42 protein-coding genes (1 of these 42 running past the window's edge) are annotated in these 57,671 nt (G+C 43.2%); 11 read left to right on the forward strand and 31 right to left on the reverse strand.

Annotation, left to right across the window (positions count from 1 at the left end; genetic code table 11):
• Positions 1-152, reverse strand: a 152-nt coding sequence (gene ssb, locus ACED29_RS12395; protein WP_371697821.1) for a single-stranded DNA-binding protein, incomplete at its 3' end; no start/stop codon positions are given.
• A 65-nt stretch (positions 153-217) separates the two neighbouring features.
• Positions 218-1,585: an MFS transporter gene (locus tag ACED29_RS12400; RefSeq protein ID WP_371697776.1), complete on the reverse strand. Its 1,368-nt coding sequence runs from the start codon at positions 1,583-1,585 to the stop codon at positions 218-220.
• A gap of 255 nt (positions 1,586-1,840) precedes the next feature.
• On the opposite strand from ACED29_RS12400, the gene uvrA reads away from it, so the two are divergent.
• From uvrA to ACED29_RS12415, 3 genes are all read left to right on the forward strand, one after another.
• On the forward strand, positions 1,841-4,693 hold the full coding sequence (uvrA, locus tag ACED29_RS12405) for an excinuclease ABC subunit UvrA (RefSeq protein ID WP_371697777.1): 2,853 nt from the start codon (positions 1,841-1,843) through the stop codon (positions 4,691-4,693).
• A 40-nt stretch (positions 4,694-4,733) separates the two neighbouring features.
• Positions 4,734-5,717: a M28 family peptidase gene (locus ACED29_RS12410; RefSeq protein ID WP_371697778.1), complete on the forward strand. Its 984-nt coding sequence runs from the start codon at positions 4,734-4,736 to the stop codon at positions 5,715-5,717.
• Positions 5,718-5,971: 254 nt separating this feature from the next.
• Complete coding sequence (locus ACED29_RS12415) at positions 5,972-7,861, forward strand: DEAD/DEAH box helicase (protein WP_124015291.1); 1,890 nt, start codon at positions 5,972-5,974, stop codon at positions 7,859-7,861.
• Between the two features lie 437 nt (positions 7,862-8,298).
• Here ACED29_RS12415 and ACED29_RS12420 read toward each other — a convergent pair whose 3' ends face one another.
• Positions 8,299-9,267, reverse strand: a complete 969-nt coding sequence (locus tag ACED29_RS12420) for a DMT family transporter (RefSeq protein ID WP_182741188.1) — start codon at positions 9,265-9,267, stop codon at positions 8,299-8,301.
• A gap of 210 nt (positions 9,268-9,477) precedes the next feature.
• Here ACED29_RS12420 and ACED29_RS12425 point away from each other — a divergent pair, with 210 nt between their 5' ends.
• Positions 9,478-10,587 (forward strand): phosphoribosylaminoimidazolesuccinocarboxamide synthase, encoded by a 1,110-nt coding sequence (locus tag ACED29_RS12425; protein WP_182696882.1) that lies wholly within the window; start codon positions 9,478-9,480, stop codon positions 10,585-10,587.
• 171 nt (positions 10,588-10,758) lie between these two features.
• Here ACED29_RS12425 and exeM read toward each other — a convergent pair whose 3' ends face one another.
• Entirely contained in the window at positions 10,759-13,374 is a 2,616-nt protein-coding gene (exeM, locus tag ACED29_RS12430) for an extracellular exonuclease ExeM (protein ID WP_371697779.1), read from the reverse strand.
• Positions 13,375-13,946: 572 nt separating this feature from the next.
• Here exeM and ACED29_RS12435 point away from each other — a divergent pair.
• Entirely contained in the window at positions 13,947-15,386 is a 1,440-nt protein-coding gene (locus tag ACED29_RS12435) for a methyl-accepting chemotaxis protein (RefSeq protein ID WP_371697780.1), read from the forward strand.
• A gap of 242 nt (positions 15,387-15,628) precedes the next feature.
• Positions 15,629-17,035, forward strand: a complete 1,407-nt coding sequence (rimO, locus tag ACED29_RS12440) for a 30S ribosomal protein S12 methylthiotransferase RimO (protein ID WP_371697781.1) — start codon at positions 15,629-15,631, stop codon at positions 17,033-17,035.
• 381 nt (positions 17,036-17,416) lie between these two features.
• Here the strand turns inward: rimO and pmbA are convergent, their stop codons facing one another.
• Entirely contained in the window at positions 17,417-18,796 is a 1,380-nt protein-coding gene (pmbA, locus tag ACED29_RS12445; protein ID WP_182723529.1) for a metalloprotease PmbA, read from the reverse strand.
• A gap of 159 nt (positions 18,797-18,955) precedes the next feature.
• Here pmbA and yjgA point away from each other — a divergent pair, with 159 nt between their 5' ends.
• From yjgA to ACED29_RS12465, 4 genes are all read left to right on the forward strand, one after another.
• Positions 18,956-19,489 (forward strand): ribosome biogenesis factor YjgA, encoded by a 534-nt coding sequence (gene yjgA / locus ACED29_RS12450; RefSeq protein ID WP_182741193.1) that lies wholly within the window; start codon positions 18,956-18,958, stop codon positions 19,487-19,489.
• Positions 19,490-19,534: 45 nt separating this feature from the next.
• Positions 19,535-22,015: a hypothetical protein gene (locus tag ACED29_RS12455; protein WP_371697782.1), complete on the forward strand. Its 2,481-nt coding sequence runs from the start codon at positions 19,535-19,537 to the stop codon at positions 22,013-22,015.
• Between the two features lie 203 nt (positions 22,016-22,218).
• A complete protein-coding gene (locus ACED29_RS12460; RefSeq protein WP_124015300.1) occupies positions 22,219-22,620 on the forward strand; it encodes a hypothetical protein in 402 nt (133 codons plus the stop codon).
• A 267-nt stretch (positions 22,621-22,887) separates the two neighbouring features.
• A complete protein-coding gene (locus tag ACED29_RS12465; RefSeq protein WP_124015301.1) occupies positions 22,888-23,778 on the forward strand; it encodes a LysR substrate-binding domain-containing protein in 891 nt (296 codons plus the stop codon).
• 174 nt (positions 23,779-23,952) lie between these two features.
• On the opposite strand, the gene ACED29_RS12470 is transcribed toward ACED29_RS12465, so the two are convergent.
• Positions 23,953-24,306, reverse strand: a complete 354-nt coding sequence (locus ACED29_RS12470; RefSeq protein WP_371697783.1) for a hypothetical protein — start codon at positions 24,304-24,306, stop codon at positions 23,953-23,955.
• 534 nt (positions 24,307-24,840) lie between these two features.
• On the opposite strand from ACED29_RS12470, the gene ACED29_RS12475 reads away from it, so the two are divergent.
• A complete protein-coding gene (locus ACED29_RS12475) occupies positions 24,841-25,353 on the forward strand; it encodes a hypothetical protein (RefSeq protein WP_371697784.1) in 513 nt (170 codons plus the stop codon).
• Between the two features lie 202 nt (positions 25,354-25,555).
• Here ACED29_RS12475 and ACED29_RS12480 read toward each other — a convergent pair whose 3' ends face one another.
• From ACED29_RS12480 to mshL, 25 genes are all read right to left on the reverse strand, one after another.
• The gene (locus tag ACED29_RS12480; RefSeq protein WP_371697785.1) at positions 25,556-26,701 is read right to left on the reverse strand and encodes an ABC transporter permease; all 1,146 of its coding nucleotides are present in this window, start codon (positions 26,699-26,701) and stop codon (positions 25,556-25,558) included.
• Positions 26,701-27,870 carry an ABC transporter permease gene (locus ACED29_RS12485; protein ID WP_124015305.1) on the reverse strand — a complete coding sequence of 390 codons (1,170 nt, stop codon included), beginning with the start codon at positions 27,868-27,870 and terminating at the stop codon, positions 26,701-26,703. Before ACED29_RS12485 ends, ACED29_RS12480 begins: the two co-directional genes overlap by 1 nt.
• A gap of 12 nt (positions 27,871-27,882) precedes the next feature.
• The gene (locus ACED29_RS12490; RefSeq protein ID WP_371697786.1) at positions 27,883-28,872 is read right to left on the reverse strand and encodes an HlyD family secretion protein; all 990 of its coding nucleotides are present in this window, start codon (positions 28,870-28,872) and stop codon (positions 27,883-27,885) included.
• Complete coding sequence (locus ACED29_RS12495) at positions 28,862-30,295, reverse strand: TolC family protein (RefSeq protein ID WP_371697787.1); 1,434 nt, start codon at positions 30,293-30,295, stop codon at positions 28,862-28,864. The genes ACED29_RS12490 and ACED29_RS12495 overlap by 11 nt, the downstream gene beginning before the upstream one ends.
• Positions 30,296-30,494: 199 nt before the next feature.
• Positions 30,495-31,943, reverse strand: coding sequence for a metalloprotease TldD (gene tldD / locus ACED29_RS12500; protein ID WP_124015307.1), 1,449 nt, complete (start codon positions 31,941-31,943; stop codon positions 30,495-30,497).
• A gap of 66 nt (positions 31,944-32,009) precedes the next feature.
• Positions 32,010-32,840, reverse strand: coding sequence for a carbon-nitrogen hydrolase family protein (locus ACED29_RS12505; protein WP_182696892.1), 831 nt, complete (start codon positions 32,838-32,840; stop codon positions 32,010-32,012).
• Positions 32,764-37,044 carry a YhdP family protein gene (locus ACED29_RS12510; RefSeq protein ID WP_371697788.1) on the reverse strand — a complete coding sequence of 1,427 codons (4,281 nt, stop codon included), beginning with the start codon at positions 37,042-37,044 and terminating at the stop codon, positions 32,764-32,766. The genes ACED29_RS12505 and ACED29_RS12510 overlap by 77 nt, the downstream gene beginning before the upstream one ends.
• On the reverse strand, positions 37,044-38,534 hold the full coding sequence (rng, locus tag ACED29_RS12515) for a ribonuclease G (RefSeq protein WP_124015310.1): 1,491 nt from the start codon (positions 38,532-38,534) through the stop codon (positions 37,044-37,046). Before rng ends, ACED29_RS12510 begins: the two co-directional genes overlap by 1 nt.
• 81 nt (positions 38,535-38,615) lie before the next feature.
• Complete coding sequence (locus tag ACED29_RS12520) at positions 38,616-39,203, reverse strand: nucleoside triphosphate pyrophosphatase (protein ID WP_347690367.1); 588 nt, start codon at positions 39,201-39,203, stop codon at positions 38,616-38,618.
• A gap of 55 nt (positions 39,204-39,258) precedes the next feature.
• Positions 39,259-39,750 carry a rod shape-determining protein MreD gene (mreD, locus tag ACED29_RS12525; protein WP_124015312.1) on the reverse strand — a complete coding sequence of 164 codons (492 nt, stop codon included), beginning with the start codon at positions 39,748-39,750 and terminating at the stop codon, positions 39,259-39,261.
• A complete protein-coding gene (gene mreC, locus ACED29_RS12530) occupies positions 39,747-40,742 on the reverse strand; it encodes a rod shape-determining protein MreC (protein ID WP_371697789.1) in 996 nt (331 codons plus the stop codon). Before mreC ends, mreD begins: the two co-directional genes overlap by 4 nt.
• Positions 40,743-40,805: 63 nt before the next feature.
• Positions 40,806-41,855, reverse strand: coding sequence for a rod shape-determining protein (locus tag ACED29_RS12535; protein ID WP_011639153.1), 1,050 nt, complete (start codon positions 41,853-41,855; stop codon positions 40,806-40,808).
• Between the two features lie 192 nt (positions 41,856-42,047).
• Complete coding sequence (locus tag ACED29_RS12540; protein WP_371697790.1) at positions 42,048-46,685, reverse strand: DUF6701 domain-containing protein; 4,638 nt, start codon at positions 46,683-46,685, stop codon at positions 42,048-42,050.
• The gene (locus ACED29_RS12545) at positions 46,675-47,130 is read right to left on the reverse strand and encodes an MSHA biogenesis protein MshP (RefSeq protein WP_371697791.1); all 456 of its coding nucleotides are present in this window, start codon (positions 47,128-47,130) and stop codon (positions 46,675-46,677) included. The genes ACED29_RS12540 and ACED29_RS12545 overlap by 11 nt, the downstream gene beginning before the upstream one ends.
• On the reverse strand, positions 47,120-47,947 hold the full coding sequence (locus ACED29_RS12550) for a PilW family protein (protein WP_371697792.1): 828 nt from the start codon (positions 47,945-47,947) through the stop codon (positions 47,120-47,122). The genes ACED29_RS12545 and ACED29_RS12550 overlap by 11 nt, the downstream gene beginning before the upstream one ends.
• Positions 47,947-48,504, reverse strand: a complete 558-nt coding sequence (locus ACED29_RS12555) for a prepilin-type N-terminal cleavage/methylation domain-containing protein (protein ID WP_371697793.1) — start codon at positions 48,502-48,504, stop codon at positions 47,947-47,949. The genes ACED29_RS12550 and ACED29_RS12555 overlap by 1 nt, the downstream gene beginning before the upstream one ends.
• A complete protein-coding gene (locus tag ACED29_RS12560; protein WP_371697794.1) occupies positions 48,494-49,006 on the reverse strand; it encodes a type II secretion system protein in 513 nt (170 codons plus the stop codon). The genes ACED29_RS12555 and ACED29_RS12560 overlap by 11 nt, the downstream gene beginning before the upstream one ends.
• A 249-nt stretch (positions 49,007-49,255) precedes the next feature.
• Entirely contained in the window at positions 49,256-49,771 is a 516-nt protein-coding gene (locus tag ACED29_RS12565) for a type II secretion system protein (protein WP_371697795.1), read from the reverse strand.
• Positions 49,772-49,810: 39 nt separating this feature from the next.
• The gene (locus ACED29_RS12570) at positions 49,811-50,416 is read right to left on the reverse strand and encodes a prepilin-type N-terminal cleavage/methylation domain-containing protein (protein ID WP_371697796.1); all 606 of its coding nucleotides are present in this window, start codon (positions 50,414-50,416) and stop codon (positions 49,811-49,813) included.
• A gap of 109 nt (positions 50,417-50,525) precedes the next feature.
• Positions 50,526-51,116 (reverse strand): hypothetical protein, encoded by a 591-nt coding sequence (locus tag ACED29_RS12575; protein WP_371697797.1) that lies wholly within the window; start codon positions 51,114-51,116, stop codon positions 50,526-50,528.
• 32 nt (positions 51,117-51,148) lie between these two features.
• A complete protein-coding gene (locus ACED29_RS12580; RefSeq protein ID WP_124015322.1) occupies positions 51,149-52,363 on the reverse strand; it encodes a type II secretion system F family protein in 1,215 nt (404 codons plus the stop codon).
• A gap of 2 nt (positions 52,364-52,365) precedes the next feature.
• Complete coding sequence (locus tag ACED29_RS12585) at positions 52,366-54,126, reverse strand: GspE/PulE family protein (RefSeq protein WP_371697798.1); 1,761 nt, start codon at positions 54,124-54,126, stop codon at positions 52,366-52,368.
• Positions 54,123-55,496 (reverse strand): tetratricopeptide repeat protein, encoded by a 1,374-nt coding sequence (locus ACED29_RS12590; protein ID WP_371697799.1) that lies wholly within the window; start codon positions 55,494-55,496, stop codon positions 54,123-54,125. The genes ACED29_RS12585 and ACED29_RS12590 overlap by 4 nt, the downstream gene beginning before the upstream one ends.
• Positions 55,493-56,437, reverse strand: a complete 945-nt coding sequence (locus ACED29_RS12595; protein ID WP_371697800.1) for an ExeA family protein — start codon at positions 56,435-56,437, stop codon at positions 55,493-55,495. The genes ACED29_RS12590 and ACED29_RS12595 overlap by 4 nt, the downstream gene beginning before the upstream one ends.
• A gap of 47 nt (positions 56,438-56,484) precedes the next feature.
• On the reverse strand, positions 56,485-57,671 hold the 3' portion of the coding sequence (gene mshL / locus ACED29_RS12600; protein WP_124015326.1) for a pilus (MSHA type) biogenesis protein MshL. 496 nt of this gene lie beyond the right edge of the window; 1,187 of the gene's 1,683 nt are visible here — the last part of the coding sequence; its start codon lies off the right edge, out of view; it ends in the stop codon at positions 56,485-56,487.

A 57,671-nucleotide genomic window follows, 5' to 3' on the forward strand; every position in this document is an offset into this window, starting at 1 on the left:
CGTTCTTGCATTTGACCTTGCTGGTCTTTCCACGACTCACTTGTCGCTATAGTAAAGTTGGCTACGGCGTTGCCGTTTGGCATGTAACGAACCTCAGGATCTTTACCTAAGTTACCTACCAAAATTACTTTATTCACACCACGACTGGCCATCGAAATCTCCTGAGATTTTTATCTGTTTACTTTATCTGAATACTAAGCTGTACGATCAACACGATCTAATTCACAGAGCCTAACACAGCTCGCGCTTCGCTTAAATTGAATTTATCATCGACCTTTAAATAAGCCACTTTATCTTCAAGCACGACTATGGCCTCGACAACACCGATTAGCTGCGACAAACTACTGGCCATATTTTGTGCGTCGGATTTATCTTTTACTGTTGCTTCAAGCGTATAGCTTTTCAATAACACAGGTTTTTGCATGCCTACAGTTAACAATAACCACACGCACATTAGCCCTAATGCGACAAAAAATACTCCAGAAGCGCCAACAAGTTGATAGGCTCCGCCGCCTAACATGCCGCCACAGAATGCACCTAAAAACTGGCTGGTTGAATACACGCCCATAGCCGACCCTTTATCGCCGACAGGACAAAACTTAGCAATTAAACTCGGTAATGATGCTTCAAGGTAATTAAAACCGGTAAAAAATAATACCACGGCGCCACTTAACACCCAGAGGTTGTTGGCATAAAGCCCCATCGCCGCCAGTGATACCATCATGATGATCAACGCGATTTGGAACATGGTTTTAGTATTGTTGCGTTTCACCCCAATAATGATTAATGGCACCATTAAGAAAAAGGCACCAACAAAAGCGGGGAAATACAGCATCCAATGTTTTTCTTTCACTAAGCCGGCATCAACTAAATCGAGCGGCAATGCAACAAACACAGCGGTGAGTACTAAATGCAGAATAAAAATCCCAGCATCTAAGCGAAACAGCTGCGGGTCTTGCAACATACGTTTAAGTTTTGTCGGTGTCGCGACGGTATCGCCTTTAGGCGCATGGCGAATAGGATTAGGCACAAAAAACTGCACTATCAACATCCCCAATACCGCTAACACTGCAGTTAACAAAAATAGCCCAGTTAAGCCCATGTATTGCGCTACAATCGGTCCAACTAATAACGACAAGGCGAATGAAAAACCAATGCACATGCCGATAATGGCCATGACTTTGGTACGTTGTTCGTCTCGGGTTAAGTCGGCAGCAAGTGCTAGCACTGCCGCAGCAATGGCGCCCATACCTTGTACTGCGCGGCCAAACACCACACCGTAAATATGGTCAGACGATGCAGCAATTAAACTCCCAATGGCAAACAAGACTAAACCACCAAGAATAATTGGCTTTCGTCCGTATTTGTCGGACAAAATCCCCATAGGGATCTGTAAAAAAGCTTGAGTTAATCCGTAGGCACCAATGGCAATACCAACCCAAAGCGGCGAGAAACCTTCTAAATGCTGACCATACAGCGCGAAGACAGGCATAATCATAAACAAGCCCATCATGCGTAAGCCAAACACACTGGCTAACGAAAATGCGACCTTTTTCTCCATACCCGACAGTCCATTACTGGCCATGCTGTTGCCCTTCGATAAGTCATTCAACAATATTATAAGATGCGCATATTATCACAGCGTCATAAATTAGCTCAAAAGGAAATCACAGTTTTGTATATAAGGTCTTTTATTTGTACATGTTAAATTTTAGTCCTGAACTTTAGCGCGGTTCGATGCGTACCATAAAATCGACTTAATCAAAATTGATATGAAGTCAGCTAACAAACTATGCGATACTGATCGCTGTTTTATTTACATAAGTCATAGAGTGAAACGATGGATAAAATTGAAATACGCGGTGCCCGAACCCACAATCTTAAAAATATCAATCTAACCATTCCCCGTGACAAACTTATTGTGATAACTGGGTTATCCGGTTCAGGAAAATCATCATTAGCCTTCGATACCTTGTATGCAGAAGGCCAACGTCGCTATGTTGAATCGCTGTCGGCCTATGCACGTCAATTCTTGAGCTTAATGGAAAAACCTGATGTCGATCATATTGAAGGCTTAAGCCCCGCCATTTCAATTGAACAAAAATCCACTTCACATAATCCGCGTTCAACGGTCGGTACTATTACCGAAATCTATGACTACTTACGCTTGTTGTTTGCCCGAGTGGGTGAACCCCGCTGTCCAACACATAATCAGCCTTTGTCGGCGCAAACGGTTAGCCAAATGGTTGATAAAGTGTTGGCCATGCCAGCAGACAGTCGCCAAATGCTGCTCGCGCCTGTGGTTAATGATCGTAAAGGCGAACACGTTAAACTGCTGGAAAGCTTATCAGCACAGGGATATATCCGTGCGCGTATTGATGGCGAGGTGTGTGACTTAACCGATCCACCAACATTAGATTTACACATTAAACACACTATTGAAGTGGTCGTTGACCGCTTCAAAGTACGTGAAGACATGAAACAGCGTTTAGCGGAGTCATTTGAAACCGCATTAGAGCTGTCTGGCGGTATTGCCAAAATAGCCAGCATGGAAGATAGCAGTAAAGAAGAACTGATTTTTTCAGCTAACTTTGCCTGTCCGCACTGTGGCTATTCGATGGCAGAACTTGAGCCGCGGATCTTTTCGTTTAACAATCCCGCTGGGGCGTGCCAAACCTGTGACGGTTTAGGTGTACAGCAGTTTTTTGATCCCGACCGAGTGATCGCTAACGATGAATTATCCTTAGCCGGTGGCGCCATTAGAGGTTGGGACAGACGCAACTTTTATTATTTTCAAATGCTCAGCTCACTCGCCGAGCATTATAAGTTCGACGTTGAAAAACCCTATGCCGAGCTGAGTGACAAAATCAAAAAGATTGTTCTATACGGTTCAGGCAAACAAAGTATTGCCTTTAAATACATCAACGATCGCGGTGATGTGGTGGTGCGTAACCATCCGTTTGAAGGCATTTTAAATAATATGGATCGCCGCTACCGCGAAACCGAAAGTAATTCGGTGCGCGATGAGTTGTCTAAATTTATTAATATGCAACCGTGTAACAGCTGTAGTGGTTCGCGCTTACGTGAAGAAGCCCGTAACGTGTTTATTGGCGAACTCAATCTACCGCAGCTCACCACGTGGTCAATTGGCGAAGCTAAACAGTATTTCGACACAGTTGAGTTTGCAGGGCAACGTGCACAGATTGCCGAAAAAATATTAAAAGAGATCAGCCAACGTTTAGGCTTTTTGGTTAATGTTGGCCTTAACTATTTGAGCTTATCGCGATCAGCAGAAACCATATCCGGTGGCGAAGCGCAACGCATTCGCTTAGCCAGCCAAATCGGTGCCGGGCTAGTAGGCGTAATGTACGTGCTGGACGAACCGTCAATTGGTTTGCATCAACGCGATAATGAACGCTTACTGCAAACTCTTATTCACCTACGTGATTTGGGCAATACCGTCATTGTGGTTGAACACGACGAAGATGCTATTCGCCTTGCAGACCATGTTATTGATATCGGCCCAGGTGCTGGTGTGCATGGCGGCGAAGTAATTTGTGACGGTACCTTAGAAGACATTCTTAACTGTGAAGCATCGGTCACGGGTCAGTATATTTCCGGTAAAAAGCAAATTCACATTAGTGACGAGCGCACGCCGATGAACCCAAAACAAGTGATTGAACTATTTGGCGCATCGGGTAATAACCTAAGAGATGTTGATTTAACCATACCTGTTGGCTTATTTACCTGTATTACCGGGGTATCTGGCTCAGGTAAATCGACACTGATTAACGACACCTTCTTTAAAATAGCCCATAGGATGCTCAATGGCGCTACCGTCGATGAACCTGCGCCTTATAGAAGCATTGAAGGCATGGAGCATTGTGACAAAGTCGTTGATATTGACCAAAGCCCCATTGGTCGCACACCGCGTTCAAACCCTGCTACTTATACCGGTATTTTTACCCCAATCCGTGAACTGTTTGCTGGCACGCAAGAATCACGTACCCGGGGTTATCAAGTGGGGCGCTTCTCGTTTAACGTCAAAGGCGGTCGTTGTGAAGCCTGCCAAGGTGATGGTTTAATTAAAGTCGAAATGCACTTCTTACCTGATGTTTATGTGCCTTGCGATTCGTGTAAAGGTAAGCGTTATAACCGTGAAACCTTAGAAGTAAAATACAAAGGCAAAAACATTCACGAAGTACTGCAGATGACCGTTGAAGATGCTCGCGTCTATTTTGATGCCATCCCCTCTATTGCGCGTAAACTGCAAACCTTAATCGATGTCGGCTTGGCGTATATTCGCTTAGGCCAAAGTGCAACGACCTTGTCTGGTGGTGAAGCTCAGCGAGTAAAACTGGCTAAAGAGTTGTCTAAACGCGATACCGGAAAAACCTTATATATTTTGGATGAACCCACTACAGGGCTGCACTTTGCCGACATTCAACTATTGTTAGATGTACTGCATCGCTTGAAATCTCATGGCAACACTGTGGTAGTGATTGAACATAATTTAGATGTGATAAAAACCGCAGATTGGATTATTGATTTAGGCCCTGAAGGTGGCGCTGGCGGCGGCATGATTTTAGCTGCTGGCACTCCAGAAGATGTAGCTGAACATCCTCAATCGCATACCGCTAGATTTTTAAAGCCAATGTTGGCGCTTCACAAACAACGTGCAAAAATGAAATAACCAAGCCGCCACCTTAAGCAAATAAGAGGAGATAACACCCATGTTTACTGCTCAAACTTGTTTTAAGGTGGTTAGCTTTGGCTTATGGTGTGGCTTATCAATAGCCTTACTCAGCGGCTGTAGTCAAACGCCGCGCCAATGCTCATCAGCTATACTAAGCAGCTGGCCCGATGCTCATCAACAAATCACCCAAGATATCTCAATCTTAACCACAGCAGAATTTCAAGGGCGCAAAACCGCCACGCAAGGTGCTCGCCTCACGCAAGAGTTCTTAATCAAACGCTTTGCTGAAATGGGATTACAACCCTGGCAAGCAACATTTGCCGTACCATTTAGTTATGATTATCAATTTTCGACCGCCTCAGGAGTCAATATCATTGCCACTATTGCGGCAAAAACCAATTCCAACCGATGGCGAGTTATTACTGCCCACTACGATCACTTAGGTCAAACAGCCAGTAAACGCTATCCAGGAGCCGATGATAATGCATCAGGTATTGCAGGAGTGATGGCGATTGCAGCCCAATGGCAAGGTGATCCGCCGTTAGATGATGTGAACTTAATGCTAGTGGCTACTGACGCAGAAGAGCCCGGCCTATATGGTAGCTATGCTTTAGTTGCCTTATTACAACAATATCCACAAATGGAAATTGAACTGAGCATCAATTTAGACATGATAGGTCATCCCGATCGTCGCAAAGCCATTTACATGGAAGGCCAGAAAAACCTAGTTGATTTTGAATCGATTGAGCAAGAATTAATGCAAAAAACTCAATTATGCATTAAGACTCATCGCAGCAATTTGTTAAGTGGAAGGATGAATAAAACCGACTGGCTTAGGGCATCTGACCATTATCCATTTCACCAAGCGGGTTATCCTTGGGTGTACTTTGGGGTGCCACCGCATGCTCAATACCATACACCCGAAGACACAATCGATACTTTAGACATAGACTTTATCGTGGCGGTTGCTGAAACAGTGTATCAAATGATCAGTATCGATAAGCTGACCAAAGCCCCATAAATCGCTTAACCTGCGACAACAAGTGTTCACTTTTCAACCAATTAACAGATTTTAAAAATCAAGAATCAGGCCAATCTTCAACTTTAATGGCCAAATTAATGTTTATTTTCAGTTTTTACGTGGTCAACTTGCAATCTTGCTGCTATAATACGCCCCCTTATCGGCGCGGGAAATCGACACGGGGTTGATTTTCTGTCTGTGAAACTTTAGCACGAGCTTCCGAACTTCGTGCGCATCCACAAGGCTACAACTCAATGTCATCTGAAAGAACTTTCCGCGAACTCGGCCTGTCTGAGTCTTTGTTGCGTTCGCTTGACGAGTTAGGTTATGAAAACCCAACTCCAATTCAAGCTGCGAGTATCGACCCGCTTATGGCTGGTAAAGATATTATCGGTCAAGCACAAACTGGTACTGGTAAAACAGGCGCATTTGCCCTGCCTTTACTAAACAAAATCGACATGAAAATCAATGCTCCACAGATTTTGGTGTTAGCTCCAACCCGCGAATTAGCGGTTCAAGTTGCCGAAGCATTTGGTAGTTATGCCAAATTCATGAAAGGCTTCCACGTACTACCGATTTACGGTGGTCAAAGCATGCAACAACAATTAAACGCCCTCAAGCGTGGACCACAAGTGATTGTTGGTACTCCAGGTCGTGTAATGGATCACATGCGTCGTGGCACATTAAAACTAGATAGCTTAAAAGCATTAGTATTAGACGAAGCCGATGAAATGCTAAAAATGGGCTTCATCGACGATATCGAATGGGTATTAGAGCACAAGCCTGCTGATAGCCAACTTGCATTATTCTCAGCGACTATGCCTGAGCAAATTAAGCGCGTTGCAGCTAAGCACTTATCTAACCCAGTGAATATCAGCATAGCGTCTAGCCAGACAACGGTTGAGTCTATTGACCAACGTTATGTGCAAGTATCACAACACAATAAACTAGAAGCGTTAGTACGTGTTTTAGAAGTTGAAAATACTGAAGGTATTATCATCTTCGTTCGTACCCGTAACAGCTGTGTTGAATTAGCAGAAAAATTAGAAGCCCGTGGTTATGCTTCATCGCCATTACATGGTGACATGAATCAGCAAGCTCGTGAGCGTGCTGTAGAGCAGCTTAAGCGCGGCAAGTTAGATATTTTAATCGCGACTGACGTTGCGGCACGTGGTCTAGACGTTGAACGTATTGGCCACGTAGTAAACTACGATATTCCTTATGATTCAGAAGCCTATGTACACCGTATCGGTCGTACTGGTCGTGCTGGTCGTACTGGTATGGCAATTCTATTTGTAACCAATCGTGAAATGCGCATGTTACGCACTATCGAACGTGCTACAAACAGCCGTATTTCGCCAATGAAAGTACCTAGCCCTGAATCAGTTGCAGAGCGTCGTTTATCTCGTTTAGGCGAGCAAATCCAAGAAACCATCAACGGTGACTTAGATTTCATGAAAAATGCTGTCGCAGAATTATGTCAACAACTTGAAGTTGATACCGATTTACTGGCTGCTGCTTTGTTGCAACAAGTACAGCAAGAACGTCCACTACAGTTACCGACTATTACCGAGCGTCAACGTGATTCACGTGACGAACGTGGTAGTAGCGACCGTGGTGACCGCAATAGCGACCGTGGCGATCGTCCACGTCGTGAACGCAGTGACCGTGGCGAGCGTAGCAGCCGTCCAGCGCCAAACAGCTTTGGTGATGCAGAAGGCTTAAAAGATAACCCAGACGTGAAAATGAATCGTTATGTTATCGATGTAGGTCGTGAAAATGGTGTTGGTGTAGGTAACATCGTTGGTGCAATTGCTAACGAAGCAAACATCGACAGCCGTTTCATTGGTCAAATCCAATTGTTTGATCAAGTCACAACAGTTGATTTACCAGACGGAATGCCTAAAGACATCCTTTCACACCTAAGAAAAGTGCGTGTTTGTGGTCGTCCTTTAAACATTCGTGAAGCGGGTGATGAAGTGTTCGCTGACACTACTCGCGGCGCAGGCGCTCCACGTCGTCCACGTAGTGATCGTGCTCGTAGTGACCGTCCACGTACTGACCGCCCAGCGGGTGATCGTCCAGCTAGTGACCGCCCAGCAAGTGCAGAACGTCGTCCACGTAAGCCACGTGACAACGGTTAATCATTCAGTTGAATGACACAAAAAATGGAGCCTAAGGGCTCCATTTTTGTTTTTAGTTTCTATTCTACAAAATAAGTTTAAAAATAATTAATACCCATCAACCTGCCTATTACCATTAGGTGGGGGGATGATTAAGGAAAATGGTTATTTCCACTATTTCTAGGTTATAGGTCGCTACACGGCTAGATACTATAGCAAGAGCCTAGATCGCTACGCTGCTAGATGCTATAAAATCTTAGCAGCGAAGCTGTCCCTATTCCTGAGATAGCAAGCGATGACGAGAGAGATTAAGAGATGACAAGCCAAGAGCCTAGGCGCTAGACCGTTTTATCAGTGAGCGCAGCGTTCGCTTGTTATCGCTTGTTATCATTTCCTAGCAGGACGCAGTCCGCCCTAGCAGCGAAGTGACCCTAGTGATAATCCGTATCACTAAAGTACTACAGTACAGTCCTGAACGCTTTGGCCTGCTTACGCTTTTGATACAAGGGTACAATTTGCACGGCAAACACCGAGCACACAATCATAACGATGCCAGCAAATGACAACACATCAATATCGGCACCGGCAAATACCCCGCTCCACCAACCAAGATTGACCACAACTTCTGTCGCAGTAAAACTCAATACCGGTGTTAATGCCAACATGGCACTGACTTGTGCCGTGGGCCAATATTGCATTGCTTGACCAAAACAGCCATATGCAATCAAGGTGTTGGCACCACAAAACAGGACGATCCACCATTGGTTTAATGTCATTGCTTCAAACTGACTAAAATCACTAAATGGCGCCATAAGCACAATGCCTAATGCGTAAATAAATAACAGCACATTACTGGGTGATAACCGCTGACTTACCGATTTCTGCAATAATGCATAACTGGTCCACGACATCACCGAAAACTGCACAATCATAATGCCAATCAATACTTGATGATCACTGGCTTGGTTTAAATCGAGCTGTGGATGGAAAAACATCAACATCCCCAATCCTAGGGTGGCAAAACAACTCAGTTGAAATGCGTTAAAGCGTTCTTTAAAAAACAGCACCCCGCCAAAGGCTAAAAAAAACGGCGCGGTTTGAAAATTAAGCTGCGCAGTGCCTGGGGCTAAATAGCCCAATGAATACACAAACGATACATAGTTGCACATCAACAATACCCCAGCTAATACCAATTTCATCCATATCGCTGCCGGCAGTCCTGCAAATTGGCGTAATGCACCTAAGCGCCATTGAATTAACAAGGTTACCACTAATGCCATAACAAACCGAAACCAAGTCAGGGTAACTGGAGTAATAAAACCACCGGATAGCTTTAACGCAATAGGCAAAATACCCCAGAAAAATACCGCAATAGACACGAATATCAGCCCCAAACGGTTATTAATATTTTCTTGTTCGCTGTTCAATTGTTGTTATTCCAAACACTATTTAGGAAATGAATTTTGCCTGATTAACCTCACAAAGTCTTGAACAAGATATTGCTAAACTACCCAAAGATTGTTCGCATAACAAAAAAGCCTATTTCAACTCACCCTTTCCCGTGGCAAACCCGTTTAATGCAGGTAAAATAGCCGCCATAAAAACCCTATACGCCCTTCAACCTAAGGAACACTCGCATGAGTCTTGCTGATTCCGTTCTTGCAGTTAACAATGATTTACCTATCCGTACCGACAAGCCTGTTCACAGTGGTAAAGTTCGCAGTGTTTACTGGCTAACAGATGCTGATAGCCGCCGCTTAATTCGCGACAAAGGTTACGATGTACCTGAAGATACTCCGCTGGCGATTATGGTGATCAGTGATCGCATTTCTGCATTTGACTGCATTTTTCATGGCGAAGGTAACTTGCAGGGGATCCCAGGTAAAGGAGCAGCACTCAATGCCATTTCTAATCATTGGTTTGGCTTGTTCGCTGAAAATGGTTTAGCCGATAGCCACATTTTAGACATTCCACACCCTTTTGTGTGGATCGTTCAAAAAGCTCGCCCGATTAAAGTGGAAGCGATTTGCCGTCAGTACATAACGGGGTCTATGTGGCGTGCTTATTCAAAAGGTGAACGAGTCTTTTGTGGCATCACCCTGCCAGAAGGCTTAAGCAAAGATCAAAAACTACCTGAACTGCTAATCACCCCGTCTACCAAAGGTATTTTAACCGGTATTCCTGGTGTGCCAGCACAGGATGACGTCAATATTAGCCGCAGTGATATTGAAGCCAACTACCAAGCATTTGGCTTTGAAAAACCACAAGATATCGACCTGTATGAAGTTCTGCTCAAGCAAGGCTTTAAGGTAATATCTGATGCGCTAGCCAAGCTTGACCAAGTGTTTGTCGATACCAAATTCGAGTTTGGCTATGTCAACGATAAAGACGGCAACGCTAAACTCATTTACATGGATGAAGTTGGCACCCCTGATTCATCACGTATTTGGGATGGCGCAGCTTATCGCGAAGGTAAGATTGTTGAAAATTCCAAAGAAGGTTTCCGTCAATTCTTGTTAAACCATTTTGACGATGCCGACATTTTATTAAACAAAGACAGAATGCCAGAACGTGAAGCGCTTGCCCGTGACAACGACTTGCCGTTAGAGGCTATGATGAGCGTATCACGCACTTATATTGGTGTAGCTGAAAAAGTAACTGGAGCCACGATTCCATTACCTGCGAATCCAAAAGCTGACATTATTAAAGTGTTACGTGAACAGTATGATTTAATTGAATCAATCTAAGTTTGCTTAACAAAAAGGCGCTTAGGCGCCTTTTTTTATGTGTGCGAATCTGCACATAGTACGCAATAGTAGTAACGGGTTTATACACCATGGCTCATAAAAAAAGGATGACAGCTGTCATCCTTTTTTATTTATCATCAATTAACTACGATACCGATTAACACATCATTATTAACTACGACGGCGTAAGCCTAGTGCACCTAATAACATCAATGCGAAGTAACCTAAACTACCACCGTCACTGTCTTGAACAGGCTCTGGTGTTGGCGTAGGCGTTGGTGTTACTGGCGCAGGGTAGCTTAGTGCAATGATCACAGGGTCATGGTCAGAAGCTGAGAATGCACTTTCAGACTTAACCAAATCACCAGTGTATTTACTACCATATTCAAACAGGTTAGATTCAACTGAGTTGATGTGCCAGTCGTCAATATCGACTAACTTAGCTGCTAAGCTCGCATTACCTAGTGCATGGTCTAAGTTACCTAACTCACCGTTGTAGCTGTATGAGTAAGTCGTTGCACCATGAGCTTGAGTGTTTAAGTTAATTAACCCATAACCTTTATCAATGACACTGCCTTCACGCTCGTACACTTTACCGTTTAAAGTGGTCCAAGACGCGGTGCGGATAACATGATCTGTGGTTGACGCATCATAGTCAGTCAATACTGCAACTGGATCTTCTTTGCCATAAGCATTTAAATCACCAATAACCAGTATATCGCCTTCGACATCTTTTAATGACTCACCCAATACTTTAGCCGCTGATACACGGAAAGCATTACACTTGCCTTGCATGTCTGCTGGCTCAGCATTTTCATTAAACTCAGCCCAGTCTTCGATACAACCTGAACCTTTCGATTTTAGGTGGTTAACAACGACGGTCAGTTTTTCATCATTAATACTAAACGTTTGCACTAAGCTGTGACGTTGGAACTTATCAGAACTAGGGCTTTTCTCAACCACACCATCTTTCTCGCGAGTTTGAGCGCCTTCTGCAGCATGTTGCTCAGGCGTTGCAATAACTTTTGCTGCGCCGTCTAAAGTGATGCGCGCTGGGCGATATAACATACCAACGGTAATGGCATCAGTACCAATAAACTTACCGTCGTATTTGTCCGCATCTGCAATTTCGATAAAGCGATATGCTTGCTCATCGGTTAATTCAGCATTCAGTGCATCAACTAAATTTTGCACGGCACTTAGCTCACCAAAGCCATTGTTAGCAATTTCCATTAAGCCAACAACATCAGCATTCATGGCGACTAGCGCAGACACAATCTTAGTGCGTTGCAGAACCATTTCCTCTTCCGTTAGCGCGCCACGGTTACTGTTTGATGGGTTTGCATCACCGCCAACAGCATCGTTAAAGAAATTCAATACGTTAAAGCTAGCGACGCGAATATCACCCATGTCTGCCACAGTCGGCGCATCAGTGCGATCATTTACACGGATAAAATCACCCGCTGTAATGGTGTTGGTCGCTAAAATTCGGTATGAGTTGTAGCTATAACCAATCACACCTTCAAGGTTTGTGAGCTGATCGCCCACACGGATATAACCGGTCTCAGCATTAAAGTCAGGGAAGTAAGGCACTTCACCGTCTTTTGCTTTGAAGTCAGACTCTACAAATAACTGATTTACCGCATTGGCTTTACCGAGTGCAATGGCATCGGCTGAATTCGGTTCAAACACTTGAGTAGGCTTCATTAATGGCGCTTTATGAGACAACATCATATTATTGCGGTATGAATCATAATCGAAACTAAAGGTACGAGAAATTTTCATCTCGCTACCAGCATCTAGCTTCACTTTCATGCCTTCAACACGTTCTAATGCTTGCGCAAGCGTTTCACCATCGGCAACATAAAATGCACTGGCAGCAGGTACGTCACCCATTGCTCCCACTTCAAATTTTTGATCGTCTTTAATGTCTATCTGAGTTGAGCCGTAATACTCACTGACTTTACCTTGCACACACACTTCAGCGCCGGGCTGAATCGTGTCTGGTGCCGCTTGGTTCATGAAAACAAAAATACCGTCAGAAGTATAAGGTGAGTTATCACCTTGCATGTCTTGAATAAAGAAACCTTTGTATAAACTGTCACTTCTGGCAGTAACTATCCCTTTTACGGTTACTTCGTTAGCGGATGAAAAACTCCCCTCGGCAAGTAAAGGACTTGCATCTCCAGCACCTTGAACGTCATAAATATTAGTTAGCATTGCACCATTACAGGTGAATGTAGATGGCTCTGGCGCAACCGCAGCATCAAGCGAACCTAAACCACTGAAAGTGTCTTTGTCTAATTCAACCCACTGGGTAGCATCATAGTTAGTGCTAGCCGTTAAGTTATCTAAATTACGTTGGAAGGTGGCATCTAACCCCCAGCCACTTGGCGTTGGAATTTCACCAATTACATCAACTAACACACCGTCTTTTAATAGACCAACAGCATCGCCACCATTAAAGTACAAATTGCCAGTCATAGAGTCTGTGGCTGCCGGTAAGGTAATCGCTGCACTTGGGTGCAAAATCACTTTGACACTTTTTGCGGCTATCGAATCGGTTAACTCAACCATATCTAGCGCTGCTGTATCGCCGTCTTTATAACGAACTAATTTGTAACCTGTTAAATCAACCGCAACATCACTGTTGTTGTACAGTTCAATCGCTTTATTATTTGCACTACCCTCAACGTATTCACTTATCAATACATCTGCATTTGCCATCATAGGCAATGCTGCAGCAACTGCGAGTGAAACCGCCGTTAGTTTAGTCAGTCCTTTCATTTTGTAACCCCATATTTTGTAATATAAATGCTATTTTTTTGTAATATGCGGCGCGATTGTCCCAAAGTTTGTTTACAGAAAAAAGAACATAGATCACATTAATGAGGTAAATAAATTTGATATCTGATTGATTAACAAGTAATTTTATCCTTATAGAAAAACGGCATTCAAGAATAAAAGAAATACATCAAATAAAACAATAACTAGACTCAGAACACGGTCAGGTATAATGACAACTTAACAAGATAAGTTTTGTAACAATTCTGTTGAAAAGAAAATTAAAAATAGAATTATTTGTTTCATATTAGATTTTTTGGCGTAACATCAGCTTGAAAATGTAAGGCTTTTAGCTAACTATTACGCTAATATTGGCTGATTGACATGGCAGATACCGGATGAGCTGTCGACATAGATAATTCATTTAAGTTATTCGTGTTATTGTCGATATTGAACATGAACCAATGCCATATTGGTCACAAAAAAATACTGCCACGCTGACTATTAGTATCAAAACACTAACGGCTCATCTAGTATTCAAATTTATTGTTTTTACAGGTTTAGGTACTAAAACCATGAAAGAAGTTGATTTCAGAAATATCGATAAACTCTTCATCAAAATGTCCATTAACGATAAGTTTTGGACGATTTTCGGACTATTCCTCATCATTTTATCAAGCGTATCGTTTAGCAGTTACTTTAGTAAAATAAACAACATTGAGCAGCAATCTCTGCATGTTTTAGAGCAAAAAACGGCCGCTACAGTACAAGCACTTGATGCGACCAATCAGCTAAATCAAGCTTCAAGTCTCGGCTTACAAGTATCGGGTCGTTTGCAAACCAGCTCACGCCAACAAGATACTGTTACTGCCGTTTATACATTAAATAACCAATATTATACGATGAGTGAATCAGTCTATGGCCAAGAAGCCACGGCTAAGCAAGCGGCATTAGTTTCGTTATTGCTATCATTCTTGTGGGTGTTACCGTTTGCATTGGTGATTTACTGGAATGCCACCTTTATTGGTGGTGCCCTATGGGTGTTGTGGAGTACCACAGAAAAAATTGCCAAAGGTGATTTAACCTCTCGTTTAGGCTTCCATCCTGGTCGTGATGAGTTCGGTACCATTGGCTGCGCACTAGACAAAGCCATGGACACATTAACTGAACTTGTCGTTGCTGTGAAAAAAAGTGCCGGAACATTGCAAACCACTTCCAGCTCATTTGCCAATGATGCAGTACAAAGTGCTGAACAAATTGACTTACAGTATGCTTCACTCGACTCAGTCGCTACCGCAATGGAAGAAATGACCGCATCTGCGGCAGAAGTGTCGAATATTGCCCGTAATTCGACCCAAAGAGTGGAACAAGATTCAGAATATACACGCCAGAGTTATGACCGAGCAAAACGTGCCATTAATGAGATTAAGCAGTTATCTAGCTACATTGAACAAACTTCAAACTCGGTCACGACCTTAAAAGTCAATGCCACCAATATTAATGAAGTCATTACCACGATTAATGCCATTTCAGATCAAACCAACTTACTGGCATTAAACGCAGCCATTGAAGCGGCGCGTGCTGGTGAGATGGGTCGTGGTTTTGCGGTGGTTGCAGACGAAGTAAGAACCCTTGCCGGTCGTACTCAAGCAGCAACGGTTGAAATTCATAAAATGATTGAATTACTGCAAAGTGAAACACTCAATATCGACAGTATTACTCGCGATACCGTCAAGCAAGCACAGACCAGTAGCGATCTAATTGCCAATATTGGTACCGATATTAATGCCATTTCAGAATCATCGAAATCGATTATGGACATGAGCTTCCAAATTTCAACGTCATCAGAAGAACAAAGTGCCGTAGCCAATGATATTGCTAAAGAACTGACTGAAATAAGACAGAAATCAAATATTATTAGAGGTTTATCGCAACAGTCTTCAAGTGGTGTTAAAGAACTATCAAAAGCATCAACTGATTTAGGTAAGATTTTAAGCCAATACCGCACAAATTAACTTATTTACAAATAGGTTTACTCCTATATCTATGCAAGATTAAAAACGACGGGTAATGGTTAACATTATCCGTCGTTTTTTGTATTTTGCCATCAGCTAACATCCGCTATCACCTATACTTTACATACTGTTTATGAGTATACTTTTCACGCTAAATGGATCTATACCTTTTAGCCCGTTCAGGTATAATCCGCCCACTTTGACATCCCCACCAATATCGTTAACTTTATGTGTGAGATCATATGACAGTTGAAACTTTTAAACCCAAGCAAACCACCACGTTAGACATTCCGGTAAAAACACTTAAGGCCAATAGCCTGAACACAGAAACCACCGGTAATCGTATTGGATTTGTTTCATTGGGTTGCCCCAAAAACCTTGTCGACTCTGAACGGATCCTGACACAGTTGCGCACTGAAGGTTATGATGTCACCAACAGTTACGATGATGCCGATCTGGTAATTGTCAATACATGTGGCTTTATCGATAGTGCAGTACAAGAGTCTTTAGAGACCATAGGTGAAGCATTAGCGGCAAACGGTAAAGTGTTAGTGACGGGTTGTTTAGGGGTAAAGAAAGACGAAATTATCGAACTTCATCCTAATGTTTTAGGGGTGACTGGTCCTCATGCTTATGATGAAGTGTTAAAGCAAGTTCACCTGCATGTTGAGAAACCAAAACATAATCCATTAATTGATTTAGTGCCTGATCACGGCATCAAACTGACCCCTAAACATTACGCCTATTTGAAAATATCCGAAGGCTGTAATCACCGCTGTACTTTCTGCATTATCCCTTCAATGCGCGGTGATTTAGACTCTCGCCCTATTGGTGACGTATTAGGTGAAGCACAGCGTCTCGTGAATGCTGGCGTGAAAGAATTACTGATTATTTCACAAGACACCTCTGCTTATGGCGTTGATGTAAAACATAAAACTGCTTTTTGGGATGGTATGCCAGTTAAAACCCATATGCTGCAGCTTTGTGAGCAGTTAGCCAAACAAGGTGTGTGGGTTCGTTTGCATTATGTTTACCCTTACCCACATGTGGATGACATCATTCCATTAATGGCACAAGGTAGTATTTTACCGTATTTAGACATTCCGTTTCAGCATGCTAATAAACGCATACTGAAACTAATGAAACGTCCTGGTAGTTCAGACAAAGTATTAGAACGCATTGCTAAATGGCGCGAGATTTGCCCAGAATTAGTGATTCGTTCGACCTTTATTGTTGGCTTCCCGGGTGAAACTGAAGCAGAGTTTGAAGAGTTACTCGACTTTTTAGAAGCCGCGCAACTTGATCGCGTCGGTTGTTTTAAATACTCGCCGGTTAAAGGTGCCAAGGCCAACGACTTACCAGACCATGTCCCTGATGATGTTATGGAAGACAGATTACAGCGCTTTATGGCTGTGCAAGCACAAATTAGTGCCGACAAATTGCAAGCTCGAATTGGGCAAGAATATCTCATTCTAATTGATGAAGTAAACACCGAAGGCGCAGTTGGCCGCTCATACATGGACGCGCCAGAAATTGACGGAAAGGTCTATTTAACCGACGAGTTTGACGTCCAGCCAGGTGATCAAGTATGGGTACAGATTATTCATGCCGATGAGCACGACGTGTGGGGCGTGAAAGTCGAAGATTAATCCTCCTCAGTTGTAATGCATGCTCTACATAAAAAGCCGATATCATTGATATCGGCTTTTTGTTTGAGCTTATTTACTCATCAAGCAACATCATCACTACTCTCTTCACTGCCTGAGCCACAGCCTAATAACAAGACTCCCATTGCAGACATTATCATCAATCGACTTATTTTTTGTGAAACATATTTACTCCATTAACCATCTAGTTACATTTGCAAGAGTTATGACACCCCTTGCCTGTAAACGACTGTCAAGAAAGGTAAAGTAGAGTGATAAAGCGTCAAGAGCCAAATTAAAGCTAAAAAAAACCTCTTAATCAATTAGATAAGAGGCTTTCATTGTTTGCATTTAAACCATAAATGCGTTGGTCAGCAAAAGGGGTTAATTCCCCGCGATTTTCATCTCGCTCAGTAAAATTCCGCCGGTACGGATTGATGAACGTAAATCGCGATCTTTACCTACACCTTGTATTCCCATAAACATGTCTTTTAAATTACCCGCTATGGTGATCTCTTCTACTGGGTATAGCACTTCGCCATTTTCAACATAGAAGCCGGCAGCGCCGCGAGAATAATCACCCGTAACGCCATTAACGCCTTGGCCCATTACTTCGGTAACAATTAAGCCGGTATTCATGGTTTTGACCAAGTCATCAAATGTTTGGTTTGAATGGCTTAAGGTCCAGTTATAAATACCACCAGCATGACCAGTGTTGGTCATACCTAGCTTACGTGCAGAATAACTGGTTAATAAGTAAGTTTCTAATTGACCGCGATCAATAATACGCCGATCTTGGGTAGCGACACCTTCGCTGTCATAATTAGCGCTGGCTAAAGCACCTAACAAATGTGGCTGCTCTTCGATGCTAAACCAGTCTGGGAATATTTGGGTATTCAATGCCTCCATTAAGAAGCTCGACTTGCGGTAAATACTGCTGCCACTGATCGCACCAATTAAATGGCCCATCAGGCCGGTAGCAATTTCTGGCGCAAATAGCACCGGCATTTTCGCGGTGGCAATTTTACGTGCATCTAAACGGCTTAAAGTTTTGTTTGCCGCTTGCAAACCAACGGCTTCTGGAGACAATAAATCACTGTACTTACGCGCAACGGTATAGTCATAGTCACGCTGTAAATTGCCGTCAGACTCTTCGCCTATCACCACACAGCTCAAACTGTAGCGAGAGCTGCAATAGCCATTAAGAAACCCATGGCTATTGCCATACACTCTGGCAGCTGTATGCGCATTAGCGCTGGCGCCGTCTGAATTTCGGATACGACTATCAACTGATAAACTGGCTTCTTCGGCGCGAATAGCCAGCTGTGCCAGCTCTTCTGCATCGATATCGTGTGGATGGTATAACTCTAAATCGCGAATATCTTGCGCCATCAAAGCGGGATCAGCCAAGCCACTAAAAGGATCCTCTGAGGTATATTTTGCAATACCATCGGCGGCTTTTACCGCTTGGCGAATCGCCTCTGGGCTTAAGTCCGAGGTTGATGAGCTGCCTTTGCGACCATCGCGGTAAATGGTAATGCCTAACGCACCGTCTTTATTAAACTCAACGGTTTCAACTTCTTTTTCACGGGTAGAAACCGACAAACCTTGCTGCTTACTAATAGCCACTTCAGCGGCCGAAGTGCCTAACACTTTTGCGTATTCTAACGCGACAGCGACAGCATCTTTTAACGCAGATAATTCAGAATCAATTCTAGGTGTTGGTTCAGTTGCGCTAGGCGCTGAAGAAGGATGAGAAGCCACAAAATTACTCTTTGATTAGTCTAGTTGCCGCTAGCATATCAAATTCAATTGGCGATTGATAACCGTGCATTTATATCGCTCACTATCATCAATAAATTCTGCATATTCTAGGCCAAATAAATGCTATCATTAACGCATATTGACTTGAGGTTTATGACTATGAAAATTGTTGGCGATTCTGAACTGTTTCAGCAGCCCTATGATAATGATGACAACTATGTCAGCAGAACAGGCGTTAAAAAAGAAAGTGAGGATGCTCAAGCACTTGGCATGCGTTTAGTGGCCCTGAGCAAAACTCAATTAGACAAAATGGGTTTAGATGAATTCTTATATGATGCGATTCTAAAATCAAAACTGATTAAGCAAAAAACCGAAGCCTATCGCCGCCATTTGCAATACATTGGTAAATTGATGCGTGGATACGAGCATGAACCTATTGAAGCAGCACTCGATAAAGTGTTGAACAAAAACAATAATGAAGCTGCTCAAATACAGATTTTTGAAAAGATGCGCGAGCGTTTATTAGCAAATGGTGATGACGAGGTTCAAGTACTTCTGGATTTACATCCACAACTTGATCGTCAAAAACTGCGTCAACTGATCCGCCAAGCGAATAAAGAACTGGCTAAAGGCCCAGAATCAAAATCGTCTAAAGAGCTATATAAGTATTTAAGAGCTGAAATCAAAGACTAGGGCCATTTCAAAAATAGTCTGTTTAATAGAATAAGGATATTGCTAATGCGGCTAAAAATGATGACTCGCACACTAATGTTACTATTAACTTCAGTGTTGCTATTTACAGGTTGCAACGGTGCTGCGGATGGCACCGATGCTGACACGTCAAATGGCAGTTACAGTATTACTGTAAGCTATCAAAATGTCGTCAATGGCCAATGTGATGCCAGTACTGAATCTCTGATTTTTGATATCGATGGCAGTTTTTGTGCCGTTGCACATCTCAAACTCGGTAATGCTAACGTCAGCGGAGCCCTGATTACATTCAGTACTAGCACTGCCACAGTCACGCCCGCTAGCGCATTAACATTATCTTCCGGCCTTGCGACTACGATTGTCACGTCTGGCGGCATCGAGGCTGGCATTCTTAGCGCAACTTATTCACCAAGCGATGCTGACTCAGTTAGCGCGAGTCGCAATTATCAATTTAAAGAATACACCACAAGTATTCCTGCTGAAGCGATTCAATTAACAGCTTCAATTACAGATGCTACAGGTCCAATTACCCGCTTTAATCTTGATAAAACAGTGCAACTTAGCGCGTTACTTACCGACAGCAATAACCAAGGTATTGCTAACCAAATTGTCACATTCAATGCCGGTAGTGCGACGTTAACGCCCGCGACAGCTCTGACTAAAGCTTCAGGTATCGCCACTCTTAATTATACTCCGTCAGCATCAGAGTTAGGCGCCAGTTTATTAACAGCCACAACAGAATATCAAGGGGTAACCCTCAGCAGTACTAGCGCTTATGAAGTGTTAGCGACTGATGACATTGCCACTGCTGGCATCGTAAAAATGGGATCCATTGATGCTAATGGTGAGTTTGTTGAAGGAAAATTAGCCACAACACTAACGGCAGCAGCGGATGGTAGTTATACCATTAGCGCCGGTGGCACTTTTGGGGTTACCGCGACGCTCGTCAGCGAAGACACAGCTGGCAATATGACTCGCCTACAAAGCCCGACCAGTATTAGCTTTAGCTCAGACTGTTCCTTCAATGATAATGCCTCACTCGACTCACCTATCACCAGCTTATCTGGCTCAGCAAGCTCAACATTTTCTGATGTTAGTTGCAGTGGTAATAGTGAACGCAATGACACTATCATCGCGACCACTACTGTTAATGGCAGTAGTTTACGCGCAAGCTTACCTTTTATCTTAGCCCGCCAGACCTTATCTAACGTGAGTTTTGTGTCAGCTGACCCAAGCCAAATCCGTATCAAAGGTTCTGGCGGCACAGGCTCAACTGAATCATCTTTAGTCACCTTTTTAGTTTCTAGTGCGAATGGTCAACCTGCTGCTCAACAACAAGTAAACTTTAGTCTAGATACTACCGTTGGCGGTTTACAATTTGCTAATGGCGCAGTAATAGATAGCAGTATTACTAACGCTCAAGGCTTGGTCAGCGTTCGCGTTCAAGCAGGTACGATTCCAACACCTGTTCGGGTAATGGCATCAACAACTGATGCTGACACGAATAAAACCATTACCAGCCAATCAGAACAACTCACCGTCAATACCGGAATACCACAGCAACTAGGCTTTAGTATTTCAAGGTCAAACGGTAATCCTGAAGCGGGTGACTACAATGGCGAGCAAGTGACCATTACCGCTTATGCCTCTGACAGTTTTGGTAACCCGGCACCAGATGACACGACCATCAACTTCACCGCTGAAGGTGGACAAATTGAGCCATCGTGTACTATTGCAGATGGCCGCTGTTCAGTTATTTGGACATCGGCATCGCCACGAGTAAGCGATCACCGTGTCACAATTATGGCTTATGCCTTAGGGCACGAAACTTTTTTCGATACCAACGGTAACAATGTGTTTGATGCTGCTGATGGCGGCGTGGTTAATGGTTGTTTATATGGCACAACGTCAATTGCGTGTAGTGGTGATGGTATGGATGTTGAAACTTACCATAACGGTGGCTTTGTTGATTTACCTGATGCTTTTAGGGATGACAATGAGTCTCGCACCCATGACTTAGGTGAGCCATATTTTAATATTCAAGCCAGTACTGCGTATCAAGCGGCAGATGGTAAATTTAACGGCCCTCAGTGTGAAGGCAGCTTATGTGATAGCACTGCCACGACCACCTATATTCGTAAAGCATTGGTGTTAACTATGTCAGGCTCTAATGCGACGTTTGTTGTGAGTCAAGATGACGCTGTGATTAACGATTACAACAGTGATATTCAACCTATCGGATTAAATGAAATATCGACGTTTACTGTGGTGTTAACAGATAGTGCCAAGCAAATATTACCTTCAGGTACCACCTTAACCGTTGCCAGCACAGAAGGTGAGTTGCAGTTCTCTGGCTACAGCGTACCGAACGCAACATCGGCGGGGGGAACATCAACCACCTTTACCCTCAAAAATATCGGTACACCTGGCACCAGCCAAGTAACACTGACAGCAACGACACCTAAAGGTGTGGTCACTGAACTGAAATTTTATGTCAGCTTGTTATAAAAGACTGCTTTAGAGTGACTAAACAGCCTGCTCTTTTAGCAGGCTGTTTTTATTATTGGCATTCGTTGATAAGTTGTTACAATAAGCACGTTGTGCACTATGGAACTCCACTATGCATAACGTTGAATCCAAATAGGTAAACAGGGCTAGTTTACTCATTCGAGGGCCAAAATACGCCTCTCGACGCATACTAAGGAATAATAATGCGCAAACTTTTTATACTTTCTACTTTAACCGCAGGCGTGCTTCTTAGCGCTTGTGCCGCTAAACCCCCTATCGTTGCACAAAACAAAACTGTGGTAGTGAATGACCAAACCATCATTTTTGGTGGCATATACGACAAAGAAAAAAACAAGCTACAGTTAATCGCTAATGGTGACACGATCATGCAAGGTCGATTCCCACCAATGACCCCAACCCAGCATCTTAACGCTAAGTTCAAAGGCATGGCCGTTAAAGGTGATTGCTATTTCGGTTCGGTATTAGGCGATCAAGGCGGTAGCTTTGGCGTGGTAGCGAGTATTATCCAATCTGCAAAATCAAGCACCGCTGATAAGTGCGATATCTTTATTGATGGCACTAAGCTAGAAACATTGTACTTCTAATCGAGTAGCAGCCATAAGCCCTAGCCCTGCTTACCTCCTGATGACCAAAGTGCTAAAAACATTGCACTGAGATGGTGCAATGTTTATTCGTTTAAGCACTAAAGCAACTCAAAATATAAATACCACATGTGTTAGTACTTTGTTTAAATAAGACTTTAAAGCATGGTCTGATCTTTGCTTTCACAATAATGATAATAAAAATGCACTACTACTTAGTCGACACTGTTACTCCATTAAATGACTTAATTAGTCCTTGCTGAGAATTAAATGCTTCCTTTACACACCTCAATGCGTGGCCTACGTTGCTTTTGCGTCGCAGCTGAATGCTTAAGTTTTAAAGAGACGGCAAAAAAGCTGTACCTCACACCATCTGCCGTTAGCCACCAAATTAAGCAATTGGAAGAAACCCTCAATCTAAGCTTGTTTATCCGTCAAACCCGCTCGGTTGCCTTAACTGAAGTTGGTGCACGGTTTTACCAAGCGATCGAGCCAGTGATGCAGCAACTGGTCAACACTGTCAGTGAATTTAATCAATCAGACAGAATGCTCGAAGTCAGTATTTCAATGCCTGAGTTTTTCGCTAGCGAGCTGTTTATGCCTAAACTTATTGGCTGGTCATCCAAATACCCCAATATCAACCTTAAACTCGAAACGATTAAATCGCGCAGTGATGTGATAAAACACACTGATGTATCGATTATGCTCTCGGGTAAGCAGCAGCCTAGCGACAATGTATATGACCTATTTCCAATAACGTATATGCCAGCATGTAATGCACAGCTCCACTCTGAGCTATCATCACAAGGCTTTAAAGCGTTAACCAAGGTGCCGTTGATATTACATAAAGCCCGACCCTACGCATGGCATCAATGGGCTGACAATATCGGCTTTGAGCAATTCAAACCAAAACAAATTATTCAATTAGACAGTATGTTCAGTGTCGCGCGAGCAGCAGAGCAAGGGCTTGGTGTAGCATTAATACCCCTGCCTATCAGCCAAGCGTGGTTTGATAACAAAATCCTGATTCCATTATTCCCCCAGCCACTTTATAGTCATGACCGCTATTATCTCACCCGCCATTCCAATGAACAGCAGCGCCCAGAAGTGCAATTGCTAATAGACTGGATCCTTAAAAGCTTTCACGATGAAAGCCGTTAGGAGTCAAAAGTTGAAGGGCTTAGGATATCTGGCTAAGATTGAGATAAAAGCAGTTTACACATGAGCCATGAAAATGATTAAAAATCGTGGTGCAGCTAAAATAACGGCTTGTCATAGGTTGAATTAAGCAATCCTAGCGATTAAAACTCGCAGTAATGTGACCTTTTTGTATACCTATTTACACACAACTTGCGCATCACTGGCGATATAAATCACAACACGCTTATGAAGTTCGTTATTGGTAACGTAACCACAACTACCGTGATACACCGCTAAATCTTTAGCGTCGATTCTATAGGTATAGACCCCATCTCGTTGTTGCATTAGAGCATAATGAAGCGTATTACTCGTGCCTTGTTCAATTGAGCCAAAATCCAAATGAGTACTGGGTAAATCAATTTCAGCCTGAGTGATCTCGGCTCCCGAATTATTTACTATTGTGATACTCGGTAAAATATAAAAACTCGAGTAATAGAGCACAACCAAAAAAACAGTTACCGAAAATACAATTTTATACAAAAGTTTCATTATGTTTCCGCTGATAAAATACCGCTGTATGCAGTGGCTAAATATAGTGAAGAGGCAGCGAACATCGTCTGTCTCGCTCTTCTTGTCTTTCTTTTGTATGGCAAAGTCTAGCAATTTTTTGGCGGTCAATATCATGCTTGATATTTAAAATATGGTCAGCGTAAAAAGAAAGCGAGAGGAGCAACATGTCTAGTTTGATAATCTAAGATTCACTCAAAAAAAGCAAACCTCAGCATAAATGACTCTTTTTGCCAACAACTTAACTGTGGCACCAAGTCATAAACAAAAGTACAGGTCACCGATCCGCAATATCTACTGAGTGATGTTAAATAAAGCATCGCAACAATCAATCAAGATAAACACGATAAAATACCTAAGTCGCTCACCATCACTGCACTAAGCTTGATTAACTTGTCGATATAAGTGAATTTTTTTAATCTATTAATGCGTTTTTTATCGTTTGTCGGCTTTAGTCCTTTTGACTAAAGTTCATCTGTAGCGCGGCGCTACGTAAACGTTTAAGGGAGCGACATCATGAAAAAAAGCATAGTTAACGGCCTAATGAGTGCCACATTAATACTGACAGCAACGACAAGTGTTATGGCTGACGAACAAGGCCATCACATCAATAGCAATGCCTACAAAATGGTATTAATTGAAGATGTACCAGGTGTTAACGCATTGCAATCTGGTGATGTTCAGCAAGGGCTCACAGCAACATTGTCTGCAAGTAAATACACAGTGGATGACTATTCTCGCAATGTGAACTTATGTGCAGGTTACGTACAATTATCTGACATGGAAAATGCCGAAAAAGCCTGTGATGCTGCAGTGAAAAGTGCCCGTACTCAAGTCGCAATTGCATCAATGGTAGAACGTGCTTATGCCTACAATAATCGCGGCATAATGAAGTTAATCAATAATGACAAATTAGGTGCATTAGCTGATTTTAAATATGCGGCCAAAGTGGATAACAGCAGTATTTATCAGCATAACGTTGAACGTTTACAAGCATCATTAACCAGCGCACAAGACGGAATGATGTAATTGGACCCAGACCAAAAAACCATCACGGTTCAATGCAATCAGCCAAATAGTTTTTTGTTAGTACATCTTGCTGAATGTGCAGTAATAGACAGGTCAATCAATACGATACCTGTCTATTTTTGTCAGCAGAATTGATTGACCGAACGTGAGACTGCTACAGCCTTTTTGTCGTTTACACTCGATACTAAGTTTACACACGATACTATGATGGAGTTTTAACATCTTGCTGTTTACGTGCAATGGCCACTATTGCCATAGTGACAAAAACGGCGAATAGGCCCCATAATTGCAGCCATTTAGGCAACACGGCCGACCAACCTGCCCCTAATTGATTTAACTCGAGCATCCCCATAATCGCTGGCACAGCAGGAATAACTTGCGATGCCACTACCAATGGCTGTGGAATTAACGCAATTGGCCACACAAATCCTGACACAAATAAAATTGGCATAGAGACCAATAAATACAGTTGGGTGGGTAATTCACGCCGGCGGAACAAACTGCTGAGATAAATACCTAACGAACCCGTAGCCAATAAAAAGGGCAACATAAATAAGCCTACTTCAATCACAGAGGCAACCACGCTGACTTTATACAAATAAAAACAAGCACCTAAGTAGAAACTGCTGAATAGTGCATAAATCATCATAAACACACTAAGTCTTGCAAGCACTAAGGTCACCGGCCGGACTTGCTGCCAGTAGCCCTGTTTACCCCATTGGCCTGCGCCCAAAATACCTGTGCCAATTAATAAGGTTTGATGCAAAATTAATAAAAATAAACCCGGTACCACATAGGGGGTATAACCCAAACTGGGGTTAAAAGCCGGCACCGAATTAATATGGATAGAATTAACAGCTTGCTGCGCTAACTCTGGGTTTTGTCCACGGGCGAGCAAACCTATCATTTGCACGTGTTTACTGGCATCAATACCTGCAGAAACTAAGCCTTCAACAATCGCAGAATAAATTAAAAAGTAACTCGCATCACCGCCGTAACTTAATGTCGCGCCTTTGCCCAATAACAAATTACGCCTAAAATCTGCTGGGATAACCAATAAACCGTGCGCTTTACCAGCATCAATCCAAGCTTGGGCTTGGTCAATACTGTTTACATTAGCGAGTACTTTTATCTTGGCACTGGCATCGGCATGACGTGTCACCAATCGGCTGAGAGATGAATTATCATGATCAACGACCACAATCTGCTGCTCTGTCGGCACCTGATGCAGATACGGTAACGGATAAAGTACTGAGTAAAATAACACGCCACCAAATAAGGTCACGACTATGGCTTTATCAGCCAGTATCGCTTTGCATTCTGCAACCATTAACTGCCAGAAGTTCATCACTTGACTCCCAGACTAATTGACTTGCTCACGGGAACTTGAGGCGGTATTTTCTGAGCATGACGCCCCAACACATAAAGCAAAGGGATTAATAGTAAAAAGCCCCAATATGAACTGATTTGCAGTAACACTTGTGGCAAGTTCACCCCGTAGCTCACCACACTGACATGAGAGTCGATATAGTGACTTGATGGCATAATCAAGCGCCACCATTTAGCCAATAAAGGCATATCATTAACTGGAAAGGTGATCCCCATAAACGCAAACGCAGGAGCAAATAAGGCAGTACAAAAGCTGACCACCCGTGCACTGTCACGCATCAGCATAAAAATAAATAACACGATCAACCACAACGCCATGAGCATGAACATCTGCGCCAATACCAAAAGCCATAACGAACCCGCTATCGGCATCGCCAAATAATGGTATAACCACAGCAGAATAAAGCCACCATGAATAAGCATAATGGGACTGTAGAACAGGATTTTAACCCACACCTTAGCCCAAAAATCTTTGGCTAAATAGTTACGCTCACCCTGCGGGAGCAGCTCCGCATTAACACTATTGACAAAAACCAGCATCGACAGCAACTGCCACAATGCAATCAATATAGGAGGAACCAGAAATCCGACATAGTTATTATTGCGATTAAATAGTGCCGTGGTTTGATTACTAATAGGCGTTAAACTCACATCGACTGTGGCTTTATTGGCTCCTTTGAGCAATAAATTTACTTCACCAATATGCGTTAAGCCCTCAGCAAGGCTGAGTTGTAGTTGGCTAGAGAGTAACTTGCCAACTAATAAAAATTGACTGTTATAGCGAATATCAATCGTGGGTTGTTTGGATGTTAATAGGTCTTTGTTAAGCTGATAAGGCAAAATAACTAAACCATAAACTTCCACTTTACGCATAGCGTCAATCGCTGATGCTTCATTAGCGTATGCGCGAGGAGCAACCACGGCATTTGCCGATAATTGCCGGGTAAGCATACGACTAATTTGGCTATTATCTAAGTCAACCACGGCAACCGGAAGCTGTCTTGGCAAGCCTGCACTGAACAACCACCACAGCGCAAGTACGCCGATGAGCGGAATATAGCTCACCAAGGCGAGTTGCCAAGGCGAATGCCATAACACTGTCCATTCACGCCGAAATAGATGCCTCATCAGCAAGCCTTATTAATGTTCGTTGAGCTTGTCGGCGCGAAATAATACCGACATCCCAACACGTAAATCGGCTATTTTCTGCTTCGGTGTCAGTTCCACCTCGAATGTACGCATATCAAAATCATGGCCACTTTCAGTGGAGCGCCAAGTGGCAAAATTGCCCATCACACTGATGTGCGACACGGTAAATTCAACTTGCTGCTGCAATGCGGGGATATCTAACATCACGCTTTGATCTTGTTTAAATTGCAATAATTGATCTTCTCGCACTTGTAATACAGCCCAAGCATCACTCATATCAATAATGCTCACTACCGGAAAGCCACTCGGTGCTAACTCACCCGCTTGTAACAGTACTTCACTCACCTCAGCTTTTTTAGGTGAACGCATTTGGCTATCAGCTAAAATTGCATTCACCTCGTTAACTGCACCTTCTGCCATACGAGTCTTGCCTGCCGCAGCCGCTTTGGTTTCATCGCGTGCGCCTTCGTCGGTCATTTGATACATGGCATAGGCTGCCTGTTCAGTATATTTAGCGGCCTGCCATTGGGTATAAGCTTCATCGCGCTTTTGCCTTGCGACAACACCTTCATCAAATAGATTTTCAATGCGCTGATATGTTTTTAGACTAAGCTTGGTGGCAGCTTGAGCTTTTAACCATTGCTCTTTAGCGGCTGTGACTTGTTGTTGTCTTGCGCCATTATTCGCTTGTTGCTGCATTGCGGTTGCGGCTTCTAGACCACCTTGAGCCTGCACTAGCTTAGCATCCAATTCAGGACTGCTGATGGCAAACAAAATATCGCCCACATCAACCTGATCGCCTTTACGCACTAAGACCTGCTCTACCCGCCCTGGCACTTTAGAAGAGATGTTGTATTCACGAGCTTCTATTTGCCCTTGTAACACGCTCGGTTGCGGCGTAAAGGCCAGCATGACGCCATAGCCTAACAGTAATATAAGTAACACGAATGCAATGACCGCGATGATCTTGTTAGCCCGCATAAGCAGCCCCCTGAAGTTGAGTTCGGTTAATAAATTCATCGACTTGACCACTAATGGCCATCACTTTGGCATAGGCTTGAATATAGCGATATTTAGCCCCTAATTGCTGAGTTTTAACCGCCGTTAAGCTTAACTCTGCATCGATCCTATCAATTGATGTGGATAAGCCTTGATTGAAAGATAACTCTCGTAAACGTAAATTTTCAGTCGCTAACGCTAACGACGTATTCAGCGCATCGGCTTCTTCTTTAGCTTGCAGCATTTGCCGATAACTTTGATCAATCAGTAAACTTAAATCCTGTTTTGTTTGTGCTTTAGTGTATCGAGCTTGCAATAAAGCACTTTTGGCGGCTTGTACTTTACCACTGCGCCCATCACGGCTTATCAGCGGTATGCTCATACCCACACCTACCATCCAATCAGGTTCCACTTGTGAAAATAAGCTGTCATCTTCATACAAGGTATAGTTACCGTATAAATACACTGTGGGGTAATAACTGCCCTTTTCTAAGTCCACTAAGCCATTGGCTTGAGCTTCTTTAGCCTCAAGCAGTTTTAATGCCGGATGCTGAGTTAACGTCAGCTGGCTAAGTTGTGGCAATGACGGTTGCTGTTCCAGTAAAAACAGCACTGAAATAGGATCGACTGAGGGAATATGCAACATCCGCGCTAAAGCTATTTCGGCCATCTCATATTGACGCTGGCTTTTACCCCTATTGACCTTGGCATTTTCTAACGCGACTTGGGCATTTAAGCGTTCAACTTTGGCGATTTGCCCTTGTTGCTCCAATTTTTGTGCATGGCTGACATGTAACGCTAACGAATCTACCAACTGATTTTGAGTATCAACTAAGGTTTTTGTCACCGACACCGCATAGTAACGATCAACTAACTGCAGAAATAACTCCCGCCGAGCTAGGGCCAACTCTTGTTCAGTTTCAGAAACTTGTGCTGCATGTATCCCTTGCGCAGCAGTAATTTTACCACCAGTGTAAATAGGCCACATGGCTTGCAAACTGGCACGAAATACATCTTGCTCAGTAAAAGGGGTAACAAACAATGAGCTAGGAATACTGGCTAGGGCACCGCCAAGCGCCGGCGGTAAGGTACTGCTATCAAGCGAGGCAAGTGGATTGAGATCATTGAGGTCAAGTTCAATCGGTTTTTCAAGGCGGGTATAACTACCGGCAATATTCAAGGATGGGAAATTCAGTGCATCACCAGCATCTTCTTCGGCTTTGGCGCGGTTAACATGCTGGGTTTTGGCTTGCAGATGATCGCTTACTTGGGTTAATTGCTGCCAAGCATTGCTAAACGTAATGGGCTCAGCGAAAACACTAAGATGAACAAAAAAAACACTCGAACACAACACCAAGCTCAATCGCCTCTGGCTATGTGGACTACTATGACGCTTTGCAACCATAAACACCTCTAGAGTTAATACTCTAATCCCTTGATGAAGTATAACTTAAAACAGTTATTTTCACAGCCACATAGATTATTAACCTGACTATACATATCCTTAAATAAACAAGACTATCAAAATAAGCCTTAAATATACAACGGCTTACCAAGTCATAACACTCAGTAAGCCGGCTACTTACGCCTAAATAGGCTAACGTTTAAGCTGTACCGCCAACCGTTAGACGATCAATTTTCAATGTTGGTTGCCCCACGCCGACAGGTACGCTTTGTCCGTCTTTACCGCACACGCCTACGCCTTTATCTAGAGCTAAGTCATTACCAACCATGGAAATTAATCCCATGGCTTCAGGGCCATTACCAATTAAGGTTGCACCTTTAATTGCCTGAGTTACCTCACCGTCTTCAATCAAATAAGCTTCAGAAGCTGAGAACACAAACTTACCTGAAGTGATATCGACTTGACCGCCACCAAAGTTGGGCGCATAGATGCCTTTCTTCACTGACTTGATGATGTCTGCAGGGTCTGATTCACCGGCATTCATATAAGTATTCGTCATTCGTGGCATAGGTAAATGAGCATATGATTCGCGGCGACCATTACCCGTAGGCAATTGTCCCATTAAGCGCGCATTTAACTTATCTTGCATGTAGCCGGTTAAAATACCATTTTCAATCAAAGTGGTTTTTTGAGTTGGTACGCCTTCATCATCGATACTTAATGAACCACGACGATTTTCCAATGTACCATCATCGACTATGGTGACTAATGTCGATGCCACTTGCTGGCCCATTTTACCGCTAAAGGCGCTGCTGCCTTTGCGATTAAAGTCACCTTCTAAGCCATGACCTACCGCTTCGTGCAATAACACACCAGGCCAACCGTTACCTAACACTACGGTCATTTCACCTGCTGGAGCATCAATGGCATTAACATTCACTTGAGCTTGGCGCACTGCTTCACGAGCAAATTCAAAACTCTGTGGTAAGCCAGTTTCATCTGTGGCTAAGAAGGCACTGTAATCGTGACGACCACCACCACCGGCACTACCGCGTTCACGCTTACCGTTGTCTTCTAAAATAACACTACAGTTAAAACGCACTAATGGACGAATATCTGCGGCCAATGTACCGTCACTGGCAGCAATCAATATTTCTTCATGCACGCCAGATAAACTCACCACAACCTGAATAATACGGCTGTCTAAACTACGGATATACGCATCGGCTTGCTTTAACAAGTCGATTTTCTTCACTTCGTCCATAGCCGCAATTGGATCGGCACTGTCATAGAGTTTATGTGCCGCTTGACGCTTAAAGGCTTGTACCTTGTGCTGCTCACCGGCACTGGCAATGCCACGGGCGGCTTTCGCTGCGGCATCAAGAGCGGCTGGAGTAATCTCGTCGGCATAAGCAAAACCGGTTTTTTCACCGCTAATAGCACGTACACCCACACCACGCTCAATGTGGAAACTGCCTTCTTTGACTATGCCATCTTCTAAAACCCAAGACTCATGACGGCTACCTTGGAAATACAGGTCTGAAAAATCGATATTGTGTTGATGAATGGTATTTAAGTAACCTTGCAATCCGTCTAAGGTTAATCCATCTTGCAATAAACTCTGCTCTACTTGGGTTAAAAATGGCATTAAAATTCTCTTTATTAATTGGTAACGCGTACTGCGAATTCAGTGTTAGTCGTGGCTCAGCCAGTATTATTTCAGCTGTGGCTCTCTAAATCGATTATGGCCCATCAGCGGCATTTGTTGACGAATGCGCTGTAATTCCGCTAAATCGACTTTAGCCTGTACCCAGCCACATTCCGTCGCTCGTTCAGCAATAACTCTGCCCCATGGATCAACAATCATACTGTGCCCCCATGTTTCTCGACTGCCTTGATTATGCTGTCCCCATTGGCCTGCGCCCAATAAATAACATTGAGTTTCAATCGCTCTGGCTTGCAATAACACTTGCCAATGCGCTTCCCCAGTCACTTTGGTAAATGCAGAAGGTAGAGCAATATAATCTGCTCCAGCTAAACGTAAAGCCCGAAACATGTCGCCAAAGCGAATATCATAACAAATGGCTAAGCCGACTTTGCCAAACGGAGTATCAATCACACTAATATGATCGCCTGGATGAAAGGTATCACTTTCACGATAGGTTTTGGTGTTATCACTCACCTCAACGTCGAATAAATGCAGTTTATCGTAATGACCTAGGGTGACGCCATGATCATCAAAAAAATAACAACGGCTGAAGACTCGACCATCATCGGCACGCATAGGAATAGTGCCGGCAATAAAATACACTTGATACTTTTTAGCCATCGAAGCTAACGCGTTTTTAAGTTCGCTTTGATGCTGGCTACCTGCATATTCAAGCTGCTGGCTTTCGTGACCACCAAACAATAAACAACACTCAGGTAACACCACTAATTGTGGTTCATTGGCTTCTCGGGGTAAGTCTTTAAGCTGCGAGTCGACAAACGCGAGATTGGCTTGGACATCGCGACTGCTTTGGCATTGTAATAAGCTGATTTGCATCTCTCACTCCTGGTAGCGAAACGACATGAGCCAATGGCTCGCCTGCGTGTTGGCCCCTTGATAAAGCGTCGGTGTACATTTGCGCCTTTATCATTCGAGAAACCTGATTCGTTGGTATTGAGCTAATTGCCCCTGTGGTATTGGGCGGTACATTATATTGCTTATTCTGCTCTGGGGCTTGAGTTTCATTTTCGCCCTTGGTATCACTTTTAAGCTTGGGCGCGATATTAGAATCAACTCCAGTTTTAATCTGAGTTTCAACACTCGACTCATTGGCTTGCGGTAAAATAGCTTGTGGAATTTCAATTTCTTTACTCTTACGCTCAAGCTCTTCAAGTTGTGGATTGTCCATGGTGCCGGTCACTCGAAAACGAATTTCAGAAATGACTTCAATCACGGGCTCTAACACTTTTGTCAGGGCAAATGCCCCTAAACCTAAAGTCCATGCACTGGTACTCAATAACACCACGGTTGGTACACTCGACGCAAGCTGCGGCACAAACCGAATATCATAATTTAAGCTTTGACTGGTGAGATCGGTATAACCGCGTATGCGCATATTGCCCGCAATAGCATCCATTTCTGAATCTGTGGTTTTCACTACACCATCATCAATCGCAAGGTTGCCGTTGAAGCGATTAAAGTATAAGCCTTCACCGAACACATCCGAGAAATCTAATGATAATTTGCGTAATAATGAATCTAAACTAAATAATGAAAATACCCGTGCACCTTTATCGCTTATTTCCGATAAATGGCCTTTACCTAACTCAAATTTTAGCTGGCCGTTAAGTGTATCAAGCATGAAATGATAAGGTGCACCTTGCCATGATAACTGACCATTGAGATCTAATGGCGCATCTTCTAGCCCAGGGTTGATGTTCAATATCGTCGAGAGGTCATCAAACTTATCGGCCTGTAAATTGACCTCAAACGAGGTTTTTTCAGTGCCATTATCAACTGACCATAAGCCATTTGCCTGCAATGTTACCGTTGGCTTAGTCAGTGAAAGAGTCTGGAATTGGTAGCCTTGTTCTACGGGCAATCCTTGCAAGACTAAATGACCGAGCGATAAATTATTTACACTAAAATCATCCACATCTATCGCTAACGTAGGCAGATTTTGTAGCATAACAGTCGGGGATAAATCATCACTTTTTGTTGCACTGGCTGTTGGCAATAAATGCAGTTTGCTTGCGACAACTTTAATGCCTTGATCGCGCCAATTAGCATAAAAATCGATACGGCCATCAAACTGTTGTGACTGAGCATCAAAGCGCCATACATGTTCGGTTGGCTTAGCATCGAAATGCAATTTATCGAATGATTGCCCAAGTACCGTTAATTGGCCAATATTGGCATGAATACCGGCTAATGGTGGAAATGCCGGAGTCGCAAGGTTAGCATCAACCGCAGGTGAAATGGGTTGTTGCAACTCAGTATCAGGCAACTCGGCGACAGTTAAAATACGGTCTCGTATCAAAGAGGTCACGACTTCAGGTTCTGCTGTCGCACTAAAGCGATTAATCAGTGGTAGCCACTGCGCTAAGTCGACTTTAGGCAGATCTACATGTATGTGCCCATACTGCTTATTTAATCTGTCACCCAATCTAAAATGGCGACCTATCATCACATCATAAAAAGCCAGTTGACTGCCATTATCGGCATTAAATCCTCCCCAAAACTCCACATCATTACCCAGTTTAATGCTCAGTGATGATTGTTTGTTATCGCCAATCAGTTCTGCACTGAGCGTTTTCGGTTCCGCTGCCGATTTTTCATAAGGGATAGGTAAATCTAATGATGTTCCAACAAGATCGGAATTTGCAGAAACTTGTAAACTGTAGCCACTAGGATCAAAAATCATAGTTAACTGGCCATTCCAGTCCATGTTTCCGTGATAGGTTTCAGTCAGTGGATTGTCTAAACTGTCAGGTAGGGCATCAAGATCCCAGCGTCCTTTCAGCGCAACATTTAATGCAATATTGTTGTTGCGCTTACCGGTACTCAAGCTAAACGTGAGAGGCTGTTGAAATAATCGAGCCTTAATATTTTTACCTTCAATTACTTGATTAACAAAACTCACTTGCCCTGTCACCCCCTGTAAATCTAAACCGGGAGTATCAATAAACACTGGGTTATTATTAAATGTGACTTGACCTTTAATGAGTTGCTCGCCGCCTTCATATAAGGGAATCGCCAGATCCAATCGAGTATTAATGTGTTGTTGGATTTGCACTACGTCTAACGTAGACCCGACAGAATCATGTAACGGTGAAGCATTAATTACTTTGGTTGCAGCTTGAGCATCAGTATTAATATCTGCTTCAACCTTTAACAACGACGCTTCCCCCAAATGTGGAATAGACACTCGCGCGCCGTCTACCGTAACGTCATCAAGTTTGCCCTGATCAATATGTAAATCCATCATCGCATTTTCAAACAAGGCTGATAAAGTAAGATCGCTCATAGCAGGCCAATCAGGTTGGAACTTAAAATTGCCATTATTAAGAGTAAAAGCGGCTTGAAAGACTCCGCTGCTGTCTTGATAGGGGTAGCCACCTAAATCCCCATGCCAGACTAACTGCGCATCATTCACTTGCCCAGCGACTAAGCCGTCATTAAGGTAGCTAATTAAGTTTGGACTCATCGCCATTAATGGAAAATATCGCCCAAGATGAGCCACATCATTAATGGTCACGTGAGCAGCTAATCCCATATGAGTCTGTTCAGCAAACTCAAGATTAAGGCCCGCTTGCAGAGTAAGATCACTATTACTCAATTCAATATTAGCCACGGTCAAGCGCTGCTGGCCAACATCATATCGGCCCATGACGGCACTGCTATTAAGTATTATTGGCTGACTAAAATTATCGCTAAAATCGAGCTGGTATTTTTGCTCAGGCAAGCTAAATTCAAGTTGATTATTTGCCCAGGTTAATTGGGCATCGAAAGGGCTGATACCTGGTATAGACTCATAGGGCTGCCATTGTAATTGCTGTGCTTCAACTTTAGCGATAAGGGCTTTTTCTGCCTGTTTATACAGCCGAATAGGGCCAATTTTTCCTTGAGGATTAAGCTGCTGCCAACTGCGTACTTGCTGCATGCCTAAACCTGGCACTAACGGCAACATAGGCTTAAGCAAGGTCGGGATAATTTGATTCGCATATCCAAAAAAATCACCATCACCACTGCCAATAGCCAAGGTGAGTAATGGCCAAGTTTGATCATTGGTGGATAAATCTAAATTGTGACTGTCGATTCGCCAACCATCTGGTTGTGGGATCCATTGCAATGAACCTGAATTGATTGCAAACTTTTGCTGGCTGTCCGCATCTTGCCATTGTAACCAGCTAGGTTTAAAAACCAGTATGCCATCTTCAATTTGACGATGCGCGAACGTCATCCATGCATCAAGATTTATGACCCCTTGAAACTCAATATTATCGGCGTCGGTTTGCGCGTTATGTTGTCTAGAGGCCCATTTGCCTAAGTCTAATGAGTCTGCGGCCACGTAAAGTTGACCAGCTATAGTATCCGCTTGATAACCATCACCGCTAAGATCAATACGTAACGTTAACTGTTCTTGCTTTGACTGCTGTGGATCAACATAGATGATGCCTTGTGCTTGGTGACGATTAGTACTGTTTTGCCACAATAAATTATCGATAAAAATCGGCCGATAATCATGCTGCTTACTCACCAGCTGCAGGGAGGCATCGGTTATTGAAAAATGACCTAATTGCTCCAATAACAGGGCATATAACCAGTCAAGAGTGGCTTTATCGCTAGGCTTGGTATTATCGTCAGTAGCAGTTAACTGATCAAGATTGAGCGCCACCTTAAGACCATCAAATACAACGGTTTCAACCTGCGGGCTCAAGGTTAGTAGCGACTGCCAAAAATCGAGTTTGATATGCACATTGTTGCTGACAACTGTAATTGGCAGATTATCCTGTGGCGGTAGGACTAAATTGTTAATGGTCAATGCAGGCCCAAATGCTTGCCATTCAGCACTGAGTTTATCCATCTGCACATGCAGTTGGTACTCACTATCAAGATAATCAATTAACTCAGTACGGACTTCAGGAATATGAGGCAATAAACCACGAATAAGGCTCACCGCCAATGCAAAAAGCACCAGTGTAATAGCCAAAATCTGCCAAAATATTCTGTTGATCGTTCCCGTACGAGTTGTCGACACTACATCATCACCACATCATATTTACTTTGAATGTATAACGGTTCATTTTGCAAACGAATACGTTTACCAATGTAGACTTCTAATTCTGCCAACAAATGTGATTCATCGCCGCTAAAACTCATGTACACAGCCGGTGAGCAATACAATAAAAATTCATCGGCTTTATAAGCTCGATCTAATCGAATAATTTCGCGAAAAATCTCATATGACACAGTTTCAATCGTTTTCATGGTGCCAGTGCCTTTACAAGATGGACACTCACCGCATACCACATGCTCTAAACTTTCGCGGGTACGTTTACGGGTCATTTCAACTAAACCCAAGCCAGAAAACCCACTCACGCTGGTTTTGACTCTATCTAACGCCAAGGCCGCATTTAAACTTTCTAACACCCGTGCTTGGTGTTCTTTACTTAGCATATCAATAAAATCGATAATGATAATCCCACCCAAATTACGTAATCGCAGCTGTCTTGCAATCGCTTGAGTGGCTTCAAGGTTAGTATTAAATATGGTTTCTTCTAAATTACGATGACCTACAAATGCACCGGTATTAATGTCGACTGTGGTCATAGCTTCGGTTTGATCAATAATTAAATATCCACCCGATTTGAGTTCAACTTTGCGACCTAAAGCGCGTTGAACTTCATTTTCAACATCATACAATTCAAAAATAGGCGCGGGGCCGGCATAATGCTCAATTTTGTTAGCAATCTCAGGCATAAACTCTTGCACAAACTGTTGAAGTTCAGCATATGTACGGCGTGAGTCAACTTGAATATGATCAAGCTCTGTTCCCACAAAGTCACGAATAATCCGTACCGGTAACGCTAAGTCTTGATAGAGTAATATCACCCCTTTGCGCTTGCGACGTTCGCTGACTTTGGCCCACACTCGGCGCAAAAATGCTGCATCTTGAGCCAGCTCATCTTCACCAATATTTTCAGCGGCTGTGCGAATAATAAAACCGCCATCATCATCAACATAAGGAAGGGTAATATTTTTGAGGCGTTGGCGCTCTTCTTCCAGTTCAATGCGTTGCGATACGCCAACATGGCTAGAACCAGGCATAAAAACTAAATAGCGGGAAGGTAAAGTAATGTCGGTAGTGAGGCGGGCGCCTTTAGTGCCAAGCGGGTCTTTGACCACTTGCACCATAATGTCTTGGCCCTGACGAACAAGCTCGGCAATATCGCGCACCACAAAGTTACCTTTTTCAACATCGGCAACACATTCAGTATGCGGAACAATATCGGAAGCATGTAAAAAGGCGGCTTTGTCTAAGCCAATATCAACAAATGCGGCTTGCATGCCTGGAAGTACACGGCTGATTTTACCTTTATAGATATTGCCGACCAAACCTCGCTTCATGCGACGTTCAATATGCACTTCTTGTAAAACACCATGCTCGACTAATGCTACACGCGCTTCTGTTGGCGTGACATTAATGAGTAATTCTGTGCCTTTTTTACGTTGAGTTTTTATGTTCATAGGCCACCAGTATCTGGGTCATGCTCCAATCGTAATGTTGACAGCAGTTGCACCACCGTAGATGACCGATTAAAGCAAAAGTTAAGTTTGCTGCATCATGCAGGCTAATAATTCACGCGTTTCTACAAGCGGTAAACCAACGACGGCGGAATAACTGCCACTAATTGATTGAACAAAACAGCCACCCAAAGCCTGTATGCCATATGCGCCAGCTTTATCCATTGGTTCGCCCGATGCCACATAAGCGTCTATGTCGGCAGCAGATAAGTCACAAAAGCTGACTTGGGTTCGACACAGGCGGCTAAAGGTATGCTCACCATCTGTTAACGCCACCGCGGTCATCACTTCATGAGTTTTACCAGATAATAATGTCAACATACGCTTGGCATCATCTTGGTCTATTGGCTTACCGAGGATTTGATCGTTCAATACCACTATTGTATCTGAACCGAGTACTTTTGGGGCGATAATATGGCCACTCAGGGCTAAACCCGCTTGGGCTTTTTCAACGGCTAAACGGCACACATATTGTTGTGGCGTTTCAGTTAACCAGGGTGTTTCATCGATATCGGGTGCGACTAGCTGAAATGAGAAATCTGCCTGACTAAAGCCAGCTTGCGCCAGTAATTCTTTTCTTCTTGGTGATGTTGAAGCCAGTACCCATGCCATCGGTTAGTTACTCTTATTAGTGTACATTAAAACAATTCTTACGTTATCAGATTGATTAACGTACTTTGTAATGGCGGCGCATGTTACGCAGAACCCAGAACACCCACCACCAAATAAATAAACTCGAAATAGCGGGTAAAAACATCTCAACATCAAATGGTGTCGCACCGACAACAACAAACTGAATCCAAAATATCACCAAATGATAAATACAGATAAAACATGCTAGGAGTAATGATTGTTGCCAGCGAGGATAGTTACGTAACTGTTGAGACAACAACACGACAATATAAATCACTAACGACAATGCGAGTGAACGGATGCCTAAATGGGCCCCCAATAACACATCAAGCATGACCCCTAGCAACCACGCAGTGAGAATACTGTAACGATGCGGTAACGCCATCGCCCAATACATCATGACCATAAGGAGCCAGTCTGGTCGCCATGCTTCGACCACTTCCGGTAGCGGCATGATCTGAAACATCATACCAATAAATAAAGTCAGCCATACCACTAAGCGACCATTAGCAATGTGCGCGCTCATTGGTTTTCCTCGCTTACTGTTGGTGAAGTCGTTGTTGGTGAAGACGGAGTACCAACTTGAGATGACGATGCATTATCACTAGTCTGGTTAGGTATGGTTTCCGTTTCACCATTCGTTGCAGCATTATCAGCCGCCTCGTTCATCAGCCCTTGGACCTCAGCAGGCAACGTAAAAGGTTTGGTTTCATCAGGCCAAATAAGCAAAACATACCGAATACGATCAAGCGCAGCTAAGGGCTGGGCATTAATAACGGCATAACTCTGACCATCATCACGCGATACACTGATAACACGAGCGACGGGATATCCCTCAGGAAAACGATTTCCCAAACCTGACGTTACCAATAAATCACCCACAATAATGTCAGTACTTTTAGCCACATTGCGTAATTCAATTTGGTCAATATCACCGGTACCGTTGGCAATTGCCCGCACATCGTTACGAGTAACACGCACCGGAATACCATGAGTGCTATCTGACACCATCAACACGCGGCTAGTAAACTCACTCACTTCCGTCACCTGCCCTACAACGCCTTTGGCATCCACCACTGGCTGACCGACATAAACGCCGTTCTGTAAACCATGATTTAACACTACAAACTGCCGAAAAGGATCGCTGGCAACTTCCATGACTTCAGCGACCATTTTACGAGAATCCATGTGCACAGGAGAACCAAGTAATGCGCGTAAACGCTCATTTTCTTGGCGGACATGTTCAAAACGCTGTAAACGTTCTGACATCACCAGTTGTTGGCGTAAGAGTTCTTTGTTTTGCAGTTCGAGCATATTACGCGTGGCAAAGGCTTCGGCAGACCAGTCGAGCATCATACCTGGCACATTGGCCAAAAACTGCAGTGGGCTTAATAATGAGGATAAAGACTGGCGAACAGGGTCAAGACGGTAATTAGTCATCAGCAATGCCACCGACAAAATAATTGCCAGTGTCAGTCGGAATTGACTAGAGACGCCACGAACGAAAATTGGTTTCATAAAGTGTTCGCAACTCTGTTAACCCATAAAATGCCATTAACAAAGCCGCTCAGCAGATGATAATTAGTTCTCTTCAGAGAACAAATCACCACCGTGCATATCAATCATTTCAAGGGCTTTGCCGCCACCACGAGCAACGCAGGTTAATGGGTCGTCGGCAACCATCACCGGGATTCCTGTCTCTTGCATTAATAAACGGTCTAAGTCACGTAGTAATGCACCACCACCAGTCAATACCATGCCACGCTCAGAGATGTCTGAGGCCAGTTCTGGTGGTGATTGCTCAAGGGCAACCATTACCGCACTGACAATACCAGATAATGGCTCTTGTAATGCTTCTAAAATTTCATTGCTGTTTAAGGTGAAGCTTCTTGGTACACCTTCAGCAAGGTTACGACCACGCACTTCAATCTCAAGCACTTCGTCACCTGGGTATGCTGTGCCTATGGTATGCTTGATACGCTCAGCCGTTGCTTCACCAATTAAGCTACCGTAATTACGGCGAACATAATTAATAATCGCATCGTCAAACTTGTCACCACCAATACGTACCGATGAAGAATACACTACACCGTTTAACGAAATAATCGCCACTTCTGTAGTACCGCCACCGATATCAACAACCATTGAACCTGTCGCTTCAGATACCGGCAAACCAGCGCCAATTGCTGCTGCCATAGGCTCTTCGATTAAGTACACTTCACGAGCACCTGCACCCATAGCGGACTCGCGAATGGCGCGGCGTTCAACTTGAGTCGCGCCCACTGGCACACACACCAGAACACGAGGACTTGGACGAAAGAAACTGTTGTTATGCACTTGCTTAATAAAGTGCTGAAGCATTTTTTCAGTCACATAGAAATCAGCAATTACGCCGTCTTTCATCGGCCGAATAGCTTGAATATTACCAGGCGTTCGGCCTAGCATTTGTTTTGCTTCTCTGCCAACTGCAGCAACTGACTTTGGCCCATTGCTATTGCGTTCGCCACGAATGGCAACCACTGAGGGTTCGTTCAACACGATACCTTCATCGCGAACATAAATAAGAGTGTTTGCCGTACCTAAATCGATCGATAGGTCGTTAGAAAAAATGCCGCGCAACTTTTTGAACATGTATCAGGCCTGTATTCTGTTGAGTCAGAAGAAGAAAAATCAGCTAACTTTATCAATGACACCCCCATTCTACAATACCGAACAGGTTAACAATTGCTAATCTAGCGTTTTTTTTTGTAAAAGCTGTTAAAAAATCAACATCCGCGCAGTTTTAAATCAAAAAAGCCCAAATCTGATGCTTTTTCATGCATATTATTGCCCCACCTCACGCCAATAAATGATCCTATCATGACCTCGGTAACGACCAAAGAAGGCACTTGCTCTTGGGTCATAAAGCTGGGCCGGACTTGCTTGGTCCCAATTCCAATACCACTGAAGCCATGGCTCTACTTTTAACGGGGCAGTCACCTGACCTCGATATGCTGTAGAACCTTTATTTTGCCATAACAAGGTTGACTGGCCGTTGTTAACTAATGTGCCATTATTGGTACGATTCACAACCTGATCAGATGCTAATAATGGCGCGTATATTTCACTGCCGTCAAGCGGAACGATAACTTGAGTACAGCTATCGCCAGTATTCGTTACCCAGCTACTGCCATTCCAATATTGGGCATAGGTTGGCATGTCTAATACTTCATTTTCAGGACCATAAGTATTATCCATTACAACTCTGCCGTGGCGTAAGTCTTGCGTCGATAATCGTTTGGCGTTGCAGTTGTTGCTGTCGGCGCAAATACCACTGCTGTCTGCGCGCATATCAGCTGATGCAATAAACGACACACTACCATCGTTATCAAAGGCTTGTACACCGATAGCTAATTGACTAAATGGGCCATCCACACCAGGGGCCACTGTACGATTGAAATTAGCTTGATAAGATAATCCTACGTTTGCTTGACCCAAAACCCAAGAGCCAGCATTAACCGGTAAAGCACTTAATCGGCTGCTTAAATCAATGCCATTATTGGCATCTTCACCCACTAAGCTTGCACTCGCTTTAGCAAAGGCGCCTTGATAGTTCTGAGTGACATAAGTGCCAGTATTGACTGCATCTAAGGTTAAGGCGAGAGCAAAAGGTTGATCCATATAGCTAAAACTGCCGCAAGATGGCAGCACACTTGAGCTACTCACAACAAAGCGGTCGGGTACAAAGCGCCCTATATTAGGCGATGCCGCCTGTGGAATATTATAAAAGCTTGAGCCTAAATATTCGCTCGGTGGATCAGCGGTAAACTTAAACACGCCCACTTCAGTAACTGTCTGCGACACGGTATTACTGCTCGTGGTTTGTGCAACATGATTATATGCCGTCGTACCTACAGCACCTAGCACACCATCCGATGGTGAAATAATTTGATTGCCTAATGCTATATTGTTATGGACATAATTAGGGGTATTTATATTATCGCAGTAGTTTGTATCACCATCCGCTTGCCATGCTTTACCTTGAATAATTAACTCAAATGGCTCACCAGCTTTTTTATATCGATTACACGTACTACTAATACTTGCAGAACACTCTGCAACACTCTCTTTGGGGGTAACGCATAAACCTACCGGAAAGCTAACAAACGGATCGGAACCAACCATTACCAAGCCTTGTTCATCACCTGTACCAGTATACTTTGCATCTAGCTGCATTTTTCCTGCATCTGGATAGTTGACGTTAATATTGGCTTTTCCTTGTGCATCAAATACCAACGCAAGCGTGGTTGCGGCGCTACTCTGCTTACCTACCACGGTATTATTCACTGTTACTGATTGACCACTAATTGGAGTCGTCGGCTCAATATAGGTACTCCAAAAACCGACGTTTTTGGTGATGCTAGCAAACGTTGGGATACATTGCAGAGTACTATCCGATTTTTTCACTGCACTAATAGAAATATTACCTGTTGGTTTGTTGGCCAACTTATCCGGTACCTCAAAAATAAAACCGCTATCGGCAAAAACTAAATTACAGTTAGCCTCGCTTGCGGCACTGCCATTAACACGGCACAAGGTTTTACTGAATGCTTTAGTGCTTGGCGTAGACCCGGTGACACCTAAAGTCACAGTGCCGGGAGTATTATGTCTTAGCTGTAAATCTGATTTTTGCCCCCCAGTAAACGTTACTACATTGCCACCAATCCAACCGCCACCGCCTGTCACTGTTGCAGGGCTGAGCGTCGCCGTGACAGTATCAGGCACAGTCGCACTGCAATCTGCGTTAGCACAGGCTTTAATAGATAATGTTTTGGGTGCACAAGTGATCCCTTGACCAGAATAGGAATACTCAAAATGATCAATTTGTACTCCAATAGGGCTGGAGTTGAGCGCACAAATCTCAACATTATCAATTTCATGATTGTTAGTGGATCCGCCAGTTGATCCCGTTAACGACAACAAAAAGTTCTCAGGTATCGCAGCTTGTGAAGAGATGCCGGCAGCATTAAATGCGGGAATAATTTCAACAAAACCGCTACCACTATTGCGTTCAACCTTAACGATTGATTGATTAGGGAGTAATGAGTCAACAGTAATACGGTACCGATGCGCAGGTGAGATATTATTGTTATCCACTTTCGGAGATAAGCAACTACCGGTATTAGTGGTGCCATTACTACAAGTTCCGCGTAAATAAGGATAACCAGAAGTACCAGAACCTGAACCTCGAATCGATACCGATTGTGGACGTCGGCCTGGACCGCTAGGACCACCTTCAGCAGAAAAGTTACCGTACTCGTCAATCCCGAAACCTAGCCAGCCACCAGCAAAACCATTCACATTAGAACGTGCACCATATCCCATTGGACCACCAGCAGAGCCAGGCTGCGGGGTAATAGCAGCATCGGATAATACAAACGCAATACCGTCGGCACCGTTACCACCATAGGCATAATGATCAAACTCAATTTCAACTTTATTATTAACTGCAGGAAATAAACGCTGATAAGTTGTCGATGTTGCTTGGTTAGTTCTCGCTTCAGTTTGTCGTAAGCGGCCGTTAACTATTGAAGGGGTAAAGTTACCCGAACTTTGAGCCACAACCCAGTCACTGCCTAAGCTTGCCCGTTCAAAATTATCAGTAAAACACTGGCGCACAGGGGCGAGTTTTTCTATGGCAATAAAACTATAGTTTTCCCACACGTGACTACGGTCACTATCACTAAAGGTATCTTCATCATTAATTATGCTGACTGAGTTACTGGTTAATTTACAACGCCGTAACCAACCGCCATCACCACCCAAACGACTGTTTTTGCTGGCTACCAATGTAGGCACGCTAGTAAAACCATTTAACGGTGTGAGTAAATTAGCACATTGGAAATTGACATCTTGGGTGTTGCTAACATTGGTATTAAAGGTTGTAGAGTGACCAAAATGATAATTGACATTATCACCCGCTAACACTAATGGACCACTACCAGACTTTACTGATAAATAAGCAATTTTTTCATATTGCAAAGTGTTAGTGTTTAATTTACTCGGCTCACATTGCCCCGAATTATTGCGCACTTCAGAAGTATCCATCGCTAATTCGATACCACTTGAAGTAAATTGCGACGTGCTGGTTAACCAGCAGTTATTATTTTGGGTTTGTAGTTGGTTAAGCACCACATCTTGGGTACTGGGTAAAGATACGCTGATATATTGATTGTTCGAGCCGACCAAGGCCTTATTCTGCAACACTGAACCAGCGATTAATTGGCTACCGTTATTTAAATCAAATTGACCGGGCGTAACTGCAATCCAGTGTACTTCAGGCATCTCTGCCGCTGACACTCTATTACCTGAAGACCATTTTCGCTCCCAAGTAAAACCGCTTGCACTGATTGAAGATAAAAACACGCTTTGAGGACCATCGTTGGCAACAGGGTTATTTTCTGACACAGTCGGCATCACAAAAACTAGCGGCATTACGCCGCTTTGAAATGCTGAATCAAACACCACACTTTTGGATGTACTACCGGAACTTGCTGCGGACTTGCCATATTGAATATGAAATGGCGTGATAGTCTGAATCTTAATACTACAATCTGGAACCAGATCAATTTGATCCGCATTAGCAGAAAATGTCACCGATGAACTGCCATTTAAGATAATATCTTTACCTGTCACAGCACCTTGAATTTTAGCTGAACCATTAATTGTGACGGTATTTTCGGATACGACATATGCATTTAAGCTAGCACCGCCTTCAATCTCAAATTTACCATAATTGTAAAAAAGCAATTTATCTGCCGAACTGGCCAAGGTCAGATTTTTTTGAACATAATCGTTTTTAATAAAAAAACTCACCCGACCTGACGGCGGAAATATCAATTGAACACCATTATTAATGTTCATTGATTCGATCCAATATTGCCCTGCAGAAAACTCTATAGTGCCTGAGCTAGCGGTCAGGTTTTTAATTTTATATTTACCATTCTCAGTGGTAAAAACAACCTTTTTATCGCCACCATTAGCAACTGACACATTGCGGTATTCACCCTCAGCAAGGCTAATGGTTTCTTGACCATAAACGGGAGGACCTACATCAACACTACTGGTTGATTGGCACTGGGCAAAATCAATGCGGCCACTGGGTAATTCAGCCACATACTGGCCCTTGCTACACACTTTTGCAGTACCATTACTGCTAATACAAGAATTAAATCTAGAATCCCCTCCCTGAATATAATTGTAGGTGGGTAACTTATTGTTATTAGGTGCATTAATAATCGTGGCCGTATTCAAACTAATGGTGCCACTGCTATCAATATTGTTAACCCCTTCTTTAAAGGTTGTGCTCCAATCAGCCTGCGCCACAGACAAAGGCATGAAAATGGCAGTAGTTAGCCATAGAAAAAAAGCTAACCTGCTAACTAAACTCGATATCATTAACATAAAAGGGTTAATTACCACGGGCTTCTACCTCTACTTGGCGACTCACTCGCAAACATGTTGAGCTATCTGAGTTACCAGCACAGTTACCTGTCTCGCATACCGCTAAACTGTTAATTCGATACTGAGTGATACTGGCAACAGTTGTAGCATTACAGTTAACCAACACAGTACAGTTATGAAATCCATTTCCTCCTGTTGGCGGCGACCAAGTTGAACTCACATTGCTACAACTTCCATTAACACCACTAAGGGGGAACAACTGAGACAGAGCCGCATCAGCACCGCTATTGGCACTAAATAAAGCTCGAGTGCCCCACACTTCCATGTTCACAGATTCATCTGCATCACCGACAATACGAATTAAACTCGCCGCCAGTAAAAACATCACTGTCAGCACAAAAATACCAATGATTAATGCACTGCCTTGTTGAGAATGTTGCGGCAATTTCAGTTTAGGGTACATTCATCACCTGCACTTGATGTTGATATTGAAACGTCTCGCCATTTACCCTAAATCTAGGCTGTAAATGCACTATAGCATTAGTCACTAATGTTGCTGGCGTTAAAATGATTGCCGGATTAATGGTTAAAGTATTAGTAATATTTTGTGCCATCAAGACGCCATTCCCCATATCCGCTGGAGAGGGCTGCACGGCCTTATAGCCATATTGTTGGTATAAGCGTAAATCAACATTACCAGCGGTGTTAATAAAACAGTAACTGAGTGGGCTCTGGGCAACATACAAGCGTTTTAATGGTGACGCTTCGGTAAAGCGAATACTTTGGGTTAAGGTAATCGTCAGGAGATCTCCGCTTTCAGCCACACTTTGCACCAGAAAACGCTTTGCTGTTAATCCTTGAGGGTTATAAACCTCGCTAGCGGTTAAAGGGTAAATCAGCACTGATTGAGCAGCATTAATAGAACGAACACTTTTAATCGCGGTTAACGTATTTTGCACTGGTTGCGGGAAAAACGGCGCATCAATATACGATGTACTGGCACTAATAGGTAATAATTCCAGGCATTGATAACTGCCATCAGTCGCTGTTAGCACTCGCATACTATTGGGCACTGCGCGGCGAATATCGCGGGTCATCCGTTCAATGCCAAAACGGCTTTGACTGAGTACCTGATCAACTGCGCTTGATTCAACAAAAATGCGGGTACCAAAAATAACAAAACTGCTTATTCCAACCACAATAATCCCTAAAATTAAAATAACCGTAACCATTTCAATTAAGGTAAATCCCACTATTTTTGGATGGCGATACTGCTGCATTAGTAGTTACTCCTTACCGCTTGGTAAGTGATCACTTCACCAGCAGGGGTTGTAACGTCTACAGTAATTAATTTTTGCGCCTGCGTTGACGAGTCAAGATAGGCTACTGACACGTTCAAGCGATAATTGGGATAAGCTTGGGCATAGGTTTGGCTTGAGTTGAGCATGTTTTGTGTTTGATCTAACCCATCATAATCATCAACATCGTTGAAGTCGTCGCGGTCTTCACCATCCTTGCCAAGAGCCTCTGAACAAATAATGCCTGTTGGAGCATTGCACGCCGGAACGCCGCCATTGGGATTGGTATTTTGATCATAACGCTTGCCCCAAATCTCATTCATAACCGAATGCGCCAACTCAGCAGAGCGCACTCTTTGTAATGTCGTCGCCGCTCTATCTGCTTGAGGGAACAACATGCTAGTGATCATTACAATCGCGATGCCAATCACTATCATACCGATAACGAGTTCAATCAGGGTAAAGCCACGCTGACGTCGAGATAGTTGCAAGCGTTGTTGATGATGATCATGTTGACACGATTGCGACTTACTGAGCATAAATATACCCCTCAGACTCAACCGCAATAGCTAAGGTTTCATCTGCAACAGCATTAAAGCAATTACCTGAACACGCTGGAGATACCATACGGCCCTGCTCGTCAAAGGTGATTGAAAAAGCCTGACTCGCATTACTGGCTAACGCAATATGGGCACCACCGCTGAAGATTTGTGATTGCTCTATGCGAACTTGGTTTGTGCATAAGCTAGCGGTTCTTCCGCTAAAATGGCGCAAAGTATACCCGCTTGCTGTCACATCAATTTGATAACACTGATCGGTATTTTGCATTGCTTTAAGCTGGACTTGACGTAATTCACTGATAAATTCATTACGTAAACTGTAGGCGCTATAAGAAGAGTCAGACAACAGACGTGGCAACACTGTCACGGCAATAATACCAATCACAATCATGGTGGTAACCAATTCAACTAAGGTAAACCCTAGCTGAATGTTGCGTTGTTGACTCAAGGTAATGATTTCCTCATTCCACTTGATGAACATTAATACCGTCCAATATTCATTAAACCATAATAGTGTCAGTGACTTATACTAACCCATTCAGTATGGCAAACATAGGCGATATTGTTTGTTTATTTATTGGGTCATACCGTGATTTAGAAGGTATTATGATTCACTTAACAATAAAAAATAGGGGTAAATTAGCGCACATCAATTTTATAAAAACTAATTATTCAGAGTAAATCGAATTCAAAAAAACCTGCCAAAGCAGGTTTTTTAATGATTAGTAAATTAACATTTAGAGGCATCAGTCTCTGCTACATATTTAGGTATAGCGGTATTCGTAGCTTCTGTATAAGTTAGTTTGCATGCATCTGGAGCGCCAACTTGCCAAATAGTAGCAACTCCACCGGCAGCGAAAATAGTCCAATCTGAACCATTTGTTGCTAAGGTTGCAATTGTAGAGTCAGTAGCACTTGTGCCTATATTAAAAGTGACATCCATTGCTTTTTCAAGCTCTACTTGCAATCCCTGTAAATATCCATATTGAGTAACCGCAACTACTCCAGTAGCAAGTGTAACCTTAGGATTATCACCTTTAGCTTTCTTCTCTTCACCAGCTAATGCTGCTTTTGAATAAACTAAGGTGTTTGCACCTTGAATTGCCGCTTTCATGCCTGATAACGCAGAAACGCGAGCATCACCTTGAAGATTAATAAACTTAGGCGCGGCTGTTACCGCTAAAATACCGAGAATAATGATCACAACCACTAATTCGATTAATGTAAAACCTTGTTGTTTTTGCATATTAAATAACCTCTATAGAAAATAAATAAGTAAATCAAATTAGTTGTTAGTAAATGATACGACCTGACCCGTACCAGCATTGTATGTAATTCCGTTTGCACCGACGGTATCTAAATCTGGAGTGGGTGTTGCGACTCCCGATGTTTGATTAAGCGCTAACGTCGCAACTTGATGATAAACGCACAAATCAAGCCCTGCAACTACTTGGCCATCAATACTCGTAGATGAACCACCGACACCGTTTTGCATTCTTACGGTGTAACGTTGTTGACGAGCATCTTGGTTAAAAAGCACATTTCTAGGTGCGTTTTGTAACACTGCATTAAATACTTCCTGACATGTTTCATTTGTCATGGCTGTAGCATCTGTGTTGGTGGTCCCGGTAGGAAAACCAAACCGCGTATCTAACGACACATTCGTCCCGTCTAAAATCACATTACTATTCCGGCGACCATCAACTTCCCATTGTGCACGCACAAAACTCACTGCTGTGGCTAAACCACCAGCAACGCCATCGACACTGGCGTCTTCAGCATCATCGGTGACATTCAAAAAACGCGGAATTGCCGTTGCAGCCAATAAACCGAGAATAACAATAACAATGACCAACTCGATCAATGAAAAACCTTGTTGTTTCAATTTCATAATATCTTACTCTTCTCTATAGTGCCTACAACAGGGAAACATACTGGTTCAGCGATAACTTCACTGATATTAGCAGCTTATTTAAATTTTAACATGGATGATACAAATTTTATCTGTCACTCATCAAAAAAATGACTCTGCCCGTCTGGAGCTGATAACTCAAACTTGCTTTGTTATTTGAATAATAGCGACACACATGATCATCAGACTGATAATCTACCGCAATATTGAGCTCTTGAGCATTATTGGCCAATAACTGCGCCCACAACTGTGCACAACCTTGTACATCATTGGTATCAATAATTGGCCAACCTTGGTTAGACAAAGACACCCAATTATCGGTACCGACTAAATCGGCATCAAAATCGTCGTTAATCTTATCATTTCTAATAGTGTCAGCTTGAGAGTCTGAATCAAGATTGTCATCTGCGACCTTACTTGGTGCCACATTAGGCACCTTGTTATGCCAAGATAATTGCATCCGGTGTGGCCTGCCAGAAGCTAACCATTGACTGCGCACCATAGCTAAGACATTTAAAAAACGATTATGTTCGAACTCTAAACCACGCCCACCTATATTGGAGGTGGAATTAAAAGAACGTATGCCAACAATACTCAACAGTACTAACACCACCACAATAGCAATGACTCGCCCATACACTTTAATCAGGTCATCATCTGCTTTTTGTTGGCTCAACATGCCAGTACCCAATGAATAACCTGCATTATATGCTAACCGCCTTTGACCACATTAAGCATATCCCACATAGGCAAATAAATACCCAGTGCCAGTATCAAGACAATGCCAGCGACAAACGCAATAAGAATAGGCTCTAATTTAGCCGTCAGATTTTTTAAATCGTAATCGACCTCACCTTCATAAAAATCAGCAGCGTCATTTAATAGTTGATCGATTTGCCCCGTCTCTTCGCCCACTGCCACCATTTGCAATACTAACGGAGTGAATAATTGACTGCTATTAGATACCCTGAGCATTGACTCGCCTGATTCAATACCATGGCGCATCGAGACAATTTTATCATGCATATAAGCATTATCGACCGCATCAGCAACCAAACTTAATGCTTGAGTCATAGGCACACCAGCACTGAGCATCATCGAAAAACAGCGACAATAACGCGATAACGTTGAGCGCTCAATAATGGAACCCACCACAGGAATATGCAGTTTCCATAAATCCCATTGCTTCTCACCCTTTTCCGAATGATGCCAATACCGAATCGCCACTACCACAGCAATTAACAGCACTATCATATGAGGCCAGAAATTAACAAACAGATTAGACGTACCAATTAATATTTTTGTCGCCCATGGCAACTCTGCGCCGAAACGAGAGAACATATCGGCAAATTTAGGGATAACCATAATATTGAGAATAATCATTGCGATGGTAATGGCAATTAACACAAACATGGGATAACGCATTGCCGCTTTAATCCGTCGACGTGTTTCTTGTTCACGCTCGATATAGCCAGATAGCTGGATAAAGGCATCTTCTAACTTACCGGTATTTTCACCAACATGGATCATCGACACAAATAATGAATCAAATATATCTGGATGAAGATTCATTGCCGAAGACAGTGGTCGACCTGAAGTGAGCTGAACTGAAATATCATCTAAGGCTGTTTTCATTCGATCGGAATGAGTGGTTTCAGATAAACCAGCAATAGCTCTTAAAATGGGAATACCTGAACGAGTTAATGAGTACATTTGTCGACTAAAAATTTGTAACTCTTCTAATGACACTTTACTGCGAAATAAGCTCATTGAAAATGATTGCTTATTTTTTACTTCACGTAATTCCAGTGGAATAATTCCACGAGAAAGTAAAGCGTCGGCAGCGGCACTTTCATTAGCAGATTCAAGCTGTGCACTAACAGCCAGCCCTTGTGAGTTACGACCTCGATATTGATATATTGGCATTGTTACAACCCAATATCTTGTTGACTAACCAAATCTTCCGACAACGGCACTGTCGACTCACTAACATCTTCAACCAGTTTTGATACTTCTTCGAGTGTTGTCGTACCAAGGAATAAATACTCCATCGCAGAATGTGCCAGTGGGATAAAATTAGGACTGCGCAGCGCTGCACGAGCAAAATCTTGAGGATTACCAGTACGCATGGCGTCAATCATGTTTTCATCAAGCTCAAGTATTTCAAAAATACCGATTCGGCCACGATACCCCGAACCATTACAGGTTTGACAACCACGGCCGACTTTAAATGTCGCGCTGCTAATATCTTTTTTAGTCACACTACTAAGCCAACTGCGCTCAGCGGCGGAAGGCTGATAATCAATGGCGCAATTATGACAAACACGCCTAACAAGACGCTGAGCAATAATAACGCGCAGTGCACTCGCCACCAAATAGCTGGCCGCGCCCATATCGAGTAATCGTAACGCACTGGTCACCGCGTCATTGGTATGCAAGGTCGACAATACAAAGTGACCGGTTAATGCGCCTCGAAGACCAATTTCAACGGTTTCTTGGTCACGCATTTCGCCCACCATGATAATGTCGGGATCTTGGCGAAGAGTGGTACGCAGCACATTGGAAAAATTTAAACCAATCTTATGGTTAACTTGAACTTGGTTAATGCGTGGTAATTGATATTCCACCGGATCTTCTACGGTGATAATCTTTCTGTCAGCAGTATTAAGCTCACTTAAAATACCGTATAAAGTGGTGGTTTTACCGCTACCCGTTGGCCCGGTCACTAACAACATACCGTGAGGGCGTTTAATCTGTTTACGAATTCGCGCCACAATATGCGGTGGCATGCCAGTTTCATCTAAGGTGCGCAGTCCAGTCGTCTGATCTAATAAACGCATCACCACAGATTCGCCGTGATAAATTGGCATGGTCGACATCCGCACGTCGATTTTATGACCTTTGATTTCCATATGAAAACGACCATCTTGTGGCATACGCTTCTCTGAAATATCTAACCCAGCCATCAGTTTCAGCCGTAATACCAGGGCCGATGCAATATTAACCTCGCTTAAGGTGTTTTCATGCAATTGACCATCAATACGTTGGCGGATGCGCAAGACTTTATCGCCGGGTTCAATGTGAATATCTGACGCACGCATTTGCACCGCATCTTCGAAAATAGACTGTAATAACTTGACCACTGTGGTTTCGTTATCACTATCACTTTGGGTTAAATTAGCCAAATCGAACATGTCATCAGCGGCATATTCTTCGTCAAGCTTACCGGCTATTTCGGCGATTTGTCCGGTGCGGCGGTAGAGGTTATCAAATGCATCGAGTAATTGTTGTTCTGGTGCTACGGCAATCATTAACTGTTTAGGCGCAACTAACACTTCAATATTATCGATAGCCTGTAAGTCGGCCGGATCGCTCATGGCCACTAACACATGATCAGCATGACTTTCTACCACTAAGGCACGATAACGCCTAGCTTGTACTTCAGGAAGAATATTGACCACGTCGGCAGCAATTGGGCGACGACTAATATCCAAATACGGTAAATTAAGTTGTTGAGATAAAAACTTAAGTAACTGATCTTCAGTAATACTGTTTAAATCAATCAGTGTACGACCAAGCTTTTTACCTGAATTGCGCTGCTCCGCTAATGCTTGTTGTAGCTGTACATCAGTAATAATCAGCTCTTGAACAAGAAGATCTCCTAACCGCATCTTTAACTTAGGCTTCATCGGTTTTCTCCTAGCTGATCTAAACGCTTTTCAATAAATGTCATGGCTGAAGTGGATAACCCTTCATAGCTTAATGCTGAACGATAAGCCTGAGCGGCTTGAGAGTATTTTGTTTGTGAATCGAGCGCATAAGCTAACCCCATCCACCAGCGAGATTGAGTCGATTCGGATACCAATAAGTTACGATAAGCCGCTTCAGCTAAGGTAAAGTTCTTCGAAATTTGGGCCAAATCGGTTTGCGCTATCCATTTATCTCGAGCCCACGTTGAATTATCGGGGATCATCGCTAATGTCGCTAATGCAGCATCATAAGCTTTAATTTCGGTTTGAATCCGCGACAAAATCACATAAAACTCCCATTGCTGCGGAAACATACTGATGCCACTTTCGAGTAATCCCATCGCAGTAGTCATACTATTTTGCGCGTAATAAATTTCAACCAATTGGATACGCGCTTTGTGTAAGCTCGGTTGTAAAATAATCGCTTCTAAATAGTAACCAGCTGCATCATCAAGTCGCTGTGCCTGCTCGGCATCCATTCCTTTACGGTATTGCAACTGTGCCATTTGTGCCTTACTAATAACGACCTCTTTTACCGACATCTGCGCAGGTTTTTTCTCAACAGCGGCTGCTTCAGACGAGCCAGATGATTGCTTTGCAGTGATGGCTTTAGCGCTCTCATTATTATTCAATACAGGATTGTTCTGTGCCGTCTTGTTAGATGCAATTTGATCAGATATCGGCTCATTCGCGCTGGATACACTGACCTTATCGGCTGCTGTTTTGCTAGCAACTGTGGCGGCGACTACGGTGTGACTATTGACCGTTTCAGGCTCTTGCACGCTAGCTTGTTGTGCCGAGGGTGAAGACGTATCAATCTGCTCAGCGTCACCCTTTGATGCAGTGTCCACTTGAGTCAGATCGGTTAAGGATGTTTCATTTGTAACAGGCATATTGTCTTGAGTTGTATCGGCGCTGACGGGCTGCCTTGACGCTTCAATAGATTTAGGCGTCATTGTCGAGCTGGCATTTAAGGCTAACTCAGAGGGTTCAGTTACAAGGTCGTTATGATTAAGTGCTTGGCTTAGCGTTAACGATTCAGTGTCTGTGCTAGCAGCGTCACTGATTGCTTTAGGTTGATTTGCGATTTGCATATTGGCTTGGCGATACATTGACACACCAAACCACAAAGTAGGTATCAATAATACTGCAACAACAATGAGACTAATAAGCGGTGAACGTGATTTAGCAACAGTTTGATATTGAATTTGAGGACGCACAAATTCACCCACAGCTTGTGTCGAAGGATTATCGGTTTCAGGCTGCTGACGCTGTTCTAAATCTTTCAGCATATTGATAATAACGCTCATTTAATCTCACTTATTTGTGTCACCCATTCACCACAACAACTGTCACTATTTAACCCAATAACCAACACCACTGCAGCAAGGAGCACAACAAGCAAGATGTTGAGCCGAGATACACTCACTTTATGTTGTAAATTAATATCTTCCGTATCGGTTATCGCAGCCAAACAATGCCGAGTTCGGACCTTTTTTTCACCTTGGCCGTAGCATAGCAATAAACTTTTATGTGCCAAAATATTCACCAAACGCGGAATGCCACGAGCAGCTCGGGCAATACGCTTAATATCCGCGGCAGTAAATAACTCTGGCCCTTGGTAACCCGCAATCGCTAGCCGATATCGAATATAAGCGTGTATTTCGTCCCATGTTAACGGACGTAAACCATAGCTAAAGGTAATACGTTGTCGTAACTGCCTAAACTTAGGTTGCGCTAAACGTTGATCTAATTCAGGCTGACCAAACAGCACTACTTGCAATAACTTACGATTTTCGGTTTCTAAATTAGTAAATAACCTTAATGCTTCAATACTTTCATCCGGTAACGATTGCGCCTCATCCAACACCAATACCACATGAAATCCTTGATGATTTAACGCTAACAAACGCTCATGGATAAGTCTTGTCAGTTGTTGTTGATCGACTTTATTTGGCAAAGACAAACCAAGTTCAGCTGCCACAGCCCAACGTAACTCCTTAGGATTTAAATAAGGATTGGGTAAATATGCACAATGGTATTGAGTGGGTAAATCGTTCAACAATTTACGACACACTAAGGTTTTACCTGTACCCACTTCTCCAGTGACCTTGATAAAACCCTCACCTGTTTCTAATGCTGTTTGCAGCACTTGCAACGCTTCCACATGCGGCGCCAACCCAAAAAAGAAACCGGTATTAGGGGTCAGCGTAAAGGGCAACTGACTTAAGCCAAAATGCTGCAAATACATAATTACCGGCTATCCCTTGTTAATGTTAAGCCAAACGAGAACGATCACTACTTTGAAGGATACCAACGCTCAATCAAATCTTGTGAGCGCTTTAACTCGTCCTTCCATGTGTCACCACCGACCACGGTTGGTTTTAACATAATAATCAATTCAGTTTTCTTTTTAGATTTACTGCGGCTGGTGAATGCTTCACCCAGAAAAGGAATATCACCTAAAAATGGTACTTTAGACACAGTTTCAATATTCTCACTCTTCATTAACCCGCCAATCACGACCACATCACCAGATGCTGCGCGGATAACGGTATCCGATTCGCGGATCTCACTTTGCGCTAATGGCAACTCCAAGGTTGAATCGCTGATTTTAATTTCTTTGGTTTGTGAGGTCACATCAATCACCGAAGGATGAACATGCAGTATGACATTGCCATCTTCATCAATCTGCGGGGTCACATCCAAAGCAATACCAGAGAAAAATGGCGTGAGTTCAACCTGTGGCGTGGTTACCGGAGTAGTACCTGCCACTGTGGTGGATGAAACGTCCGTGACAAAGTATTCATCATTACCGACTTTAATCACTGCTTTTTGGTTATTCGATGCGGTGACTCGAGGACTTGACAGCACATCTACATCACCTTGAGTATCGAGCAAATTAATGATGGAACTAAAATCACTTCCAGTGAAATTAATCGATGTTACTCCGCCAATGGCAGACGTAATCGCATTACTTAGCCCCTGTCCTGCTGAAGTACTAAAGTTAATGTTGGTATTACCAGCGTGACCTAAGACATTCTCCCACTGGATCCCTTGCTGATAACCATCCGATAAAGTTACTTCAATAATTTTTGCTTCTAAAATGACTTGGCGCTGTAGATGGCTTTCTGCTATTTGTAAGAAACTTCGAATTTGTCGTAACTCATCAGGAAAAGCTCGAACGGTAACCAGACCGGCTTGAGGAGTGACTACAACTTGTCGCCCGCCACCGGTTTCACCCATGATAGACATTAATGTGGCTTGTAATTCCCCCCAGAAATCCGTCTTAGTGGTTGAGCGAATAAAAGTACCATTGGTATTATCACTGCTATTAGCATTACCATTGCCACTATTACTATTTGAACTATTACTACTGTTACTGCTGCTATTACTATTGTTACTGCCATTACTGCCATTGCTTGAATTATTATTTTGGTCTGAAATGCGCCCTGAGCTAACGGAGGTTAATGACAAACCTTCAC

The organism is Shewanella sp. 5S214 (genome assembly GCF_041439795.1).
GTDB lineage: Bacteria > Pseudomonadota > Gammaproteobacteria > Enterobacterales > Shewanellaceae > Shewanella > Shewanella vesiculosa.

Coding starts and splice junctions, on each gene's coding strand:
- ACED29_RS12400 (WP_371697776.1), bottom strand. CDS start 1,585: ATGGCCAGTAATGGACTGTCGGGTATGGAGAAAAAGGTCGCATTTTCG.
- uvrA (WP_371697777.1), top strand. CDS start 1,841: ATGGATAAAATTGAAATACGCGGTGCCCGAACCCACAATCTTAAAAAT.
- ACED29_RS12410 (WP_371697778.1), top strand. CDS start 4,734: ATGTTTACTGCTCAAACTTGTTTTAAGGTGGTTAGCTTTGGCTTATGG.
- ACED29_RS12415 (WP_124015291.1), top strand. CDS start 5,972: ATGTCATCTGAAAGAACTTTCCGCGAACTCGGCCTGTCTGAGTCTTTG.
- ACED29_RS12425 (WP_182696882.1), top strand. CDS start 9,478: ATGAGTCTTGCTGATTCCGTTCTTGCAGTTAACAATGATTTACCTATC.
- exeM (WP_371697779.1), bottom strand. CDS start 13,374: ATGAAAGGACTGACTAAACTAACGGCGGTTTCACTCGCAGTTGCTGCA.
- ACED29_RS12435 (WP_371697780.1), top strand. CDS start 13,947: ATGAAAGAAGTTGATTTCAGAAATATCGATAAACTCTTCATCAAAATG.
- rimO (WP_371697781.1), top strand. CDS start 15,629: ATGACAGTTGAAACTTTTAAACCCAAGCAAACCACCACGTTAGACATT.
- yjgA (WP_182741193.1), top strand. CDS start 18,956: ATGAAAATTGTTGGCGATTCTGAACTGTTTCAGCAGCCCTATGATAAT.
- ACED29_RS12455 (WP_371697782.1), top strand. CDS start 19,535: ATGCGGCTAAAAATGATGACTCGCACACTAATGTTACTATTAACTTCA.
- ACED29_RS12460 (WP_124015300.1), top strand. CDS start 22,219: ATGCGCAAACTTTTTATACTTTCTACTTTAACCGCAGGCGTGCTTCTT.
- ACED29_RS12465 (WP_124015301.1), top strand. CDS start 22,888: ATGCTTCCTTTACACACCTCAATGCGTGGCCTACGTTGCTTTTGCGTC.
- ACED29_RS12470 (WP_371697783.1), bottom strand. CDS start 24,306: ATGAAACTTTTGTATAAAATTGTATTTTCGGTAACTGTTTTTTTGGTT.
- ACED29_RS12475 (WP_371697784.1), top strand. CDS start 24,841: ATGAAAAAAAGCATAGTTAACGGCCTAATGAGTGCCACATTAATACTG.
- ACED29_RS12480 (WP_371697785.1), bottom strand. CDS start 26,701: ATGAACTTCTGGCAGTTAATGGTTGCAGAATGCAAAGCGATACTGGCT.
- ACED29_RS12485 (WP_124015305.1), bottom strand. CDS start 27,870: ATGAGGCATCTATTTCGGCGTGAATGGACAGTGTTATGGCATTCGCCT.
- ACED29_RS12490 (WP_371697786.1), bottom strand. CDS start 28,872: ATGCGGGCTAACAAGATCATCGCGGTCATTGCATTCGTGTTACTTATA.
- ACED29_RS12495 (WP_371697787.1), bottom strand. CDS start 30,295: ATGGTTGCAAAGCGTCATAGTAGTCCACATAGCCAGAGGCGATTGAGC.
- tldD (WP_124015307.1), bottom strand. CDS start 31,943: ATGCCATTTTTAACCCAAGTAGAGCAGAGTTTATTGCAAGATGGATTA.
- ACED29_RS12505 (WP_182696892.1), bottom strand. CDS start 32,840: ATGCAAATCAGCTTATTACAATGCCAAAGCAGTCGCGATGTCCAAGCC.
- rng (WP_124015310.1), bottom strand. CDS start 38,534: ATGAACATAAAAACTCAACGTAAAAAAGGCACAGAATTACTCATTAAT.
- ACED29_RS12520 (WP_347690367.1), bottom strand. CDS start 39,203: ATGGCATGGGTACTGGCTTCAACATCACCAAGAAGAAAAGAATTACTG.
- mreD (WP_124015312.1), bottom strand. CDS start 39,750: ATGAGCGCGCACATTGCTAATGGTCGCTTAGTGGTATGGCTGACTTTA.
- mreC (WP_371697789.1), bottom strand. CDS start 40,742: ATGAAACCAATTTTCGTTCGTGGCGTCTCTAGTCAATTCCGACTGACA.
- ACED29_RS12535 (WP_011639153.1), bottom strand. CDS start 41,855: ATGTTCAAAAAGTTGCGCGGCATTTTTTCTAACGACCTATCGATCGAT.
- ACED29_RS12545 (WP_371697791.1), bottom strand. CDS start 47,130: ATGTACCCTAAACTGAAATTGCCGCAACATTCTCAACAAGGCAGTGCA.
- ACED29_RS12550 (WP_371697792.1), bottom strand. CDS start 47,947: ATGCAGCAGTATCGCCATCCAAAAATAGTGGGATTTACCTTAATTGAA.
- ACED29_RS12555 (WP_371697793.1), bottom strand. CDS start 48,504: ATGCTCAGTAAGTCGCAATCGTGTCAACATGATCATCATCAACAACGC.
- ACED29_RS12560 (WP_371697794.1), bottom strand. CDS start 49,006: ATGTTCATCAAGTGGAATGAGGAAATCATTACCTTGAGTCAACAACGC.
- ACED29_RS12565 (WP_371697795.1), bottom strand. CDS start 49,771: ATGCAAAAACAACAAGGTTTTACATTAATCGAATTAGTGGTTGTGATC.
- ACED29_RS12570 (WP_371697796.1), bottom strand. CDS start 50,416: ATGAAATTGAAACAACAAGGTTTTTCATTGATCGAGTTGGTCATTGTT.
- ACED29_RS12575 (WP_371697797.1), bottom strand. CDS start 51,116: ATGTTGAGCCAACAAAAAGCAGATGATGACCTGATTAAAGTGTATGGG.
- ACED29_RS12580 (WP_124015322.1), bottom strand. CDS start 52,363: ATGCCAATATATCAATATCGAGGTCGTAACTCACAAGGGCTGGCTGTT.
- ACED29_RS12585 (WP_371697798.1), bottom strand. CDS start 54,126: ATGAAGCCTAAGTTAAAGATGCGGTTAGGAGATCTTCTTGTTCAAGAG.
- ACED29_RS12590 (WP_371697799.1), bottom strand. CDS start 55,496: ATGAGCGTTATTATCAATATGCTGAAAGATTTAGAACAGCGTCAGCAG.
- ACED29_RS12595 (WP_371697800.1), bottom strand. CDS start 56,437: ATGTATTTGCAGCATTTTGGCTTAAGTCAGTTGCCCTTTACGCTGACC.